Source organism: Rhodococcus sp. IEGM 1406 (assembly GCF_030056745.1).
In the GTDB taxonomy this organism is placed as follows: Bacteria; Actinomycetota; Actinomycetes; order Mycobacteriales; family Mycobacteriaceae; genus Rhodococcus_F; species Rhodococcus_F erythropolis.
In genome coordinates this window covers 254,307-311,977 of the sequence record NZ_JASHKO010000002.1, presented here as the reverse complement: position 1 = coordinate 311,977, position 57,671 = coordinate 254,307, and the positions used below count along the sequence as shown (strand labels likewise).

General features: G+C 63.6%; 43 protein-coding genes (1 of these 43 only partly in view). 25 read left to right on the top strand and 18 right to left on the bottom strand.

Annotation, left to right across the window (positions count from 1 at the left end):
* The first annotated feature begins 4 nt into the window (after nucleotides 1-4).
* The 12 genes from ribD (at nucleotide 5) to tpiA (ending at nucleotide 12,417) form a co-directional block, all read left to right on the top strand.
* The gene (gene ribD, locus QM596_RS10720) at nucleotides 5-1,057 is read left to right on the top strand and encodes a bifunctional diaminohydroxyphosphoribosylaminopyrimidine deaminase/5-amino-6-(5-phosphoribosylamino)uracil reductase RibD (protein ID WP_019748385.1); all 1,053 of its coding nucleotides are present in this window, start codon (nucleotides 5-7) and stop codon (nucleotides 1,055-1,057) included.
* A 5-nt stretch (nucleotides 1,058-1,062) separates the two neighbouring features.
* Nucleotides 1,063-1,671, top strand: coding sequence for a riboflavin synthase (locus QM596_RS10715; protein ID WP_003944892.1), 609 nt, complete (start codon nucleotides 1,063-1,065; stop codon nucleotides 1,669-1,671).
* 110 nt (nucleotides 1,672-1,781) lie between these two features.
* Nucleotides 1,782-3,056: a bifunctional 3,4-dihydroxy-2-butanone-4-phosphate synthase/GTP cyclohydrolase II gene (locus QM596_RS10710; protein WP_003944833.1), complete on the top strand. Its 1,275-nt coding sequence runs from the start codon at nucleotides 1,782-1,784 to the stop codon at nucleotides 3,054-3,056.
* Nucleotides 3,053-3,550 (top strand): 6,7-dimethyl-8-ribityllumazine synthase, encoded by a 498-nt coding sequence (ribH, locus tag QM596_RS10705; protein ID WP_003944999.1) that lies wholly within the window; start codon nucleotides 3,053-3,055, stop codon nucleotides 3,548-3,550. Before QM596_RS10710 ends, ribH begins: the two co-directional genes overlap by 4 nt.
* Complete coding sequence (locus QM596_RS10700; RefSeq protein WP_007727982.1) at nucleotides 3,547-4,020, top strand: PH domain-containing protein; 474 nt, start codon at nucleotides 3,547-3,549, stop codon at nucleotides 4,018-4,020. The genes ribH and QM596_RS10700 overlap by 4 nt, the downstream gene beginning before the upstream one ends.
* Nucleotides 4,021-4,094: 74 nt before the next feature.
* Entirely contained in the window at nucleotides 4,095-6,287 is a 2,193-nt protein-coding gene (uvrC, locus tag QM596_RS10695) for an excinuclease ABC subunit UvrC (RefSeq protein WP_019748387.1), read from the top strand.
* Nucleotides 6,284-7,183, top strand: coding sequence for an RNase adapter RapZ (gene rapZ / locus QM596_RS10690; protein WP_003944872.1), 900 nt, complete (start codon nucleotides 6,284-6,286; stop codon nucleotides 7,181-7,183). The genes uvrC and rapZ overlap by 4 nt, the downstream gene beginning before the upstream one ends.
* Entirely contained in the window at nucleotides 7,180-8,244 is a 1,065-nt protein-coding gene (locus QM596_RS10685; RefSeq protein ID WP_019748388.1) for a gluconeogenesis factor YvcK family protein, read from the top strand. Before rapZ ends, QM596_RS10685 begins: the two co-directional genes overlap by 4 nt.
* Nucleotides 8,241-9,218: a DNA-binding protein WhiA gene (gene whiA, locus QM596_RS10680; RefSeq protein ID WP_021344225.1), complete on the top strand. Its 978-nt coding sequence runs from the start codon at nucleotides 8,241-8,243 to the stop codon at nucleotides 9,216-9,218. The genes QM596_RS10685 and whiA overlap by 4 nt, the downstream gene beginning before the upstream one ends.
* 158 nt (nucleotides 9,219-9,376) lie before the next feature.
* Nucleotides 9,377-10,396 carry a type I glyceraldehyde-3-phosphate dehydrogenase gene (gene gap, locus QM596_RS10675; protein WP_003944851.1) on the top strand — a complete coding sequence of 340 codons (1,020 nt, stop codon included), beginning with the start codon at nucleotides 9,377-9,379 and terminating at the stop codon, nucleotides 10,394-10,396.
* A gap of 17 nt (nucleotides 10,397-10,413) precedes the next feature.
* Nucleotides 10,414-11,625, top strand: a complete 1,212-nt coding sequence (locus tag QM596_RS10670) for a phosphoglycerate kinase (RefSeq protein ID WP_019748389.1) — start codon at nucleotides 10,414-10,416, stop codon at nucleotides 11,623-11,625.
* A 6-nt stretch (nucleotides 11,626-11,631) separates the two neighbouring features.
* Nucleotides 11,632-12,417, top strand: coding sequence for a triose-phosphate isomerase (gene tpiA, locus QM596_RS10665; RefSeq protein WP_019748390.1), 786 nt, complete (start codon nucleotides 11,632-11,634; stop codon nucleotides 12,415-12,417).
* Nucleotides 12,418-12,541: 124 nt separating this feature from the next.
* Here the strand turns inward: tpiA and QM596_RS10660 are convergent, their stop codons facing one another.
* A complete protein-coding gene (locus QM596_RS10660) occupies nucleotides 12,542-13,342 on the bottom strand; it encodes a tyrosine-protein phosphatase (protein WP_256064579.1) in 801 nt (266 codons plus the stop codon).
* Nucleotides 13,343-13,551: 209 nt separating this feature from the next.
* Here QM596_RS10660 and secG point away from each other — a divergent pair, with 209 nt between their 5' ends.
* The 3 genes from secG (at nucleotide 13,552) to QM596_RS10645 (ending at nucleotide 17,553) form a co-directional block, all read left to right on the top strand.
* Nucleotides 13,552-13,785: a preprotein translocase subunit SecG gene (gene secG, locus QM596_RS10655; protein ID WP_003944946.1), complete on the top strand. Its 234-nt coding sequence runs from the start codon at nucleotides 13,552-13,554 to the stop codon at nucleotides 13,783-13,785.
* A gap of 103 nt (nucleotides 13,786-13,888) precedes the next feature.
* Nucleotides 13,889-16,663 carry a phosphoenolpyruvate carboxylase gene (ppc, locus tag QM596_RS10650; protein ID WP_070386054.1) on the top strand — a complete coding sequence of 925 codons (2,775 nt, stop codon included), beginning with the start codon at nucleotides 13,889-13,891 and terminating at the stop codon, nucleotides 16,661-16,663.
* A 104-nt stretch (nucleotides 16,664-16,767) separates the two neighbouring features.
* Nucleotides 16,768-17,553 (top strand): oxidoreductase, encoded by a 786-nt coding sequence (locus tag QM596_RS10645; protein ID WP_283308924.1) that lies wholly within the window; start codon nucleotides 16,768-16,770, stop codon nucleotides 17,551-17,553.
* Here QM596_RS10645 and QM596_RS10640 read toward each other — a convergent pair.
* The 10 genes from QM596_RS10640 to tkt form a co-directional block, all read right to left on the bottom strand.
* A complete protein-coding gene (locus QM596_RS10640; protein ID WP_258537312.1) occupies nucleotides 17,540-18,052 on the bottom strand; it encodes a hypothetical protein in 513 nt (170 codons plus the stop codon). The genes QM596_RS10645 and QM596_RS10640 overlap by 14 nt on opposite strands.
* 121 nt (nucleotides 18,053-18,173) lie before the next feature.
* Nucleotides 18,174-18,494 carry a TfoX/Sxy family protein gene (locus tag QM596_RS10635; RefSeq protein WP_019748395.1) on the bottom strand — a complete coding sequence of 107 codons (321 nt, stop codon included), beginning with the start codon at nucleotides 18,492-18,494 and terminating at the stop codon, nucleotides 18,174-18,176.
* A 27-nt stretch (nucleotides 18,495-18,521) separates the two neighbouring features.
* On the bottom strand, nucleotides 18,522-19,244 hold the full coding sequence (locus QM596_RS10630; RefSeq protein ID WP_029255337.1) for an AAA family ATPase: 723 nt from the start codon (nucleotides 19,242-19,244) through the stop codon (nucleotides 18,522-18,524).
* A 32-nt stretch (nucleotides 19,245-19,276) separates the two neighbouring features.
* Nucleotides 19,277-19,621, bottom strand: coding sequence for an iron chaperone (locus QM596_RS10625; RefSeq protein WP_029255338.1), 345 nt, complete (start codon nucleotides 19,619-19,621; stop codon nucleotides 19,277-19,279).
* A gap of 26 nt (nucleotides 19,622-19,647) precedes the next feature.
* Complete coding sequence (locus QM596_RS10620; protein WP_205907917.1) at nucleotides 19,648-20,568, bottom strand: SDR family oxidoreductase; 921 nt, start codon at nucleotides 20,566-20,568, stop codon at nucleotides 19,648-19,650.
* A gap of 326 nt (nucleotides 20,569-20,894) precedes the next feature.
* Nucleotides 20,895-21,632: a 6-phosphogluconolactonase gene (gene pgl / locus QM596_RS10615; RefSeq protein ID WP_020907720.1), complete on the bottom strand. Its 738-nt coding sequence runs from the start codon at nucleotides 21,630-21,632 to the stop codon at nucleotides 20,895-20,897.
* Nucleotides 21,625-22,533 (bottom strand): glucose-6-phosphate dehydrogenase assembly protein OpcA, encoded by a 909-nt coding sequence (gene opcA / locus QM596_RS10610; RefSeq protein WP_019748400.1) that lies wholly within the window; start codon nucleotides 22,531-22,533, stop codon nucleotides 21,625-21,627. The genes pgl and opcA overlap by 8 nt, the downstream gene beginning before the upstream one ends.
* Nucleotides 22,533-24,077: a glucose-6-phosphate dehydrogenase gene (zwf, locus tag QM596_RS10605; protein ID WP_020907722.1), complete on the bottom strand. Its 1,545-nt coding sequence runs from the start codon at nucleotides 24,075-24,077 to the stop codon at nucleotides 22,533-22,535. The genes opcA and zwf overlap by 1 nt, the downstream gene beginning before the upstream one ends.
* Nucleotides 24,078-24,081: 4 nt before the next feature.
* Entirely contained in the window at nucleotides 24,082-25,206 is a 1,125-nt protein-coding gene (gene tal / locus QM596_RS10600) for a transaldolase (RefSeq protein ID WP_029255341.1), read from the bottom strand.
* 5 nt (nucleotides 25,207-25,211) lie between these two features.
* Nucleotides 25,212-27,314 carry a transketolase gene (gene tkt / locus QM596_RS10595; RefSeq protein ID WP_151532020.1) on the bottom strand — a complete coding sequence of 701 codons (2,103 nt, stop codon included), beginning with the start codon at nucleotides 27,312-27,314 and terminating at the stop codon, nucleotides 25,212-25,214.
* 201 nt (nucleotides 27,315-27,515) lie between these two features.
* On the opposite strand from tkt, the gene QM596_RS10590 reads away from it, so the two are divergent.
* Nucleotides 27,516-28,499 (top strand): heme o synthase, encoded by a 984-nt coding sequence (locus QM596_RS10590; RefSeq protein ID WP_003944994.1) that lies wholly within the window; start codon nucleotides 27,516-27,518, stop codon nucleotides 28,497-28,499.
* A 56-nt stretch (nucleotides 28,500-28,555) separates the two neighbouring features.
* Here the strand turns inward: QM596_RS10590 and QM596_RS10585 are convergent, their stop codons facing one another.
* Complete coding sequence (locus QM596_RS10585; RefSeq protein ID WP_283308920.1) at nucleotides 28,556-29,521, bottom strand: quinone oxidoreductase family protein; 966 nt, start codon at nucleotides 29,519-29,521, stop codon at nucleotides 28,556-28,558.
* 83 nt (nucleotides 29,522-29,604) lie between these two features.
* Between QM596_RS10585 and QM596_RS10580 the strand changes: the two genes are divergently transcribed.
* Entirely contained in the window at nucleotides 29,605-29,967 is a 363-nt protein-coding gene (locus tag QM596_RS10580; RefSeq protein ID WP_020969598.1) for a hypothetical protein, read from the top strand.
* 63 nt (nucleotides 29,968-30,030) lie between these two features.
* On the opposite strand, the gene QM596_RS10575 is transcribed toward QM596_RS10580, so the two are convergent.
* The 5 genes from QM596_RS10575 to mptB form a co-directional block, all read right to left on the bottom strand.
* A complete protein-coding gene (locus QM596_RS10575; RefSeq protein WP_019748407.1) occupies nucleotides 30,031-31,005 on the bottom strand; it encodes a COX15/CtaA family protein in 975 nt (324 codons plus the stop codon).
* 98 nt (nucleotides 31,006-31,103) lie between these two features.
* On the bottom strand, nucleotides 31,104-32,498 hold the full coding sequence (locus QM596_RS10570; protein ID WP_223257842.1) for a hypothetical protein: 1,395 nt from the start codon (nucleotides 32,496-32,498) through the stop codon (nucleotides 31,104-31,106).
* A gap of 47 nt (nucleotides 32,499-32,545) precedes the next feature.
* On the bottom strand, nucleotides 32,546-33,382 hold the full coding sequence (locus QM596_RS10565) for an ABC transporter permease (protein WP_371735117.1): 837 nt from the start codon (nucleotides 33,380-33,382) through the stop codon (nucleotides 32,546-32,548).
* Between the two features lie 14 nt (nucleotides 33,383-33,396).
* Nucleotides 33,397-34,338 carry an ABC transporter ATP-binding protein gene (locus tag QM596_RS10560; protein WP_007727917.1) on the bottom strand — a complete coding sequence of 314 codons (942 nt, stop codon included), beginning with the start codon at nucleotides 34,336-34,338 and terminating at the stop codon, nucleotides 33,397-33,399.
* Nucleotides 34,335-36,089, bottom strand: coding sequence for a polyprenol phosphomannose-dependent alpha 1,6 mannosyltransferase MptB (gene mptB, locus QM596_RS10555; RefSeq protein ID WP_283308917.1), 1,755 nt, complete (start codon nucleotides 36,087-36,089; stop codon nucleotides 34,335-34,337). The genes QM596_RS10560 and mptB overlap by 4 nt, the downstream gene beginning before the upstream one ends.
* A 130-nt stretch (nucleotides 36,090-36,219) precedes the next feature.
* Between mptB and QM596_RS10550 the strand changes: the two genes are divergently transcribed.
* The 8 genes from QM596_RS10550 (at nucleotide 36,220) to QM596_RS10515 (ending at nucleotide 57,517) form a co-directional block, all read left to right on the top strand.
* Nucleotides 36,220-36,966: a helix-turn-helix transcriptional regulator gene (locus tag QM596_RS10550; RefSeq protein ID WP_269455348.1), complete on the top strand. Its 747-nt coding sequence runs from the start codon at nucleotides 36,220-36,222 to the stop codon at nucleotides 36,964-36,966.
* 155 nt (nucleotides 36,967-37,121) lie between these two features.
* Nucleotides 37,122-38,582: a Fe-S cluster assembly protein SufB gene (gene sufB, locus QM596_RS10545; RefSeq protein WP_003944799.1), complete on the top strand. Its 1,461-nt coding sequence runs from the start codon at nucleotides 37,122-37,124 to the stop codon at nucleotides 38,580-38,582.
* A complete protein-coding gene (gene sufD, locus QM596_RS10540) occupies nucleotides 38,582-39,802 on the top strand; it encodes a Fe-S cluster assembly protein SufD (RefSeq protein ID WP_020907733.1) in 1,221 nt (406 codons plus the stop codon). The genes sufB and sufD overlap by 1 nt, the downstream gene beginning before the upstream one ends.
* A gap of 61 nt (nucleotides 39,803-39,863) precedes the next feature.
* Nucleotides 39,864-40,670: a Fe-S cluster assembly ATPase SufC gene (gene sufC, locus QM596_RS10535; RefSeq protein ID WP_070796982.1), complete on the top strand. Its 807-nt coding sequence runs from the start codon at nucleotides 39,864-39,866 to the stop codon at nucleotides 40,668-40,670.
* A gap of 5 nt (nucleotides 40,671-40,675) precedes the next feature.
* Nucleotides 40,676-41,941 (top strand): cysteine desulfurase, encoded by a 1,266-nt coding sequence (locus QM596_RS10530; RefSeq protein WP_283308913.1) that lies wholly within the window; start codon nucleotides 40,676-40,678, stop codon nucleotides 41,939-41,941.
* A 3-nt stretch (nucleotides 41,942-41,944) separates the two neighbouring features.
* Entirely contained in the window at nucleotides 41,945-42,448 is a 504-nt protein-coding gene (gene sufU / locus QM596_RS10525; protein ID WP_003944894.1) for a Fe-S cluster assembly sulfur transfer protein SufU, read from the top strand.
* The gene (locus tag QM596_RS10520; RefSeq protein ID WP_003944963.1) at nucleotides 42,445-42,867 is read left to right on the top strand and encodes a metal-sulfur cluster assembly factor; all 423 of its coding nucleotides are present in this window, start codon (nucleotides 42,445-42,447) and stop codon (nucleotides 42,865-42,867) included. The genes sufU and QM596_RS10520 overlap by 4 nt, the downstream gene beginning before the upstream one ends.
* 340 nt (nucleotides 42,868-43,207) lie before the next feature.
* A complete protein-coding gene (locus QM596_RS10515) occupies nucleotides 43,208-57,517 on the top strand; it encodes a non-ribosomal peptide synthetase (RefSeq protein WP_283308911.1) in 14,310 nt (4,769 codons plus the stop codon).
* A gap of 1 nt (nucleotide 57,518) precedes the next feature.
* Here QM596_RS10515 and ku read toward each other — a convergent pair whose 3' ends face one another.
* On the bottom strand, nucleotides 57,519-57,671 hold the 3' end of the coding sequence (ku, locus tag QM596_RS10510; protein WP_007727895.1) for a non-homologous end joining protein Ku. It continues 687 nt past the right edge of the window; only the last 153 of its 840 coding nucleotides appear in the window; its start codon lies off the right edge, out of view; its stop codon occupies nucleotides 57,519-57,521.

Sequence of the window (57,671 nt, the reverse complement as noted above, 5' to 3'; positions counted from 1 at the left end):
CTCGATGGCAAAGGGTGGACAGGCGTCGACGGCTGATCTTGACGCCGCGATGCAGATCGCGCTGGCCGCAGCGGATTCTGCGCGCGGATTCACCAGCCCCAACCCGCCGGTCGGCGCTGTTATCCTCGCCGCCGACGGCACCATCGCTGGCGTCGGTATGACGCAACCGCCCGGTGGACCGCACGCGGAGGTCGTGGCTCTCGACGAGGCCGGCGATGCAGCGCGTGGCGGTACGGCCGTGGTGACACTGGAACCGTGCAATCACCAGGGGCGAACCGGGCCCTGCTCGCAGGCATTGATCGATGCCGGAGTCTCGGCGGTCGTCTACGCAGTCGGTGATCCCAATCCCGAGGCTTCCGGCGGCGCAGCGACGCTCATGCGCGCTGGAATCAGCGTCACGGCCGGACTCCGGGCACCCGAGGTGGAAGCTGGTCCACTGCGAGCCTGGCTGCACAAACAGCGCACCGGTCGCCCGCACATCACGTGGAAGTACGCGGCCAGTCTGGACGGACGCAGCGCTGCCGAGGACGGAACGAGTCAGTGGATCACCGGTCCGCAGGCGAGGGCGCGCGTGCATGCTCAGCGGGCGCAGATCGATGCGATCGTGGTCGGCACCGGCACCGTGTTCGCCGATGATCCGTGGCTGACGGCGCGTCAGCCCACCGGTGAGCTCGCGGCGCATCAGCCCGTACGCGTCGTCGTCGGAAAGCGTGAAATACCTTCGACGGCAAGCGTTCTCGATGACACCGCACCGACTTTGGTGCTCAACACCGACAACATCGACGAAGTAGTCGAGGCGTTGGGGGAGTACACAGACGTACTGCTCGAGGGTGGGCCCCGTCTGGCCGGAGCATTCCTCGCCGCCGGATATGTCGACGTCATCGAGGCGTACATCGCTCCGATACTGCTCGGCGCGGGCGCTTCCGCGCTCGTCGATGCCGGAGTGCACACCATCACCGACGCTCACCGATTCCGTTTGGAGTCCGCGGTAACGATCGGCCCCGATATTTTGTTGAGTCTGGTTCCGGAGAGTTCTGCTCCGGGGAACGAGGAGTAGGGCGCGTGTTCACAGGAATTGTGGAAGAACTCGGCGAAATTGTCGCCAAGGAAGAACTGGTCGATGCTGCACGCTTCACGGTGCGCGGGCCACTGGTCACCTCCGACGCCGGTCACGGCGATTCGATCGCGGTCAACGGCGTGTGCCTGACGGTCGTCGATGTGCTTGCCGACGGTTCGTTCACCGCAGACGTCATGCAGGAAACGCTGAACCGCTCGAGCCTGGCGAAGTTGGATGTCGGCTCTCGCGTCAACCTCGAGCGCGCCGCGGCGCTGAACAGTCGACTCGGCGGCCACCTGGTTCAAGGGCACGTCGACGGAACTGGCCACGTCATTTCCCGCTCGCCTTCCGAGAACTGGGAGGTAGTGCGGATCGCACTGCCGGACTCCATTTCCCGATACGTGGTGGAGAAGGGTTCAATTACTGTCGACGGAGTCTCGCTGACGGTCTCCGCGCTGGGTGGCGACCGCGGGTTCGAGTACTTCGAGATCTCGCTGATCCCGACAACGCTCGAGTTGACGACGCTCGGAACCGCTGTGGTCGGTACGCCGGTCAACCTCGAGGTGGACGTGATCGCCAAGTACGTCGAGCGGCTTCACTCTGCCGGTCGGTAGGACCAGGCTGATCGGACCCGTCCGATTGGTCGTAGGGTTGTCAGTGCATCCGTCGGATGCACTTGTTGTATTCGATGATGTTAAAAGTCAAGACTTTGGAGTGCGAGCACGTGACCAGGTTCGACAGTATCGAGCGCGCAGTAGCAGATATCGCTGCAGGTAAAGCTGTTGTCGTCGTGGACGACGAGGATCGCGAGAACGAGGGCGACCTCATCTTCGCCGCCGAGAAAGCCACCCCGGAACTGGTGGCGTTCATGGTCAGGTACACCTCCGGCTACCTGTGCGTGCCGCTCGACGGTGACGATTGCGATCGGCTGGGCCTGCCCCCGATGTACGCCACCAACCAGGACAAGCACGGCACCGCCTACACCGTGACCGTCGACGCCCGCGAAGGAATCGGTACCGGCATCTCGGCATCGGACCGCGCTGCGACGATGCGTCTGCTCGCAAACCCCGAATCCGGTGCCAACGATTTCACTCGTCCCGGCCACGTCGTTCCGCTCCGCGCGAAGGAAGGCGGAGTGCTGCGTCGTCCGGGCCACACGGAAGCTGCAGTCGACCTCGCCCGCATGGCGGACCTGCGTCCCGCCGGCGTCATCTGCGAAATCGTCAGCCAGAAGGACGAAGGCGCGATGGCTCAGACCGACGAGTTGCGAGTCTTCGCCGACGAACACAACCTTGCTCTGATCTCGATCGCGGACCTCATCGCATGGCGTCGCAAGCACGAGAAGCACGTACTGCGCATCGCCGAGGCCCGCATCCCCACCCGCCACGGTGAGTTCACCGCTGTCGGCTACACCAGCATCTACGACGAGGTCGAGCACGTTGCGCTGGTGCGCGGCGACATCGCAGGCCCCGACGGAGACGGTAGCGACGTACTCGTCCGCGTTCACTCCGAGTGCCTCACCGGCGACGTCTTCGGTTCGCTGCGGTGCGATTGCGGCCCACAGCTCGACGCCGCACTGGACATGGTCGCCCAGGAAGGCCGCGGCGTTGTCCTGTACATGCGCGGACACGAGGGTCGTGGCATCGGCCTCATGCACAAGCTGCAGGCCTACCAGCTCCAGGACGCCGGTTCCGACACAGTCGACGCCAATCTCGAACTCGGGCTACCGGCGGACGCCCGCGACTACGGCATCGGTGCGCAGATCCTCGTCGATCTGGGGATCTCGTCGATGCGTCTGCTGACCAACAACCCGGCCAAGCGTGTGGGTCTGGACGGCTACGGCCTGCAGATCACCGATCGCGTTCCGATGCCGCTGCGCGCGAATGCGGAGAACCTCACCTACCTGCGCACCAAGCGAGATCGGATGGGTCACGATCTGATCGGACTGGACGAGTACGAGGCGAACCAGAACACCGCACAGCCGGGAACCGCACTGTGAGCGGCGAAGGTCAGCCGCAGCTCGCGATCGCCGAGGCCAAGGATCTGAAGCTGGCGATCGTTGCCGGGCAGTGGCACGCGACGATCTCCGAGGCTCTGATCGCCGGCGCGCAGCGCGTCGCGCAGGAGGCACAGATCAAGGACGTGACACTGGTCCGTGTCGCCGGTGCGATCGAACTGCCGGTCGTTGCGCAGGCATTGGCGCGCACGCACGACGCCGTCGTCGCACTCGGTGTTGTCATCCGCGGCGGCACGCCGCACTTCGAGTACGTGTGCGACGCGGTCACCGCGGGCCTTACACGCGTCTCACTCGACGAAAGCACTCCCGTGGGGAACGGTGTCCTGACCACCGACACCGAGCAGCAGGCTCTTGACCGTTCGGGGCTGCCGGGTAGCGTCGAGGACAAGGGCGCACAGGCCTGCGCCGCCGCACTGGACACCGCAGTGACCCTGCGCCATCTCCGAGCACCATGGACCGAGGATTCGTTTCGATGAGTACACCCGGCGACAACGAGAACTGGGAACTGATTGCGTCACCGCGTAAGTCGACGCGATACGCGATCGGAGTTGCTGTCCTCCTGGTGATCGTTCACGTCACACTTGCACTCCTGCTCCGCCAGGGGTCCACCGGCGTGTACTTCCGAGCCGCGGACCAACTTGCGATGGCAGGCATCGGCACCATTCTGGCTCTCGGTGTACTGATGTTGACGCGGCCCCGGGTCAAGGTGGGCAAGCAGGGAATCGCCGTACGAAACATCTTGGGCGAGAAGATCGTCGACTGGGATCTGTTCGAGGGACTCTCGTTCCCCGACGGCGCCGCCTGGGCACGCATCGAATTGCCCGACGACGAGTACATGGCAGTGATGGCGATCCAGTCCAACGACCGTGAGTACGCCGTCGACACGGTCGGCAAGTTCCGCGAACTGGCCGACCGCTACGCACCGGTCGCGCACAAGAGCAACTGACGTCTTCCGACCGGTTCGGTGCCCGCATCCTGCGCGTTTCCGAGTCGGTCGGTGGCGGCGACTAACCTGAAACCGTGCCGGATCCCTCGACTTACCGCCCCGCTACCGGAACCATTCCGGCTGCGCCGGGCGTCTACAAATTTCGCGATCCGCATGGTCGGGTCATTTACGTCGGAAAGGCGAAAAGCCTCCGTTCACGTTTGAACTCGTACTTCGCGGACGTCACGACACTTCATCCCCGTACTCGGCAGATGGTGACCACCGCCGGCAGCGTCGAGTGGACCGTCGTCAGTACCGAAGTCGAAGCGCTTCAGCTCGAGTACAACTGGATCAAGGAATTCGATCCGCGGTTCAACGTGCGGTACCGCGACGACAAGACGTATCCGGTTCTCGCCGTGACGCTCAACGAAGAGTTCCCGCGGCTGTTCGTCTACCGCGGTCCGCGGCGCAAGGGCGTCCGCTACTTCGGTCCCTACTCGCATGCCTGGGCGATTCGCGAAACACTCGATCTGCTGCTGCGAGTGTTTCCCGCACGAACGTGCTCGTCCGGAGTCTTCAAACGACACAACCAGATCGGCCGGCCGTGTCTGCTCGGTTACATCGACAAGTGCTCGGCGCCCTGCGTCGGACGAGTCAGCGCCGAGGAGCATCGTCAGATCGTCGAAGATTTCTGCGACTTCCTCGCCGGCCGCACGGACAAGCTGGTCAAAGATCTCGAAAAGCGCATGCAGCAGGCTTCCGAGGACCTCGATTTCGAGACTGCAGCCCGTCTGCGTGACGATATCGGGGCTTTGCGCAAGGCGCTCGAGAAGCAGGCCGTCGTACTCGGTGACGGCACCGACGCCGATCTCGTAGCCTTTGCCACCGATGATCTCGAAGCCGCCGTTCAGGTGTTCCACGTGCGCGGCGGACGCGTGCGGGGTCAGCGTGGATGGGTCGTGGAGAAGGCAGGCGATGCCATCGACTGGGCCGCACTCGACGCCGAGTCCGACCTGCCGATCCTGGTCGAGCAGTTCCTCACCCAGTTCTACGGTGAGCAGGCGGCACTCGACCCGGGAGCGGGCTCCGAGGCCGGGATCAGCGCCGTTCCCAAGGAAGTTCTCGTGCCGGTCCTGCCTGCCAACGCGACCGAGATCCAGGCGTGGCTGAGCAAGCTTCGGGGATCGCAAGTGCAACTGCGGGTTCCGCAACGCGGCGACAAGAAAGACCTCGCCGAAACGGTCCAGCGAAACGCGAAAGAGGCTCTGGCGCAGCACAAGCTCAAGCGCGCCGGCGATTTCACCTCGCGTTCTGCGGCGCTTCAGGGCATCCAGGAAGCACTGGACCTGGACTCGGCTCCGCTACGAATCGAATGCATCGACATCAGTCACGTCCAGGGAACCGACGTCGTGGCGTCACTGGTCGTGTTCGAAGACGGGCTCCCGCGTAAGTCGGACTACCGCCATTACGCGATCAAGGAAGCTGCCGGCGACGGTCATTCCGACGACGTGGCGAGTATCGCCGAGATCACTCGCAGGCGGTTCCTGCGACACAACCGCGACCTGGGCATTCTCGCTGCGTCGGCGTCGACCATGGACGCGGACGGTGGGGATCTGGCTCCCGAAGCGGCGATCGACCCGGCGACGGGCCGGCCTCGGCGGTTCGCCTATCCACCCAATCTGTTCGTCGTGGACGGCGGCGCCCCCCAGGTCACGGCCGCAGCGGCGGTCCTCGACGAGCTGGGGGTCACCGACGTCGCGGTAGTCGGCTTGGCCAAGCGACTCGAAGAGGTGTGGGTACCGGGGGAAGAAGATCCGGTCATCCTTCCCCGAACGAGCGAGTCGTTGTACCTCCTGCAACGCATCCGAGACGAAGCCCACCGCTTCGCGATCACGTTCCATCGCAGCAAGCGCTCGAGGCGGATGACGGCTTCGGCTCTGGACTCGGTCAAGGGGCTCGGTGAAACTCGCCGTACTGCTCTGGTGGCTCACTTCGGTTCCGTGGCGAAGCTGAAAACGGCAACGGTCGAGGAGATCATGCAGGTCCCCGGTATCGGTGAGACCACAGCCACAGCAGTTCTGGCCGCACTCGGCACGGATTCGGCTGCAGCCGATGCGGGTGCTGAAGCTCGAGCGCTGCCAGCCGCGGTAGGGGATGATGAGCTGGACAAGGAATCCGAATCGTCTGTTACCTCTGCTGACGCGCCAAGCGCCGAATCCGGTAGCGGTGACGAGGGCTCCGAGTCGCGAGAATTGTCCATGCCGACGACGGGGCCGAGTGCACAGTGACTACCGACAGCGCCAAAGACAGTCGAACGATGGATTTCCTGCTGGTGACGGGATTGTCCGGAGCCGGTTTGAGTACCGCTGCCAAGGTGCTCGAAGACCTCGGCTGGTATGTCGCGGACAATTTGCCACCTGAGCTCATTTCCCGGATGGTCGGTCTGAGCTTGACCTCCGATCCGCCGGTCGATCGTCTCGCCGTCGTGATCGACGTGCGGAGTCGACTCTTCACCGGCGATCTCGGGTGGGTGCTCACCGAACTCGAGGCGGAGCCGATCCACACTCGGGTGCTGTACCTCGAAGCGTCCGACGACGTGTTGATCCGACGGTTCGAACAGGTTCGCCGCAGTCATCCGTTGCAGAACGACGGCATCGACGGCACGTTGTCCGAAGGGATCGCAGCCGAGCGTCGGCAGTTGGCCGTGGTGAAGGCGGCCGCCGATCTGGTCATCGACACGTCGGCGCTGAAGGCACATCAGTTGCGTCAGAAGATCGAAACGGCGTTCGGGAACGATGCCAACCGCACGATGAAGGTGACGGTCCAGTCGTTCGGATTCAAGTACGGCCTGCCGATGGACGCCGATCTCGTCTGTGACGTTCGATTCCTGCCCAATCCCCACTGGATCCCTGAACTTCGCCCGCACACCGGTCAGGATGCCGACGTCCGCGACTACGTGTTGTCCCGCGAGGGTGCGGAAGACTACCTAGACACCTACCGACATCTGGTCGATTTGACGATCGCCGGATATCGGCGAGAAGGAAAGCGCTACATGACAATTGCGGTCGGGTGTACCGGCGGTAAGCACCGAAGCGTGGCCATGTCCGAAGCTCTCGCGAGGCGTTTGGGTTCCGAGGACGACATCTCGGTCAGCATCGTGCACCGGGATCTGGGGCGCGAATGAGTGAACCGACACATAGCTCGCGGGAGAAGCCAGATGGGCCGGCCATCGTCGCGCTCGGCGGCGGGCACGGATTGTTCGCCACGCTCCAGGCCGTCAGACGCCTGACGGTCGACGTCACCGCAGTGGTCACGGTCGCCGACGACGGTGGTTCGTCGGGCCGGCTGCGCGCCGAACTCGGCGTCATCCCGCCCGGTGACCTCCGGATGGCGCTCGCGGCTCTCGCGTCGGACGAACCCGAGATAGTCGACTGGACTCGGACCATTCAGCATCGCTTCGGCGGTGTCGGCGCACTTGCCGGGCACTCGGTGGGCAATCTCATCCTGGCCGGACTCACCGAGGTGCTCGGCGATCCGGTCGTCGCGCTCGACGAGATGGCGCGACTGCTGCGAATCCGTGGCCGCGTGCTGCCGATGTCGCCGATCGCGCTCGAGATCGAAGCCGACGTTCAAGGACTCGAAGAGGACCCACGCGTCAGCCGCTGCATTCGTGGACAGGTCGCCGTCGCGACCACGCCGGGCAAGGTTCGGCGTGTGAGACTGCTCCCGTCCAATCCGCCCGCGTGTCCCGAGGCTGTGACTGCGATCGATCGTGCCGATCTCGTGGTTCTCGGCCCGGGATCGTGGTTCTCGAGCGTGATCCCGCACGTACTGGTACCCGAACTTGTCGAATCACTGTCGTCGACGAATGCTCGAAAGGTGCTGGTGCTCAATCTCGCACCCGAGCCGGGGGAGACCGCCGGATTCTCCGCAGAGCGTCACCTGCACGTACTCTCCCAACACGTGCCCGATTTTCGGGTCGACTACGTGGTGGTCGACTCGGCGTCGGTACCGGCCGGGCGTGAACGTGAACATCTGCAGCGTGCGGCGGATCAATTTTCAGCCGAAGTCAGGTACGCGGATGTCGCGGACACCTCACCGGGCGCAGCGCATGTACACGATCCGGCAAAACTGGCCGATGTACTGGCTGAACTGTCGAGCAGTGCGGCAGTAGGGGATTCGACACAGTCTTCCCTGCAAGAACAGCAATCCGAAGAACAGAGGGAGAACGCTTCGTGGCAATGACAGCGGAGGTCAAGGACGAACTGAGCCGGTTAGTGGTGACTCAGGTCAGCTGCCGCAAGGCAGAGGTCTCCGCGTTGCTGCGCTTTGCCGGTGGGCTCCACATCGTCGGCGGCCGGGTGGTCGTCGAAGCAGAGGTGGATCTGGGCTCTACGGCGCGACGTCTGCGCCGGGAGATTTTCGACCTGTTCACCTACAGTGCCGATGTTCACGTACTCAGTGCGGGCGGGCTTCGAAAATCCGCTCGCTACATCGTGCGTGTGGCGAAGGAGGGTGAGGCCCTCGCGCGCCAGACGGGACTGCTCGATCTTCGCGGGCGCCCGGTTCGCGGCTTGCCTGCGCAGGTCGTCGGCGGAAGTGTCGGCGACGCCGAAGCAGCTTGGCGCGGTGCGTTCCTCGCGCACGGTTCCCTGACCGAACCCGGCCGTTCGTCGGCGCTCGAAGTGAGCTGCCCCGGCCCGGAAGCTGCACTTGCTCTGGTCGGAGCTGCGCGGCGTTTGGGGATCTCGGCGAAGGCACGTGAGGTTCGCGGAACGGATCGTGTGGTGATCCGCGACGGTGAGGCCATCGGCGATCTCCTGACCCGAATGGGAGCCCAGGACACACGCCTGGTGTGGGAGGAGCGACGGATGCGACGCGAGGTCCGCGCCACCGCCAATCGTCTCGCCAATTTCGACGACGCAAACCTGCGACGCTCTGCTCGCGCTGCCGTTGCGGCTGCTGCGCGCGTCGAGCGTGCGTTGGAGATCCTCGGCGAGGACGTGCCCGATCACCTCGCGGCGGCGGGCGCACTGCGCGTTGAGCATCGGCAGGCGTCCCTCGAAGAACTCGGCCAGTTGGCCGACCCGCCGATGACCAAGGACGCCGTTGCCGGACGTATCCGTCGCCTGCTGTCCATGGCTGATCGCAAGGCGAAGGAAACGGGCATACCCGACACCGAATCCGCAGTGAATGTGGAGCTACTCGAAGAGGGGTGACCTGCCCTCCGTCAGGGTGGGCTGCGCACGTTCGGGCCACGCGCATTAGGGTATGAGTCACATCGACCGATGAACCCCACGTCCGCGTCGTGCACACACGGATTCGGAGTATGCGTGGGTCAAGTTGCACACCAGAATCATGGTCAAAGGAGCGAATTGTGACTGTCCGGGTTGGCGTAAACGGTTTCGGCCGTATCGGACGTAACTTCTTCAGGGCGGTGGATGCGCAGAAGGCGCTCGGAACCACCGATATCGAGATCGTGGCAGTCAACGACCTGACTGACAACGCGACGCTCGCTCACCTGCTGAAGTACGACTCCATCCTCGGCCGTTTGCCGTACGACGTGTCGCTCGACGGTGACGACACGATCGTCGTCGGCGATCAGCGCATCAAGGCCCTCGCACACCGCGGCCCGTTGAACGAGCTTCCCTGGGGCGAGCTGGGCGTCGACGTCGTCGTCGAGTCCACCGGCATCTTCACCGACGCCGCAAAGGCCAAGGGACACCTCGAAGCCGGCGCCAAGAAGGTCATCATCTCGGCTCCGGCCAAGGGTGAAGACATCACCATCGTCATGGGCGTCAACGACGACAAGTACGACGGCAGCCAGAACATCATCTCCAACGCGTCGTGCACCACCAACTGCCTCGGCCCCATCGCCAAGGTTCTCGACGACGAGTTCGGCATCGTCAAGGGTCTGATGACCACGATCCACGCGTACACCCAGGATCAGAACCTGCAGGACGCTCCGCACGCAGACCTCCGTCGCGCCCGCGCAGCTGCCCTCAACATCGTTCCCACCGGCACCGGTGCAGCCAAGGCAATCGGCCTGGTTCTCCCGCAGCTGCTCGGCAAGCTCGACGGCTACGCACTGCGCGTGCCGATCCCCACGGGCTCGGTCACCGACCTCACCGCGAACCTGAAGAAGTCGGCTACCGCCGACGAGATCAACGCCGCGATGAAGGCCGCTGCCGAAGGACCCCTCAAGGGCATCCTGAAGTACACCGACGCACCGATCGTCTCCTCGGACATCGTCACCGACCCGCACTCGTCGATCTTCGACTCGGGTCTGACGAAGGTCATCGACGACCAGGTCAAGATCGTTTCCTGGTACGACAACGAGTGGGGCTACTCCAACCGCCTCGCCGACCTCATCGGCCTCGTCGCCAAGTCTCTCTGAGCGGAGTTTCGATAACAGTGGCAGTTCAGACGCTGAAGGATCTGCTGGACGCTGGGGTCGAGGGGCGCACCGTACTGGTGCGTTCCGACCTCAACGTCCCGTTGGATGGCGGAGAAATCACGGACCCGGGCCGCATCGTCGCGTCCGCTCCCACCCTGCGGGCACTTGCCGAGGGTGGAGCGAAGGTCATCGTGACCGCGCACCTCGGGCGCCCCGACGGTCAGCCCGATCCCAAGTTCTCCCTCGCACCGGTTGCTGCGAAGTTGGCCGAAATCCTCGGTCGCAACGTGCAACTCGCCGGTGACGTCGTGGGACAGGACGCGCTGGCTCGTTCCGAAGGACTCACCGATGGTGACGTCCTGATGCTCGAGAACATCCGTTTCGACCCTCGCGAGACCAGCAAGGACGAAGCCGAGCGGGTCAAGCTCGCCAAGGCTCTCGTCGAGCTGGTCGGTGACGACGGCGCATTCGTCTCCGACGGATTCGGTGTTGTTCACCGTAAGCAGGCGTCGGTCTTCGACGTCGCGAAGCTGCTCCCGCATTACGCCGGTTACCTGGTCGGCGCCGAGGTCGAGGTGCTCGCCAAGCTCACGCAGGACGCTGCGCGTCCGTACGCGGTGGTGCTCGGTGGCTCGAAGGTCTCGGACAAGCTGGCCGTCATCGAGGCACTGGCACCGAAGGTCGACACTCTGGTGATCGGCGGCGGAATGTTCTACACGTTCCTCGCGGCTCAGGGTGTCTCCGTGGGCAATTCGCTGTGCGAAGAGTCCATGATCGAGACCTGCAAGGGTCTCCTCGACCGGTACGCCGACGTCATCCACATCCCTCAGGATGTTGTCGTCGCGGACTCCTTCTCGGCCGATGCCGAGTCGAAGATCGTTCCGTTCGACAAGATTCCCGACGGCTGGATGGGACTGGACATCGGACCGGAGTCGGTCAAGCGCTTTGCCGCGATCCTGACCGGCGCCAAGACGGTGTTCTGGAACGGCCCGATGGGCGTGTTCGAGTTCCCGAAGTTCGAGGCAGGCACCCGCGGTGTCGCCGAGGCAATCGTGGAGGCAACCGAGAAGGGCGCCTTCAGCGTCGTCGGTGGCGGCGACTCTGCAGCAGCCGTTCGTCAGCTCGGTATCCCGGACGAGGGCTTCTCGCACATTTCCACCGGTGGTGGCGCTTCCCTCGAGTACCTCGAGGGCAAAGAGCTGCCTGGCATCGCAGTACTGGAAGGCTGACCCGACATGGCACGTAAGCCGTTGATCGCCGGCAACTGGAAGATGAATCTGAACCACCTCGAGGCTATCGCCCTGGTGCAGAAGATCGCTTTCTCCTTGCCTGCGAAGTACTTCGACAAAGTGGACGTCACGGTCATCCCGCCGTTCACCGACATCCGTAGCGTCCAGACGCTGATCGAGGGCGACAAGCTCCTCCTCACGTACGGCGCGCAGGATGTCTCGGCTCAGGACTCGGGTGCGTTCACGGGTGAGATCAGCGGCTCCATGCTGGCCAAGCTCGGATGCACCTTCGTCGTGGTCGGCCACTCGGAGCGTCGCACCCTTCACGGTGAGACCAACGAGACCGTCCTCGCCAAGACCAAGGCCGCTCTCAAGAACGGCCTCACGCCGATCGTGTGCATCGGTGAAGGCCTCGAGATCCGCGAAGCGGGCGATCACGTTGCCTACAACGTCGACCAGCTCAAGGGTTCATTGGCGGGCCTGAGCGCGGAGGAGATCTCCAAGATCGTCATCGCGTACGAACCTGTTTGGGCCATCGGCACCGGCCGGGTCGCTTCTGCCGCCGATGCACAGGAAGTGTGCGCTGCGGTACGAGCAACAGTTGCCGAACTTGCCGACGCCGAGGTCGCAGCCGGCGTTCGCGTTCTGTACGGCGGCAGCGTCAGCTCCAAGAACGTCGGAGAGATCGTCGGCCAGACTGACGTCGACGGCGCTCTGGTCGGCGGCGCGTCGCTCAAGGCTGACGAGTTCGCGACACTGTCTGCGATCGCTGCAGGCGGTCCACTCCCGTGATGTGATCGGGTAGTGAGCTGGAAACTGCAGGACACTGTCACTGCATGACACTGAACTGCATGACACTGAACTGCGGGCGTGTGACCGAGTAGGTCACACGCCCGCAGTTTTTGATTCGCCGGATTCAGCTCACGAGTTTGGTTTCCAAAGCGCCGACGAGTTCGGGAGCAAGGTCCAACCCGGTGGTCAGATAGTTCTCGACGGTCCCGTAGTGGTGCTCCACCTGCTCGAAGGCAGCGCCCAGGTAACTTGCGTCGACGGACAGCAGCAACCGGATCACCTCGCCCTTGTCTGCATCTGTGGCGGCGGCGATCGTTGCGACCGTCGCATCGATGTACTCGGCCGAGTACGTATTCGTGAGCAGGTAGTCCGCCATGATCGTTTCGCGCGGTACACCGGCGAGTGTCTGCAGTAGTGCTGCTGCCCAGCCTGTTCGGTCCTTGCCTGCCGTGCAGTGGAAGAGTTGCGGCCCGGCGGTAGTGGCCAGGGCGGCGAACAACTGCGAGAATCCGCTGCGAGTGACGGGGTCTGCGACAAAGCTGCGATTGATGTTCTGCATGAAAGCTGTTGCAGCGTCCGCTGTTCGGAGAGCCATCGCTTCGGCGTGGATGTTGCCGGACAGGATGGGAATGTGGGCGTACATCGCCGGCGCAGGCACGGTGTCGGGAGTTTCGTTCGCTTCGGTTTCGGAGCGCACGTCGTAGACGGCGGTCAGCCCCAGCGATTCCACGATCGCAAGATCCTCAGGCGAGGGCGTCAGCACGTTTGCGCGGTAGAAAACTCCGCGGCTCATCGCCTGTCCGCTGGTCGTGACGTACCCGGGGCCGGCCACGTCGCGGAAGTTGTGAATCGAAGCCAGACGTGGTGTGTCAGGCAAGGGTATGTCGGGCAGGGCAGTGTCGGGCAGGGCAGTGTCGGAAAGCATGGAGCCGGCCTTTCGGAGGTAGAGTCGCGTCAACTGAAAAACTACTGAATCGGTATCTCGACAGTGTGATCGATGCCACTGACCAAGAGTCGTGCCTGGCCGGGTGCAAAGTCATGTGCGAGGCGGGTATGTGGTCAGGCTATCTGTGCGCGCCTGTATGGTGTTATCGGTTGTAGTTGTCCCTATTGGATTGGTGGACGTAGACAGACATGAAACTGTTCCTGGATATCCTGCTGGTCATCACCAGCTTGCTCCTCATCGCCTTGGTGCTCCTGCACCGCGGTAAGGGCGGCGGTTTGTCGAGTCTGTTCGGTGGCGGTGTCCAGTCCAGCCTGTCCGGATCGACTGTTGTTGAGAAGAACCTCGACCGGTTGACGGTCTTCACCGCGTTGATCTGGCTCATTTCGATCGTCGGCATCGGCCTGGAGATCAAGTTCGCCTGATTCTCGGCTCATGACTTGCAGCCGGTAGTTTTTCACACACGAATTTCAGACACGGAACCCCGCCTATCGAGCGGGGTTCTTTGTTTCGGTCGATAATTGAGTGATGACTGAAACCGCGTCGCATCGAGAAACACCGCGAGAGGCCACCGAGCCGCTGCGCGAAGACATCCGGCTTCTCGGCGGAATACTCGGACAAATAGTGCGAGAGCAAGCCGGCGACAATGTTTTCGATCTGGTCGAGCGAGCCCGTGTCGAGTCGTTCCGAGTCCGTCGGTCGGAGATCGACCGCGCCGAACTGGTGTCGCTGTTCGCCGAAATCAGTACGGACGACGCCATTCCCGTCATTCGTGCGTTCAGTCACTTCGCGCTGCTCGCCAACCTGGCCGAGGACATCCACCGCGAGCGTCGACGGGCCATCCACGTCAACGCGGGTGAACCGCCCCGCGACAGCACTCTCGCCGCCACGTACACCAAACTCGATGCAGCCGATATCGATTCGGCTACCGTCGAAGAAGCGCTGCGGGGCGCCCTGGTCTCACCCGTCATCACCGCTCACCCGACGGAGACTCGACGCCGCACGGTGTTCGAGACGCAGAGTCGGATCACCGAGTTGATGCGATACCGCGAGCGCACGGCGCTGAGCGTCGCAGAAACCGCTGATGTCGATCTGCAATTGCGCCGTCAGATCCTGACCCTGTGGCAGACGGCTCTGATCCGGCTCAGCCGCCTCCGTATCCAGGATGAAATCGAGGTAGGCCTGCGATACTACGACGCGGCGTTGTTCGAGGTGATTCCGAAGATCAATGCCGAGGTCCGCAAAGCTCTACGAACGCGTTGGCCGGACGCCGGGCTCCTGCCGGAACCGATCCTGAGGCCGGGTTCGTGGATTGGCGGTGACCGGGACGGCAATCCGTACGTGACCGGCGAAATCGTCCAGCGCGCCACGTCGCGCGCTGCGGCGACTGCTCTCGAGCATCATCTCGAGGAACTCGAACATCTCGAGCGTGAACTGTCGATGTCGGCGCGGCTGGTGTCCGTCACGCCCGAACTCGATCTGCTGGCGTCTACCTCCGGCGACGATTCTGCATTCCGGGCCGACGAGCCGTACCGTCGCGCGATTCGCGGCATCCGCGGGCGATTGAGCGCAACCGCACTGACGGTGCTGGGGGAGTTGCCCGCCCACGGCTCCGACGACGGACTCGAGGCGTACACCGACCCGGCACAGCTGCAGCGGGATCTCGGAATCATCGACACCTCGTTGCGTCGTTTCGGCGACGAGACCATCGCCGACGATCGACTCGATCGGCTCCGAGAAGCGGTGGAGGTGTTCGGCTTTCACCTGTCCGGTCTGGACATGCGGCAGAACTCCGAGGTACACGAAAGCGTCGTCGCAGAACTTCTGGCGTGGGCCGGAGTTCACCCGGACTACACGTCCTTGCCGGAAGCCGATCGAGTCGAACTGCTGTCGGCCGAGTTGACGACGCGGCGACCACTGACTTCGCCGGACGCCGAGTTCAGCGAATTGACCACCAAGGAACTGGCCATCATGGCGGCCGGCGCCAAGGCAGTGCGGGTTCTCGGAGCGGGCGCAGTACCCAACTACATCATCAGCATGTGTACCTCGGTCAGCGACATGCTCGAAGCTGCGGTGCTGCTCAAAGAGGTCGGGGTGCTCGATCCGGGCGTCGGTAGCGAACCCTCCTGCCCGATCGGCATCGTCCCGTTGTTCGAGACGATCGAGGATCTGCAGGGCGGCGCCGACACATTGCTGGCGACGCTCGACATCCCGATCTATCGTGCGATCGTCCGTTCGCGCGGTGACAGTCAGGAAGTGATGCTCGGGTACTCCGACTCGAACAAGGACGGCGGGTACTTGGCCGCCAACTGGGCGCTGTACCGTGCCGAACTCGACCTCGTCGATGCCGCGCGTAAGAGCGGAATCAGGTTGAGGCTCTTCCACGGCCGCGGCGGAACCGTCGGACGTGGCGGCGGACCGAGCTACGAAGCGATTCTCGCGCAGCCCCCCGGCGCAGTCGCTGGTTCTCTGCGAATCACCGAGCAGGGTGAGGTGATTGCGGCCAAGTACGCCGAACCGCGTCTGGCGCATCGCAACCTCGAAACACTCATCGCCGCGACTATCGAGTCGACGTTGCTCGACGTCGAAGGTCTTGGCAGCGACGCAGATGCGGCCTACGCGGTGTTGGACGAGTTGGCGGCACTCGCCCGTACCGCGTACAGCGAATTGGTGCACGACACACCAGGATTCGTGCAGTACTTCGAAGCGTCGACACCGGTCGCCGAGATCGGAGCACTCAACATCGGCTCTCGTCCGGCCTCTCGCAAGCAGACCAAGGCGATTTCCGATCTGCGTGCCATTCCTTGGGTGCTCTCGTGGAGTCAGTCTCGCGTGATGCTTCCGGGTTGGTACGGAACCGGCGCCGCGTTCGAAAGATGGATAGACGGAGACGACACTCGGCTTGCCACGTTGACGGCCCTGTACGAGAAGTGGCCGTTCTTCCGAACCGTGCTCTCGAACATGGCCATGGTGATGTCGAAGTCTGATCTCGGTTTGGCGGCCCGCTACGCGGCCCTCGTGCCCGACGCCGAACTGCGCGATCGAGTCTTCGGAATGATCACCGACGAGCACGAACGCACAATTCGCATGTACAAGGCAATCACAGGCAACGAGAACCTCTTTGCCGACAACTCGGGCCTCGAGCGTTCGGTCCACAACCGGTTCCCGTACCTCGAACCTCTCAACCATCTACAGGTCGAGCTGATCCGTCGGTACCGTTCCGGCGACGAGAGCGATCAGGTGCGTCGGGGTATCCAGCTGACGATGAACGGCCTGGCCACTGCGCTTCGTAACAGTGGCTAGGTAACAGCGGCTGGTTCTGCAGGTTTACCAGGGTGTGCGTGCGGCGACTCTAGAGCTGTCGCACGCACACCCAACGCTGCGCACCGGACCGAACGGGGACCGCAGTGGATCTGCAATTGGACGGACGAACTGCCGTGGTTACCGGCGCGGGAAAAGGTATCGGGTTGGCGATCACTCGGGCCTTGGTGGCAGAGGGAGTCCACGTCGTCGCGGGCTCGCGGACGCTCTCGGCGGAACTCGAATCGCTGCAGTCCGGCGGCGCCGTCACCTTTGTCGGCGTCGACCTCGCGAGTGTCGAAGGATCTACCCGACTGCTCGAGGTTGCAGCAGCGAGGGGAGGCGTCGACATCTTGGTCAACAACGTCGGCGCCGTCACTCCGAGAACGAGCGGCTTCGCGGCTATCACGGACGAAGAGTGGGCGGCGTCGTTCAATCTGACGTTCTTGTCGGCTGTACGCACTGTTCGCGCTGCGCTGCCGGAGTTGATCCGCAGAGGTGGCGGGAGCATCGTGACGATCAGTTCGGTCAACGCATTCTTGCCTGACCCCACGGTGATCGACTACAGCGCCGCCAAAGCGGCGTTGACCAACTTCTCGAAGTCGTTGTCGAAAGAACTGGGCGGGAACGCTATCCGCGTCAATACCGTCAGCCCTGGTCCGGTGCAGACGGAGTTGTGGCTCGGCAAGCACGGAGTGGCCTCGACGCTGGCGAAGGCGAATGGTTCAGCCGCCGACGATATCGTCGAAAGTGCGGCCGCCGGCGCCGAGACGGGCCGCTTCACCTTTCCCGAAGAGGTGGCGGACCTGGTGTTGTTCCTCGCCAGCGATCGCGCGGGGAACGTGACGGGCGCGGATTTCGTGATCGACGGCGGTCTGATCAAGACCTTGTGATCATTGCTGCCTGAAACCTGATCATGTGCGCGACGGACGACGACATGATGCACAGGATCACTGCAGACGCGATGACCACCCACAGTCCCCACCCGATGGACGGTCCGGCGGTGTGCCCTGCGACCTCAGTACTACGTCGCACAATGGACGCGGCGTTTCCGACGGCAACGATCAAGACGGCGATTCCCACCAGCGGTCCCGTGCAGTGATTCTTCATCTCGGGCGTGACGTCTCGAACCATGAGGGTGATAAGCGCGGTTACCGCGCCCAGAGCGAGGACGAGTGTGATCACTCCGCATTCGTCGATACCACTGTGGTCGAGGGCGGAGGACGACGTCCACGGGCCGAGGCTTCCGGCGACGATCCCGGCGCACGCCCACAGCGATCCGATGAGGCTAGGTCCGAAACGGTCGGGCATGAGGGAGGGAATCGTGCGGGTCGACGGCGGCTGAAACCCGAAGGCGCGTTGGTGATCCGGCTGATTGGGTGTGAACGTCACGCGACGGACCACCTTTCCTCCGCGCCGTCGTGGCGCCCAATCCAATGCTTTTCCGGAGTCTAAGGGCCGCCCAGTTCACTTTTGCCGAATCGACCGAAATTGATCGAACCGGCAGTACCAGTCAGTGCACGAAGTCCAGAGCTTCCTTGATCCACGCATTGAACTCGACGTTCGAACTCGTCCCGGTTCGGTCGACGACGATCCATCCCTTGCTCATCGGCTTACCCCGCATCTCGGGCCAACTTGCACCCTTGTGCGTCAGGAGTTCGTCAACTCGATCGGGGTCACACCGAACCATGATGTTGCCGTGTGAGTTCGCACTGGCGGCCAGCTTCCCGTTCACCATGAAGCTCAGCCCACCGAACATCTTTACTTCTTCGACGTCGCTCTCGCCCGAGAGCGCATCGCGGATACGCTCAGCCAGCGCCTTGTCGTATGCCATGGAGGCCTCCTGGGGTGGAGTTCCAGGTTAGATCAGGTGGCGCAGGTACGTCTGCGGGTCGTGAAGGAACCGCTGCCAGTTCGAGACCAGATCGAGGTCCTCCCAGCTCGCGGCTCGGATTCCCCATTCGCCGATCTCGAGCAGATTGGCGTTCGGCAGTGCCGCGATGATCGGCGAGTGCGTCGCGATCACCGCCTGCGCGCCGGATGCCACCAGCTCACCGAGCAGTGCGACCAGCGTCAAGGTCCCTTGGAATGAGAGTGCGGCATCGGGTTCGTCGATCAGATAGAAGCCGCCGTCGGAGGTCCTCGACGACAAGATCTCGAGCAGCGCCTCACCGTGTGAAAGGTGATGGTAAAGCGGTTCAGGTCGCCTGGGATTGGGGTTGTCCTCCAAATACGTGTACAACCCGTGCAAGGTTTCGTCTCGGAGGTAGTACGCCCACTTCGACGCGCCGGGGCTCCGCTCGACCACAAGGTCGAGGCCGCTCGGTTCACTCGATCTGGTCTGATGTCGCGTATTGGTAGACCCGCCTTCGGCATTGAGACCGAGAACGGCGGCAAGAATTTCGATGACGGTCGACTTCCCCGCTCCGTTTTCGCCGACCAGAATGGTGACACCCGGTGGAAGTTCAAGACCGTCCCGAACGATCTGCGCAACCGCGGGCACCGTCATCGGCCAGCTGCCTACGTCAGCGCCCGACGATGTCCCGGCCTTGATGCGTCGGATGGGTTGTCTCTGCACCGCCATACGCTCTCACAAGGCTCCGACGGGAACTGAGGTTAGTGGCGCTGCGCGAGCAATTCGACGATTCGAGCCACGAGATCGAGGGGGATCGGTTTGTTCAACGGGAACTTCACGGTTGATTTCGCAGCCCGGTACGGGTCGACGGACTTCTCGAACTCTGCGTCACCTGCCGGGAGTGGGTACATCGAGATGTGGTGTTTCCAGCCTGCGAAGTGAACCAGGTTCTTCCCATTCACCGTCATGGTCGGCATCTGATAGCTGATGGTTTCATCGAGGCCGGGAACAGTGCTGTGGATCGTCTCGCGGATGCTCCCGAGGGCTCGCTGCACGTCGGTGGGAAACGACGCGATGTATTCGTCGATCGTCGCGAATTCGGCCATGAAACGGATCTTAATCACTGTCGGATTCAGTTGGCTCGCCAAAAATCGGGGCGGCTGCCGTCGGTGTCGGTGAACCCGTATTCCGTTCCGAGTTCGCCTGAACTGACCGATCGCTGATTCCATCGCTTCCGATTCGAATCGGCGGCGAGGGCGGCGATCGCACGTCCTGTGAATCTTGGTGACTCGGAGCGGGCAAAATCCGGAGGTGCAGTCGGACCATCCCGCTCCGGCGACAAAGCGTCACGCCAATTCGATTCACCGACACCAAAATTGTCGAGCATCATCTCCGATCGCAGGAACCCCGGAGTGATGGCGACGGCAGTACAGCCGAACGGGGCAAGTTCGTGGCCTTGTGAAAATGCAAGCCTGTTCACGGATACCTTCGCCAGGTCGTAGAACACCGAGATGCGATAGTTCGATGCGTTGTATTCGGTAGTGCCGTCGGTTATTTCGGCGACCAGTCCGCCTGGCCGATCGATCATCAGCGGCAGGAGGTGGTGCGACGTGGTGATGTGGGTGTCGATCGCCAGGCGCAGAATGTGAAAGCCCTTGTCCAGATCGTGTTCCCATACCGGCGTGTTCCACTCCGCCGGCCCACCCTTGAGTAGTTCCGCGCCCCAGATGTCATTGACCAAGATGTCGATATGTTGATAGTCGGCGCGCAAGCGTTCGGCGAGATCAGCCACTTGTTTGCTCTTGAGATGATCGACGGCAATCGGCACGCCGACGCCGCCCAGTTCGGTGACAAGCTCTGCCGTCTCCTCGATGGTTTCGCCGCGCGGATAGTCCGACTGAAGTATTCCGGCAGATGTGCTCCGGCCAGTGCAGATGACGGTTGCACCGGCCTCACCCAGGGCTGCGGCGATTCCGCGTCCGGCGCCCCTCGTCGCCCCGGCAACAACAGCCACTCGCCCGCGAAGTGCATCCGGATTCGGTGTCCACGACATTGTTCGATTGTTCTCGCCTGGATTGCTTCGTTCAAGAGTGAAAGCGATCTGCGGAACCGAACCCTACTTCGCGGCGTCCAAGGTAGTAATCGCTCGAAAGAACGAGACAGGGGGAGAGATGAATCATTGTGCAGGGCAGAGTGCCCGTTGGAGACAAGGGATCTCGGGATTGAGTTCCGTTCCGTCAAAAGGAAATTCGCATCGGATCCGGACTCGGCGGGTAGTCATGACTCGCCACTGTGAAAATGTCCTCGATGTACCACCGGGCCGGGAATCGCCTGAAGACGATTCCCGGCCCGGTGTGAAATCAGATCCGTGAAATCAGATCAGAGCTGCGAGGCAGCGTCCGTATCGAGGAACCAACGCGTCGCCACCAAACCGGTGGCGCCGGCGGACGGCCAGTCCTCGGACGAAGCACCTCCGACGGCTTCGGCAACGGCCTCGGCCTTTGCAGCACCCGAGACGAGCAGCCAGACCTCTTTGGCACGCCGAACAGCAGGCAACGTCAGGGTGATCCGTACCGGTGGCGGCTTGGGGGAGTCCGTCACCGCGACAACGAAACGAGCTTCTTCGCGAACGGCGTCGGTATGCGGGAACAACGAGTTGACGTGTCCTTCTCCACCCATACCGAGCAGGTGCACGTCGAACGTCGGAACCTGATTGCCGTGTGCCTGAGCGCCCAGCAGTTGTTCGTACGCCGTCGCCGCCCCGTGCGGATCACCGTCGTAGATACCGTCGGAGGCGGCCATCGCATGCACCCTGTCGGGATCGACCGGCACGTGATCGAGAAGCGCCTCACGAGCCTGGACTTCGTTCCGCTCGGGATCGCCGGACGGCAGGAACCGCTCGTCGCCCCAGTACAGATCGATCTGCGACCAGTCGATGTCGCCGGGAGCGTCACGCAACTTCTCGAGAAGTGCGATCCCGGTTCCGCCACCCGTCAGAACGATGGATGCGAACCCGCGAGCCCTCTGGGCATCAACGATCGTCGTGACCAGGCGTGCGGCAGCGGCATCGACCAGTTGGCCGGCGTCGGAAAACTTCTCTACGACAACATCACTCATAGGTCACCTTCTCCAATCCAGCCAGCGCTTCTTCGTAGATCTCGTCCGGATCGAGCCGACGCAATTCCTCGGCGAGGCAATCGCGCGTCTCTCGACGACCGAGCGAGACCAGCGAGTCGGGCTGACCGGTGCGGATCAGGGTTGCGGTCGTACCCTCCTGTGGGCGGCTGATGGAGATGCTGCGAGTCTCCAGCTTCAGCTCGACGGTGAGCTCACCCGTACGTCGGATGACCGGACCGTCGATCTTGGCAGCCAACCAACCGGCGAGAATATCCAGTGCCGGTTCGGTTTTGAGACCGGAGACCACCGCTGAGGTGATCTTCTCGTGCGGCGGCTGATCGAGAGCCGACGCGAGCAGTGCGCGCCAGTAGGTGACGCGACTCCAGGCGAGATCGGTGTCACCGGCGGTGTACGACGCGAGTCGTCCCTTGATGGTGGCAGTCGGATCCGGGGCACCGGTGGCGTCGGTGATACGACGGATCGCAAGCTTTCCGACGGGGTCCTTCGCCGGAATCTCGGGTGCCTCGAGGGGCCACCACGCGACTACCGGTGTGTCGGGGAGCAGGAACGGGATGACGACGCTGCTCTCGTGGTCCGCCAGGGGACCGTAGAGGCGCAGCACCACGACCTCAGAGGCGCCGGCATCCCCACCGACGCGGATCTGAGCATCGAGCCGAGGCTCGCTCTGCTCGTCGCCACGCAGAAGCACGATGACGCGGCAGGGGTGCTCGCGGCTTGCTTCGTTGGCGGCCTCGATTGCGGCCTCGGCGTTCCCGGTGTCCCTGGTGCAGACGACAAGCGTGAGCACACGTCCCAGGGTGACAGCGCCGCCGGTCTTACGTACCTCGACCAGTTTCTTGCTGACCTGGACCGTGGTGGTGGAGGGCAAATCGAGAATCACTAGGGTCGCCTCCATTCGCGTCCGGTGCGTTGCATCATTTCGTCTGCAGACGGTGGTCCCCACGTTCCAGCCTCGTAGGGTTCCGGCTTGCCGCCGGCTGCCCAGTGTTCGAGGACGGGATCGAGGATTTCCCAAGACAATTCGACTTCGGCATTGACGGGGAAGAGAGACGGCTCGCCGAGCAACACGTCGAGGATGAGTCGCTCGTACGCCTCCGGTGACGACTCGGTGAAAGCCTGACCGTACGAGAAGTCCATGTTGACGTCACGGACTTCCATGCTCGATCCGGGAACCTTCGAGCCGAACCGCATAGTGACTCCCTCGTCAGGCTGCACGCGGATCACGAGTGCGTTCTGGCCGAGATCTTCGGTCATGGTCTTGTCGAACGGCAGGTGTGGTGCACGCTTGAAGACCACCGCGATCTCGGTGACGCGGCGGCCGAGACGCTTGCCCGTGCGCAGGTAGAACGGCACGCCCGCCCAGCGACGGGTGTCGACCTCGAGGGTGATGGCGGCAAAGGTCTCCGTTGTGGAGTCCGCTGCGAAGCCCTCTTCTTCGAGGAGTCCGACTACCGGCAACCCGCCCTGCCAACCACCTTCGTATTGTCCGCGGGCAGTGGTCTCGTCGAGTGGTTCGGCCAGACGCGTTGCCGAAAGAACCTTGATCTTCTCCGCCTGCAGATTGAGCGGTTCGAAGCTGATGGGTTCTTCCATCGCCGTGAACGCGAGCAATTGGAGCAGGTGGTTCTGGATCACGTCACGGGCCGCGCCGATGCCGTCGTAGTACCCGGCACGGCCACCTAGGCCGATGTCCTCGGCCATCGTGATCTGGACGTGGTCGACGTAGTGCGCGTTCCAGATCGGATCGAACAACTGGTTCGCGAAGCGCAGAGCCAGGATGTTCTGGACCGTTTCCTTGCCGAGGTAGTGGTCGATACGGAAGACCGTGTCCTCGGGGAACACCTTGTTGACGACGGCGTTCAGTTCGCGAGCGCTCTCGAGGTCGTGACCGAACGGCTTCTCGATGACAACTCGTCGCCACTGACCGTCCTCGGCCTGCGCGAGGCCCGACGCCGACAGTTGCTCGAGCACCTGAGGAAACGCGTTGGGCGGAATCGCAAGGTAGAAACCGTGATTGCCGCCGATACCACGTTCGTTGTCGAGGGTGGCCAACGTCTCGGACAGGTTCTGGAAGGCCTCGGCCTCGTCGAAACTGCCCTCCACGAACCGGATACCTTCGGCGAGCCTCTCCCAGACGTCCTGACGGAACTTGGTGCGAGCACCGTCCTTGACTGCTTCGAGGACGACGTTCGCGAAGTCCTCGTCCGTCCATTCACGCCGGGCGAACCCGACCAGAGCGAATCCGGGCGGCAACAGTCCACGGTTGGCGAGGTCGTAGATGGCTGGCATGAGCTTGCGCCTGGCGAGGTCGCCGGTAACACCGAAGATCACCAGGGCGCAGGGCCCCGCAATGTGCGGAAGCCGTTTGTCGGTGCTGTCCCGAAGGGGATTCACCCAATCTGATGCCGCCGCGGAATCGCTCACAGGCTCAGCTCTTCTGGGTTGCTGCGCGAAGCTGCTCGGCAGTTGCGTCGAGCAACTCGTTCCAGGACACCTCGAACTTGTCGACGCCCTCGGTCTCGAGGACCTTGAACACGTCCGCAAGATCGATGCCGACAGCTGCGAGCTGATCGAAGACGACCTGCGAGTCCTGAGCGGTGCCCGAAATCGTGTCGCCCGTGATCTCACCGTGGTCGGCGAGAGCGTCGAGCGTCTTCTCCGGCATGGTGTTGACCGTGTTGGGCGCAACCAGCTCGGTGACGTAGAGCGTGTCCGGGTAATCCGGGTTCTTCACGCCGGTCGACGCCCACAGCGGGCGCTGAGCCTTGGCGCCATCGGCCAGGAGAGCCTGGAAGCGCGGCTGCACCTCGAAGATCTGCTGGTACGCGTTGTACGCCAGACGAGCGTTTGCGAGTGCAGCCTTGCCACGAAGCTCGAGAGCTTCCGGCGTGCCGATCGCCGTGAGGCGGTTGTCGATCTCGGAATCCACACGGGAGACGAAGAACGAGGCGACCGACTCGATGGACGAGATGTCGCGGCCGGCAGCCTTGGCGGTGTCCAGTCCGTCGAGGTACGCGCCCATGACAGCTTCGTAGCGCTCGACCGAGAAGATCAAAGTGACGTTGACGCTGATGCCTTCACCGATCACCTTGGCGATGGCGGGGATACCGGCCAGCGTCGCGGGGATCTTGATGAGGACGTTCGGGCGGTCGACGATCTTGTGCAGCTCGATCGCCTGCGCGACAGTCGCGTCGGTGTCGTGCGCCAGACGAGGATCGACCTCGATGGACACGCGGCCGTCGACGCCGTTCGAGGCCTCGAACTGCGGGGCCAAGATGTCGCACGCAGCGCGCACGTCGTCGGTGGTGACGGCCGTGATGGTGGCGTCGACATCGGCGCCGCGCTCGGCCAACTCGCGAACCTGAGCGTCGTAGGCCGAGCCCTTGGACAGTGCCGCCTGGAAGATCGACGGGTTGGTCGTGACACCCACGATCGACTTCGTGTCGATCAGGTTCTGCAGGTTGCCGGACTGGATGCGATCTCGCGAGAGGTCGTCGAGCCAGATGGAAACGCCTGCAGCGGAGAGCTTTTCGGTATTCACGTTCTGTGTCATCGAGATCATCCCTTCACAGCTGCGAGGGAGCGCTGCGCGGCTTCGACAGTCGCGTCGGCGGTGATGCCGAACTCCCGGTACAAGGTCTTGTAATCGGCGGAAGCGCCGTAATGCTCGAGCGAGACGGCCTGACCGGCGTCGCCGAGGATGCGCCACCACGGCATTGCGATACCGGCTTCGACGGACACGCGTGCGCGGACGGCGGGCGGAATGACCTCGTCGCGGTACCCCTGATCCTGCTCGAGGAACCAGTCGAGGCACGGCACGGAAACGACGCGGGTTGCGACGCCCTGAGCTTCGAGGGTCTCGCGAGCCTCGGTGGCCAGATGCAGTTCGGAACCGGTCGCAAGCAAGATGACCTCGGGCGAACCGTTGGCAGCGTCGACGAGGACGTAAGCGCCGCGCTTGACGCCTTCGGCAGCCTTCTCCTTGGTGCCTTCGAGAACCGGGATGTCCTGGCGGGTGAGCGCCAGAGCCGTCGGGCCCGTCTTGTTCTCGAGTGCTGCCTGCCATGCGAACGAGGTCTCGTTGGCGTCACCCGGGCGGACGACGGCGAGGTTCGGGATCGCTCGAAGAGCAGCGAGGTGCTCGACCGGCTGGTGAGTCGGGCCGTCTTCGCCGAGACCGATGGAGTCGTGGGTCCAGACGTAGGTGACGGCAGTCTTCATCAGTGCAGCCAGGCGAACCGCCGGACGCATGTAGTCGGAGAAGACCATGAAGGTTCCGCCGTACGGGCGGGTCGGGCCGTGCAGCGCGATGCCGTTGAGGATCGAGCCCATCGCGTGCTCACGGATACCGAAGTGGAGCGTGCGGCCGTAAGGCTGCGCAGTCCAGTCGCTGGTGGAGATGGAGAAGGGGCCGAACGAATCTGCGCCCTTGATGGTGGTGTTGTTGCTGCCGGCGAGGTCGGCGGAACCGCCCCACAGCTCGGGCAGGATCGGTCCGAGCGCGTTGAGAGCCGAACCGGAGGCCTTGCGAGTCGCAACGCCCTTGGCGTCGGCCTCGTAGGTCGGGAGAGCGTCGGCCCAGCCGGCGGGGAACTCACCGGCGAACAGGCGGTCGAAGAGTTCCTTGCGCTCGGACTCACGTGCGGCCCACGCGTCGAACTCGACCTGCCATGCCTTGTGTGCGTCGGCTCCGCGCGAGACGACCTCACGGGCGTGAGCCAGAGCGTCGGCGTCGACGTCGAAGGACTTGCTCGGATCGAACCCGAGGGCTTCCTTGACCGCGGCGACTTCGTCGGCACCGAGTGCGGAGCCGTGAACGTCGCCGGTGTTCATCTTCTTCGGCGCCGGGAAACCGATGATGGTGCGGAGCAAGATGATGGACGGACGATCGACGACGGCCTTGGCAGCGGCAACCGCGTCGAGGATGCCGGAGACGTTCTCGCCGCCATCGACGTGCTGAACGTGCCAGCCGTACGCCTCGTAGCGCTTTCCGACATCTTCGCCGAGAGCGATGGCGGTGTCGTGCTCGATGGAGATCTTGTTGTCGTCGTAGAAGACGATCAGGTTGCCCAGTTCCTGGACACCGGCGAGTGACGACGCCTCGGAGGTGACGCCTTCCTCGATGTCACCGTCGGACGCGATCACGTAGATGTGATGGTCGAAGGGGGAGGAGCCGACCGGGGTCTCCGGATCGAACAGCCCGCGCTCACGACGCGCAGCCATGGCCATGCCGACTGCGGACGCAAGGCCCTGGCCGAGCGGACCGGTGGTCATCTCGACGCCGACGGTGTGGCCGACCTCGGGGTGACCGGGGGTCAGTGCGCCCCATGTGCGGAGAGCTTCGAGGTCAGCAAGCTCGAGACCGTAGCCCGACAGGTAGAGCTGGGTGTAAAGCGTCAAGGACGAATGGCCACAGGAAAGAACGAAGCGGTCACGGCCGACCCATTCTGCATCCGAAGGATCGTGGCGCATGATGCGCTGAAAGAGGGTGTATGCCAACGGCGCCAAGCTCATTGCAGTTCCGGGATGGCCGTTGCCGACCTTCTGAACCGCGTCGGCGGCGAGCACGCGGGCGGTATCGACAGCCTTGGTGTCCAGGTCGGTCCAGTCCGAGGGGTGGACGGGTTGCGTGAGGACGTGGATCTCGTCTGTGATCGACACTGGCAGATGTCTCCTGACATGGTGTACGTGGATTGCGAGGGTGGGGTGTCCCTCCACTGCGTAACCCAGCCTAATGGTCCTGGCTGTCCGGGTCGATTCGGTTCCTCAATGGCTGCGGTCTACCATCGTTCGTAGTAGAGGACAGTGTCAGCAGTGTGTCGTGAACAGTTAGTGCGGTAACGCGTGGTGCAAGGAGAGAACGTGCGGACAGGGCAACAGCCGAGCGGACATGGCTTCGGCAGCCCAGGTGCCGCCCCGCGGGCGACCAATACCGATACGGTGTGGGGTCGCGCAACGGGCAAGGTTCTGGCTTATATCGCGCTCACGAAGCCGCGAGTTATCGAATTGCTGTTGGTGGCAACCATTCCGGCAATGCTGCTGGCAGATCGCGGAACGGTCGACATCGTTCTGATCCTCAGCACCCTCTTCGGTGGCTGGATGGGCGCAGCGAGTGCGAACTCGCTCAACTGCGTCGTCGACGCCGACATCGACAAGGTCATGAAGCGCACCGCGAAGCGTCCGTTGGCCCGCGAGGCGGTGCCGACCCGTAACGCACTCGTCTTCGGGCTTCTTCTCGGACTCGCGTCGTTCCTGTGGCTGTGGTGGCGAGCCAACCTCCTGGCCGGCATCCTCGTCGTGATCACGATCGCGTTCTACGTCCTCATCTACACGATGGTTCTCAAGCGTCGCACCTGGCAGAACGTCATCTGGGGTGGCGCAGCCGGATGTATGCCCGTCCTCGTAGGCTGGGCCGCTGTCACCGGGTCGCTGAGCTGGCAGCCCGTCGTGCTGTTCCTGATCATCTTCTTCTGGACGCCGCCGCACACCTGGGCGCTCGCGATGCGATACAAAGAGGACTACAAGGCGGCAGGCGTTCCCATGCTTCCGGTGATCGCCACCGAGGAGCACGTCACCAAGCAGATCCTGTTCTACAGCTGGGCGATGGTCGTCACGACGCTTGTCCTCGTCCCCGCGTCGGGCGTCATCTACGCCGCCATCACCATCGTCGCCGGTGCGTGGTTCCTGCTCATGGCTCATCAGCTGTACCGCAGCGTTCGCGGCGGTGCTCAGGTCAAGCCGCTGCGCCTGTTCCTGCAGTCGAACAACTATCTTGCGATCGTTTTCGTCGGCCTCGCTGTCGACTCGGTTCTCGGACTCCAGACGATCAGCGACATGCTCAGCTGATTCTGCTGTGCGCCTTTATTAACCGCGGGCGGTTAATAAAGGCGCACAGCACTTCGCTAGGGAATCAGAACGATCGACCCGGTCGTTGCTCGACCCTCCAGATCCCGATGCGCTGTTGCCGCATCGGCGAGCGGATACTCGGCGCCGACGCGAATATCGAGATTCCCGGCCGCAATGGCGTCGAAGACATCGCCGGCACGCCAGGTCAGTTCCTCACGAGTGCGAATGTGATGTGCGAGCGTCGGACGCGTCAGGAACAGCGAACCCGATGAATTGAGCCGCTGCGGATCGACGGGCGGAACCGGGCCACTAGCCGCACCGAACAATGCGACAGTGCCGCGAATACGGACGGAAGCCAGGCTCGAATCAAACGTTGTCGCGCCGACGCCGTCGTATGCCGCCGCTACTCCTTCGCCGCCGGTCAACTCCCGGACTCGCGCTGCGATGTCCTCGTCGTACCGCAGGACCTCCGAGGCACCGGCGCCGCGTGAGAGTTCTTCCTTCGCATCCGACGACACAGTCGTGATGACCTTCGCCCCGAGGCTGACGGCCATCTGCGTCAGGATCAACCCGACGCCGCCCGCGCCTGCGTGCACGAGCACGGTGTCGCCGCTCTGGATCGGATACGTCGACTTAGCGAGGTAGTGCGCCGTCATCCCCTGCAGGAGCGCCGACGCTGCGGTCGATGCCGGGACACCGTCAGGCACTTTCACGGCGACTGCGGCGGGAACAGCCACCTTCTCGGCGTAGCTGCCCGTGGCGGCCGCCCACGCGACACGGTCACCAACGGCGAATTCGGTGACGTCGGAACCGACAGCTTCGACGACGCCGCTGCCTTCGTCGCCGGGAATATAGGGGAGCGGGCGCTTGTACTGGCCCATTCGGAAATACGTGTCGATGAAATTGATGCCGATCGCTTCGGTCCTGACGAGTAGATCGCCTGGGCCGGGTGTCGGTTCGGGTTGTTCGGTCAGAGTCAGAACCTCTGGTCCGCCGGTCTCGGTCACGTAGATGGCTCGCATGGTTTCTGTTCTACACCCGGGACGGCCGACGCTCAGCCCATGCCTGGTGTCGCTTCCGGGCTACCGACCAGTATTGTCGAGTCATGAGCACCGATACCGAGAAGTCGGACGCCACCCCGTCCGCGCCGGAACTGCCGAAGTCCACGGTGAACGCCATCACCAAGTTCGTCGCCGAGCACGGCGGCACCGCCAGCGCCGTCATTCAGCCGGTCGGCCTGGCCGGCGTTCGCATCACTCTCGTGGGTGCCGACGGCATCCTCGGTGATCAGGTCGTCGAGGACCTCGCCACGGCCAATGCCGTCGTTGCGTCCTTCGACACCGTCACCGTTGCCGAGTGGGAGCGTGAGCTGACGAGCATCGTCACCCCCCAGGAAGGCCACTTCAAGAAGATGGCCGGTTGGGTCGCCAACCAGACTCGGTTCCCGAAAGCACGCAACGAAGCCTGAAATGACGTGTGGGGCGTAGGAACACTTCTTGGTGTTCCTACGCCCCACACGTGTCTTGAAGCGTCAGAGAGCCGGTATCGGCGAATCGGTCGGCGTGTACTGGCGGGTCTTACCCGCAGCCCAAACTGCTGCGGTCGCAGCCGTGCACAGTCCCGCACCGGCGACGTGCATGATCACCAGAACTTCCGGCACATCGGTGAAGTACTGCACGACCCCGATGAGCGCTTGGGCGAGGATCAGTCCGAGCAGGACCTTCAGACGGATCTTCACGGCCGCAGATGTCCCGACCGCATATAGACCGAATGTCAGACCCACGACCAGCGCGAGATATCCGACCAGCAGCTGTGAGTGCAGATGAACAAGCGTCACGATCTCGACCTCCAGGCGCGGAACCGTGCGGTCCAGGCCCTTGTCGCCCGCGTGGGGACCTGCGCCCGTCACGAGAGTTCCGGCGACCAATACGCCGGCGAGCGCGACACCTGACAGCGCGGTAAGCCAGCGCAGCGGCTTCGGCATCACGACCAGAGTTGTTGCCTCGTCGGGTTCCGCGATCTTCGCGTACATCACCGTGGCAACCCAGACCATCAGCATCGACGCAACCAAGTGAATGGCGACCGTCCACCACAGGAGACCTGTGAGGACGGTGATACCGCCGATCACTGCCTGAACGACAGTGCCGAGCGGCATCATCCAGGCGTAGACAAGCACCTCTTTGCGGCGGCGAGCGCGAGTCACCGCGAGCACGATTGCGGCAGCGACGATGACGACCAGGAACGTGAGTAGGCGGTTGCCGAACTCGACGGCTTGGTGAATCACCGCGACCTGTCCGTGGCCGACCGGGACGAAGCTACCGGGGAAGCACTGCGGCCACGTCGGGCAACCGAGTCCCGAGTCCGTCACGCGCACCACCGCGCCGGTGACAGCGATGCCGCCCTGCGTCAGGATCACGATGAACGCGATGATTTTCTGCGTTTTCAGGGAGGGGAGAGGTAGTCGATCCACCAAGCGTAAAAATCCGGCATACACACGATTCACCACGCCAACGATCGTAGTTCCCCATCAACTACACAGTGTCGTTGGGGGCAGGCGTTGAAGCAGGCGCGAAGCGAACTGCGCAGCCGTGGGGCCAGCTCGCGTCAGTTCGCGCGAACGCGCACGATTCCCGAGATCGTTCCCTGGAAGTACTCGCCCGACTCGGTGATGAGTGCCGACATCTGCAGGGTGTCGTTGAGGATCGTCGACGGCAGCGGAGTCGAACCGATCTGTGACCCGTCCTTCGAGTCGATCACCGCGAACGAGTACCCGTCGAGCGGAGAGGTGCTCGGATTACCGTCCCGCGTGACGGTGTAGATCGAGCCGTCCGCCGTCGAGAGGTGCGGTACCGCGGAGCTACGAATCGTGTTGTCCCACACGACATGGCAGCCGACCGGATCGATGTCGACCCGGGTCATTCCGCCGTTGAAGGGTGCCGTGGCGGGGACCGCTGGACCGGCACCTTCAGGAGTCGTGGGGTACGGGTATCCGTAAGTGCCGGCCACGTAGACCGAATGACCGATGCCGACGGGGGAGTTCTCGCTGCCACTCGGTGAGCCGTCCTTGCTGGCCGCGGACAACACCGGCTGCGTGCACACCTCGGCGCCCGTGTCAGCGCGATAGACATGCAAGCTCACCGTCGGGTGGGCGTTGTCGACGATGGTCAAGAAATCGCTGCCCGTCGACGGGCCGAAGTATGTCGGAGTCGATCCGGTTCCCCAGCTGAGCTGACCCGGATTGCGGGCCGGCCCTCGGTCGTACGGCTGACGCCAGTCGATGACGACTTCGTCGCCACTTCGCTTCAGTTGGTAAAGCGCGTGGGTCGTTGCGACGGCAGTGCCCGTCGGGGAGGTGGAGATGCTGTTCTGCACCTGCTCACCCTCGGGGAGCGCAATGCTGTGCGCGATTCGATCTGTGCCGACATACCCGACGGTGCCGTGCCCCGTGGCGAACCAGACATTGCCGTCCCAATCCGGAGCGAGGCCGGTGACGTTGTCGTCGGCGGCAACCGCACCACTGAGATCGATGACATCCGCGAGTTCCAGCCGCCAACTGCCGTCCGGATTCTGCGCATGGGAAATGCGGACCAGTTGACGGTTTCCGTCGACGGCTACGAGACGGTTCTCGTTGTCGAGGTAGGCGTAGACGCCGCCGAGCAGGCTGCCCTTCGCGAGCGGCAGTTGCGCGACCGACCGTCCCAAGGGTGTGGCGTCGGCCTTCGGATCGATCAAATGGATGGTCGGGATCTGGCCGATCATCGTCGTGCAGAGCGAGACGATCATGCCGTCGGAACCCTGGAGGACCGTCGGGCAGGCGGCCATCATCGGGAAAGCTGTCACCTCGTGTGGGCCGGTCCCTGGACCAGGCAGCGGCGTGACGTCGGACGAGCCCGCGTCACCGTGCATGGTGGAAGTACCGACGGGACCGAGGTGCGGATTTGCAGGTGCGAGTGGACCGGACACCGAAGGGGTCGCCGTTGCGGGTCCGGCACACAACATCACTGTTGCGGCCACACAGCCGACGATCTGAGCTGTCCGTCGTGTACTCACGTGAACTTGAACCACCTTGCTGCGCAGACTCCGGCCACTGCGGCCCAGATGAGAAGTACGAGAATCGAGAACCAGTCCATCGAGGTGTCGAGGGCCGCTTCGAGTGCGTGTGCGAGAGCGCCGGACGGAACAATGCGCACCAGCGTGTGAACAGCGGTCGGGAGTTCACCGCTGGCGAAGACCACACTGCCGATGCCCACCATGATGAACCACAGGACGTTGGCGAGCGCGAGAACGATTTCTGCTCGCAATGTACCGCCGAGCAGCAGGCCAAGCGCTGCAAATGTGACAGTACCGATGGCAATGACCACTGCGCCGAGCACAAGTTCGACGAACGACGGACGCCACCCCAACGCCAAACCGATAGCGCCGAGCAACAGCGACTGCAGCGCCACGACGATGATGACGGCAGCACTCTTGCCTGCGATGATTCCCCACCGCGGTAGAGGCGTTGCACCGAGTCGTTTGAGCGCGCCGTATCGGCGATCGAATCCGACGGCGATGGCCTGTCCGGTGAACGCCGTCGACATCACGGCAACCATCATGACACCAGGGAGCACGGTATCGACCCGAGAATCGCCCAAATCGCCGATCGGAAGTAGACACAGTCCGATGAGCAGGGTGATCGGGATGAACATGGTGAGCAGCAATTGCTCACCGTTGCGGAGCAGAAGTGTCAGCTCCAGTTTGGTCTGCGCCGCCAGCATCTTGGCCGCCGAATTGGGGCGGGGATCCGGCGAGAAGGTGCCTGGCTCGAAGCGGTTCTCGGCGAGCCGCCGGTCTCTGGCAACGCTGATGGGACTGCTCTGGCCGTTCGACGCTGTTTCGTTCATGACCTTGATCTCCGTCATCCCCTCAGTTCCCGGCCCGTCAATTCGAGGAAGACGTCTTCCAGACTCCGTTGATCGACGCGAATGTCGTTGATCAGCACGTCCTGATCGGCACACCACGTCGCAACTGTTGCCACGGTTGCCGGATCGATTGCACCTTCGACGACGTAGGTGCCTGGGTTGGATTCCTCGATGCGGAACCCGGCGAGTGAACCGGCCAGCGAATCGAGGCTCAAACCGGGAACCGTCGTCAGACGGAGTTGTCCTTCGGCGCCCTTGCTGGTGACCTCGGCCGGCGTTCCCGACGCGACGATCTTGCCGTGGTCGATGATGACCAGTTCGTCGGCGAGTGCTTCGGCCTCGTCCATGAGGTGCGTGGTGAGCAGGACGCTCACGCCGTCGCGTCGCAGAGCGTCGATGAGTTCCCACACGAGCAGGCGTGCCTGAGCGTCGAGCCCAGCGGTGGGTTCGTCCAGAAATACCAATTCGGGGCGGCCGACCAGCGCGCACGCCAGGGACAGTCGTTGCTGCTGGCCTCCGGAGAGACGTCGGTACGGGGTCTTGCGCGCATCGGTGAGGCCCAGTTTGGAAAGGAGCCAGGCGGGATCGAGCGGGTCGGCCGAGTATGCGGCCACGAGGTCGAGCATTTCTCCGGCCTTGGACCCGGGGTACGCGCCGCCGCCCTGCAGCATGACGCCGATTCGCGAGCGGACTTCACCGGAGTCGGCGATGGGATCGAGACCGAGCACTCGAACCGTGCCGGCATCGGGGGTGACAAACCCTTCGCACATCTCGACGGTGGTTGTCTTACCGGCTCCGTTGGGGCCGAGCAGGGCAACGACCTGGGCCGTCTCGACAGTGAGATCGATACCGTCGACGGCTCGAACACCGTCGAAGGACTTGACGACACCCTGGATCTGTACCGCCGGCGTCGACGATCTGGAGGCTCTCGAGGTCACGGGGAATCAGCGTAAGCCCCCGCCGAGTTGTCTTCGTCTACCGGTCCGCCTTTCGTGATCTCCGCTACTGGCTTGTCGCTACGCCAGGGGAGTGAATTGCGGGTGAAGACGATGAGCGTTCCGGCGGTGAGGATGGTCGCGATGACGGCCTGCACGATCATGAACGGAAGGTATTCGGCGCCGTTGGACATCAACATGACGCTGACGATCGAGGTGAAGACGACGGCAGGGATGCGGAAAATCGGTGCGGTGGCCCACGCGGCCAACGGAAGGATCGCCCACAGCAGATACCACGGCTGAACGACGGGGAACAGGAGAACGATCGCTCCGAGTGCGATGCCGAGTCCACCGACCGGGTGTATGCGGCCCATGTACACCGAGATCATCATCCGTGCGGTGATGAGAATGGCAACCAGGTACGCGATGGGCCGGGTGATCGTGAGGATCGCCGTCGTGTGATCGCCGAGTCCGAGCAGTACACCGGCCAATCCCGTGCCGACGCCCAGGAGCGTCGGGATGGACATCCAACTCCGGACTGCGGTGGCGGTGTCGAGGGTGTTGATCCAACCCATACCGAGCCCACTGGCGACGCTGATGACAAACGTGACGACAGCGGCCACGATGCCCAGGAGAATCGCGGCTCCCGCCAGGGCTTTCCAGGTTCCACCCCAACGCCGAGCCAAGGCCATGCCGACAAATCCCAAGGCAAGCAAGGACGGAATTTTGACGGTCGACGACAACGCGATCAAACCTGATCCCGCAATGAGATAGAACAGCGCTCGCCCACGGATGGGCCCGGACCCTTCGACTGCGCGGAGGGCGATCTCGATTCCGGCGAGCATCAACCCGAGCATGAGCGCTTCGTTGTGGATGCCGGCCACCAAGTGGAAGAGCAACAGCGGGTTCGCGGCACCGAGCCAGAGCGAACTGACGGCAGAGACACCGCATCGCTTGGCCAGTCGAGGTATCGCCCACACGATGAGCGCGACGCCGGCCAATGCGAGCAAGCGGTGCAAGAAGATTCCGGCCACGATGTTGTCGCCGGTCAGTGAGCTGATCCCGCGTCCCAGCCACAGGAAGAACGGTCCGTACGGAGCCGGGGTGTCGCGCCAGATCGTCGGAACCGTGCGGGTCAGAACGTGGTCGACGCCCAGTGCCGCCTTGGGGCCGATGGCGTACGGATCGAGTCCACGGGCCGCGATTTCGCTTTGTGCCAGATACGAGTAGACGTCGCGGCTGAACATCGGCGGTGCGACCGAGAGCGGCAGGATCCACAGCAGGAGTGTGCGGTCCAACTGGGAACGGGTCATGCGCCGCGGTGCGCCGGAACGGCTGCGTATGTCCCCGACTGCAAATCGGCCCATCATCAGCCAGGCGAGAACGACGAGCACGGTTCCGGTCATCGTCATGGTGAGTGAGACCGTCGGCATACGTCCGGGAAGGCTGAGGACTCGAAGTCCTGCGGTCGGATTCTGCAGGACGGGTTGTGCGCCGGCGCCGAGCGCTCCGACTGCCATCAAGACCGCGCCGGTCGCACCGAATCGGCGGATCCCTCGCAGTTGTGCGGTTTCCTTCGCGTTCAGGCCGGGGCGCTCGTCCTCGTCGCCGTGCAGCACCGCGGCCATACTCTGCCGGGGAGCGGATCCGAAAGGTCGAACGCCGATTGTGGAAAGCGCGAGTGCCTTGGGTTTTTCCAGCAGGATCGCGCGCGCCGATCGCGCGGTCGTCGTCTTCTCGGGGGTCTGCGGCACACCAGGCAGCGTAGCGGCTCCATCCAGCCGGACAGACAAGCACAAACAACGTACGTTGTCCGGATATTCCCGAATGTAATGCAGGTTGCCCTTAGTAGACCTGCGAAAAGAATTCCGTCACACTTGTGTTGTGAAAAGAAATGCGTCAGACCCACGAAGCAAGGAAGTTGCAGGTCAGCCCACTGTAGCGGCCTCGCCGAGTGCTGCCGCAAATCCGGTTACGGTGAGCGTCGAAGGTCAGACGCGGGCGGCAGTGGTCAAGCTGCTACTCGAAGAAGGCCCCATTACCGCCTCCGAAATCGGCACACGCCTCGGTTTGAGTGCCGCAGGTGTCCGACGTCACTTGGATGCGTTGATCGAGTCGGGCGAAGCCCGTACCGCTTCGGCGTCGTCGCTGCGTCAGCGCGGACGAGGTCGTCCCGCCAAGCAGTTCCAGATCACCGCGACCGGTCGCGGCCGCCTCGGCCACACCTACGACGATCTGGCGGGAGCTGCGATGCGGCAACTCCGTGAAATCGGCGGAGACGCGGCAATCGAGGAGTTCGCCAAGCGTCGGGTCCAGGCGATCGTCGGAGACGTCGAACCGGCTGATCCGACAGATGTCGACAACGTCGAGGCGACAGCGGACGCAATCGCCGAAGCCTTCAATGCGGTGGGGTTCGCAGCGTCGACCCGGCCGGTCGGCAACGGCGTGCAGATCTGCCAACACCATTGCCCGGTTTCCCATGTGGCAGAAGAGTTTCCGGAACTGTGCGAGGCAGAGCAGCAAGCATTCCGGCAATTGCTCGGGACTCATGTCCAGCGTCTGGCGACCATCGCCAACGGTGACTGCGCCTGCACGACGCACGTGCCCCTCGTGTCCACCGGGAGTAGATGACCGGACCACAGTGTTCTACCGAGCGTTGCCACCGTGCAGCGTTCGAATAGAGATTTTTCAGCTAGTTCTTCAAAGTCAGAACTGCTCGACCACAGCGACCAGCCCTCGCTGAACCCGAGCAGCCGTCAAGAAACAAGACTCCGGAAGGAGCTCGCATGACCGTCACATCAGACCAGGCGACTACCACTGCGGCAGCAGGCACCGAGCCGCTCACGCAGGAAGAGACCATCGCGTCCCTCGGTCATTACGGCTACGGCTGGTCCGATTCCGACGAAGCCGGAGCCAGCGCGCAGCGCGGGTTGTCCGAGGCTGTCGTGCGGGACATCTCCGCCAAGAAGAGCGAGCCCGAGTGGATGCTCGACATCCGCCTCAAGGCGCTGCGCACCTTCGACAAGAAGCCGATGCCGAACTGGGGCAGCGACCTCGAAGGTATTCACTTCGACAACATCAAGTACTTCGTCCGGTCCAGCGAGAAGCAGGCCGAGTCGTGGGAAGATCTGCCCGAGGACATCAAGAACACGTACGACAAGCTCGGTATCCCCGAGGCGGAGAAGCAGCGCCTCGTTGCCGGCGTCGCAGCTCAGTACGAGTCCGAGGTCGTCTACCACTCGATCCGTGAGGACCTCGAGGAGCAGGGCGTCATCTTCCTCGACACGGACACCGGTCTCAAGCAGCACCCGGAGCTGTTCAAGGAGTACTTCGGATCGGTCATCCCGGCCGGCGACAACAAGTTCTCCGCGCTGAACACCGCCGTGTGGTCCGGTGGCTCGTTCATCTACGTTCCGCCGGGAGTCCACGTGGACATCCCGTTGCAGGCGTACTTCCGTATCAACACCGAGAACATGGGTCAGTTCGAGCGCACCCTGATCATCGTCGACGAAGATGCCTCCGTGCACTACGTCGAGGGTTGCACCGCGCCGATCTACAAGTCCGATTCACTGCACTCGGCCGTCGTCGAGATCATCGTGAAGAAGGGCGGCCACTGCCGCTACACGACCATCCAGAACTGGTCCAACAACGTCTACAACCTGGTGACCAAGCGCACCAAGGTCGAGGCAGGCGGATCCATGGAGTGGGTCGACGGCAACATCGGCTCCAAGGTCACCATGAAGTACCCGGCCGTGTGGCTGATGGGCGAGTACGCCCGCGGTGAGGTTCTCTCCGTTGCGTTCTCCGGCGAGGGCCAGCATCAGGACACCGGCGCCAAGATGCTCCACCTCGCGCCGCACACGTCCTCGACCATCATCAGCAAGTCTGTCGCCCGTGGTGGCGGACGTGCGTCGTACCGCGGTCTGGTGCAGGTCAACAAGGGTGCCCACGGCTCCAAGTCGACCGTCAAGTGTGACGCTCTGCTGGTCGACCAGATCAGCCGAAGCGACACCTACCCGTACGTCGACATCCGCGAGGACGACGTCACCATGGGTCACGAGGCCACCGTCTCCAAGGTCAGTGACGATCAGCTCTTCTACCTGATGAGCCGCGGACTGACCGAGGACGAGGCGATGGCCACCATCGTGCGTGGATTCGTCGAGCCCATCGCGAAGGAACTCCCGATGGAGTACGCGCTCGAGCTCAACCGCCTTATCGAACTTCAGATGGAAGGGGCTGTGGGTTAGTGACCACGCCAGAGACCGGAGTCATCGGAGCTGTTGCCGGGGAGAACCCGACCGCTCCTGTAAAGGGTGCAGCCACAGGCTCACCTATCACGAACAAGGGCGAGCAGTTCTCCTCGTTCGACGTCAATGCATTCGAGGTTCCCGGCGGACGTGACGAGATCTGGCGGTTCACCCCGCTGCGTCGTCTCCGGGGACTGCATGACGGCAGCGCCGTCGCCAACGGACAGGTCACCGTCGAGGTCGACGGGGGAAGCGACATCACCGTCGAGACCGTCGGCCGTGACGACGCGCGTCTGGGCAAAGCCGGCGTTCCCGCTGATCGCATTGCAGCGCAGGCGTATTCGAGCTTCGAGACTGCAACGGTCATCTCGGTGGGCGCCGAGGTCGAGGTCGAGAAGCCAGTCGTGGTCACCATGACCGGCCCCGGAGTCGACAACGTCGCCTACGGACACACCCAGATTCACCTGGCACAGTTCGCCAAGGCGACGTTCGTGATCGACCAGCGCGGCAGCGGAACCTTCGCGGAGAACATCGAATTCGTTCTCGGTGACAGTTCGCAGCTGACCGTGGTGGCCATCCAGGACTGGGCGGACGACGCAGTTCACGTGACGTCACACCACGCTCGCCTGAACCGCGACGCAGTGCTTCGATACACCTCGATCAGCCTGGGCGGCGACCTGGTTCGCCTGTCCGCCACCGTCAAGTACGACGGACCGGGCGGCGACGCCGAACTGCTCGGCCTGTACTTCGCCGACGCCGGCCAGCATCTGGAACAGCGTCTGCTGGTCGATCATTCGCAGCCCAACTGCAAGTCCAACGTGGTCTACAAGGGTGCGCTTCAGGGCGATCCCGGATCCGGCAAGCCCGACGCGCACACCGTGTGGATCGGCGACGTTCTCATCCGCGCCGCAGCGGAGGGCACCGACACGTTCGAGCTCAACCGCAACCTGGTGCTGACCGACGGCGCCCGCGCCGACTCGGTTCCGAACCTCGAAATCGAGACCGGTGAGATCGTCGGAGCCGGCCACGCAAGTGCAACGGGACGTTTCGACGACGAGCAGCTGTTCTACCTGCGTGCTCGTGGTATCCCGGAGGATCAGGCTCGTCGTCTGGTCGTACGTGGGTTCTTCCACGAAATCATCAACAAGATCGCTGTTCCCGAGGTGCGCGATCGCCTCGAAGCCGCAGTCGAAGCCGAACTCGCAGCCGTCGGCTCCTGACCGCCCCGCCTGCGACACCACCCCGTCGCTACGCTCGCCCGCCTCATCTTGAAGGAATTTCATGTCTACCAGTGACAACACCACCATCTCGGTCCTCGAGGTTCGTGACCTGCACGTCGAGGTCGCCAACTCCGATGCCAACGCCGAGCCCATCCAGATCCTCAAGGGCGTCGACCTGACGGTCCGCTCCGGCGAGACCCACGCGATCATGGGCCCCAACGGCTCCGGCAAGTCGACTCTGTCGTACGCCATCGCCGGTCACCCCAAGTACCAGGTCACGTCCGGCTCCATCACCCTCAACGGTGAAGACGTCCTCGCAATGAGCGTCGACGAGCGTGCACGTGCCGGGCTCTTCCTGGCGATGCAGTACCCCGTCGAGGTTCCCGGCGTTTCCATGTCCAACTTCCTGCGCACCGCCGCCACGGCCGTGCGAGGCGAGGCTCCCAAGCTGCGCCACTGGGTCAAGGAAGTCAAGGAAGCCCTCAGCGAGCTCGAGATCGATCCCTCGTTCATCGAGCGCTCGGTCAACGAAGGCTTCTCCGGTGGCGAGAAGAAGCGCCACGAGATCCTGCAGTTGGGCATGCTCAAGCCGAAGATCGCGATCCTCGACGAGACCGACTCCGGCCTCGACGTCGACGCTCTGCGCACCGTCTCCGAAGGCGTCAACCGCTACAAGGAGCGCGAGAACGGCGGCGTTCTGCTGATCACGCACTACACGCGCATTCTGCGCTACATCAACCCCGACTTCGTTCACGTGTTCGTCGGTGGCCGCATCGTCGAGTCGGGTGGACCGGAGCTGGCCGACGAGCTCGAGACCAACGGCTACGTTCGTTTCACCGCGGACACCGCAGCTACCCAGGGAGCGTAATCACGATGACCACCTCGGTGCGCGAGCTCGACGTCACAGCGGTTCGGGCCGACTTCCCGATCCTGGCGCGAACCGTGCGCGACGGAAAACCTTTGGTGTACTTGGATTCCGGCGCTACCTCGCAGCGTCCGGTCCAGGTTCTCGATGCCGAACGGGACTTCCTGACCACGTGTAACGCGGCAGTACACCGGGGTGCTCATCAGCTCGCAGAAGAGGCGACGGACGCGTACGAGAATGCTCGCGCCACCATCGCTTCTTTCGTGGGCGCGGATTCGGACGAGTTGGTGTTCACCAAGAACGCCACCGAGGCTCTCAATCTGGTGACCTACGTTCTCGGTGACGATCGCTTCGACCGCCATGTCGGTCCTGGCGACGAAATCGTCATCACCGAACTCGAACACCACGCCAACCTCGTTCCCTGGCAGGAACTTGCGCGCCGAACCGGTGCGACGCTCAAGTGGTACGGCGTGACCGACGACGGCCGGATCGATCTCGATTCGCTGGAGCTGACAGACGCGGTGAAGGTCGTTTCGTTCACCCACCAGTCCAACGTGACCGGCGCGATCGCGCCCGTCGAGGAATTGGTGCGACGAGCACGCGCCGTCGGTGCACTCGTCGTGCTCGACGCGTGCCAGTCGGTGCCTCACATGGCCGTCGACTTCCACGAACTGGGAGTGGATTACGCGGCGTTCTCGGGTCACAAGATGCTCGGCCCTTCGGGGGTCGGAGTTCTCTACGGCCGTCGTGAACTGCTGGCAGCGATGCCTCCGTTCATCACCGGCGGGTCGATGATCGAGACGGTCACCATGGAGGTCAGCACCTACGCGCCGCCGCCTCAGCGTTTCGAAGCCGGCGTACCGATGACCTCACAGGTGGTCGGACTGGGCGCTGCCGTGGATTACCTGAACACCTTCGGGATGGACGCCGTCGCCGCGCACGAGCACGTGTTGGTGGAGGCTGCTCTCGAAAAGTTGTCGGCGATCGAAGGTTTGCGCATCATCGGACCGCAGACGTCCGAGAGCCGCGGCGGAGCGATTTCCTTTGTCGTGGACGGTATTCACGCCCACGACCTCGGACAGATCCTCGACGACGAGGGCGTCGCGATCCGCGTCGGACACCATTGCGCGTGGCCGCTGCATCGTAAGTTCGGTGTCGCTGCGACGGCCCGTGCGTCGTTTGCGCTCTACAACACCACCGCGGAAATCGATGTTCTCGTTGCAGCGATCAAGCGTGCGCAGGAATTTTTCGGTGTCGCAGGGGAGTTGAACTGAATCATGCGTATGGAGCAGATGTATCAGGAAGTGATCCTCGATCACTACAAACATCCGCACGGCCGCGGACTCCGTGAGCCGTTCGGCGCCGAGGTGCACCACGTCAACCCGACGTGTGGCGACGAGGTGACGTTGCGCGTCCAGATCTCCGAGGACGGAACGGTCTCCGACGTCTCGTACGACGGTCAGGGTTGTTCGATCAGCCAGGCGTCGACGTCGGTGCTGAACGACCTCGTCATCGGGATGCAGGTCACCGACGCATTGAAGACGGTGACGGCGTTCAACGAGATGGTGAGCAGTCGGGGCACCGTCGAGGGGGACGAGGACGTTCTCGGCGACGGCATCGCGTTCGTCGGTGTCTCGAAGTATCCGGCACGCGTGAAGTGCGCCTTGCTCGGATGGATGGCATTCAAGGATGCTGTAGTCCAGATTGTCGACGGCAGTGCTGTGACGACGGCGGACAGCAGCAGTGAATTGGTCGACACGACTGAAGGACAGGGATCATGACCGAGACACAACCAGTGCAGGACGCCGAGGTCGGCGCTCCGGTGAATCCGAATCCCGATTCCACTGCGGAATTCGGTGGCGCACAGGGCAGTGGCACTGTCCCGTCGCCTGAGCGACTCGACGAACTCGAAGAAGCGATGCGCGACGTCGTCGACCCCGAACTGGGAATCAACGTCGTCGATCTCGGCTTGGTCTACGGACTCTTCGAAGACGACGGTGTCGTCACGATCGACATGACTTTGACGTCGGCGGCGTGCCCGTTGACCGACGTGATCGAGGACCAGGCGCGCGGCGCACTTGTGCGTAGCGATCTGTGTACCGACATGAAGATCAACTGGGTGTGGTTGCCGCCGTGGGGACCGGACAAGATCACCGAAGACGGACGCGAGCAACTGCGCGCACTCGGCTTCACGGTCTGACAAGCAGCCTCGCTGCACGATCAACTGAATACATTTCACCGGAGCGTCGGTGCCCGTTCGTCGGGTACCGGCGCTTCGGTTTGTTATATAGGGCCGTTTTAGCCATGATATTCAGGACAATAGTCCCAAATGGTTGTTTGATGAATATTTGCTGGAAGCTGACTGATCGGTAACATCGCAGCTGATTGTCACGATGTGATCTCCGGCGGGCGATTTGCCAGTTTCCACCCGAGCTTTCCAATGTATTCGTCTCATTTCGAAGTGCCCCGATCAGTTCGAAGCGTCCAGCGGACGCATATACCTGTTTGCATCATGATCAAGTTGTAAGAGGGAGATTCGTGTGGATGGCAGTCCCGACCGAGGAATCGTTTCCGCAGCTCGTCCGGACGACGAACTCACCTTCCCTCTTTCTGCCGCGCAACTTTCCCTGCTTGTCGCACAACAGCTTCGACCCGAGATTCCCGTCAGCATCGCTCAGTACGTCGACGTGGACGGTCCGCTCGACATCGAGCTGCTGACCGCTGCCAGTAAACAGACCGGCCGTGAGATCGGCTCCGGATACCTGCGCCTGGTCGAGGTGGACGGGGTTGCGCGTCAGTGGCTCGATCTCGACATGGACGACTCCCTCGACGTGGTCGACCTGCGCGCCGAATCCGATCCGGAATCGGCGGCGCGAGAATGGATGCGCAAAGAGCACACTGCTGCCATCGATCCGTTCACCGATCGCCTGGTCAGGCTGGCAGTCCTGGTGCTTCGCGACGACCATTACTACTGGTACAGCCGTATTCATCATGTGGCGCTCGACGGTTTCGGCGCGATGTCGATGATGAACCGCACAGCCGAGATCTACACCGCCGCGGTGCGGGATCTGCCAGTTCCCCCAGCGGTAACTGCCCCCCTCCAATCGTTGGTGAAGGCAGAGGCCGACTATCTGGGCTCTTCCCGGTGGGAACGCGATCGCGACTACTGGAACACCAAGATGGCCGACAAGCCGGGCGGAACCTCGCTCGCGTCCTCGACTGCTCCGTCGCAGGCGTGGTCACGCCTACGGTCGGCGACGGTACCTACGGAACTGCGAAGCTCCCTCGAAAGGCTCGCCGTCGATCACGACGTGACTACGTCGTCAGTGGTGATCGGTGCACTGGCGGCTTACCTCGCCCGGGCCACCGGGACCCGCGACGTGGTCCTCAGCTTGCCGGTCTCGGGGCGGACGACAAAAGCTGCTCGCCGGTCCGGCGGAATGATGTCGAACGTCGTCCCGATACGTGCGAGTGTCGATCCGCACTTCGCGGTGGGAGACTTGCTGCACGAGGTGAAGATCGAACTCACCGGCGCACTGCGTCATCAGAAGTACCGCCACGAGGACCTACGACGCGACCTCAACGCCGGTGATCACAGCATCGCCGACGGACGCGGCTTCCACGGGCCGTTGATCAACCTCATGCTGTTCCACTCGGGAATCACTCTCGGGGACGCGCACGGCGAACTGAACGTGATCTCGACCGGGCCGATCGAAGACCTCTCGGTCAACGTCTATCAGACTTCCGCAGCCGAAGAGATCCAGATCGACTTCGCCGCGAATCCAGACCTCTACACCAACGAGGACATCACGCGTCACCACCGACGTTTCCTCGAATTCCTCGAATTGTTCTGCGCTGCGGAATCGGGAACTCGATTGATGGACATCGACCCGGACGCCGCGGGGAAGTGGATCGCCGAAGTTCAACACGCCCGCAACGTCGAGTACTGGTCTTCGACATTGTCGAACCCCGCCGAGGATCTGGGTTTGCCGGTCGTCGCCGGATCCGGTCGGACGTCCACGCCCCTCGAGATCGAGGCAGACCTCTGCCGCCGCCTCGAGACGATGGCGACGACGATGAACACGAGTCTGTTCGTGCTGTTCCAGTCTGCGATGGCCGGACTGCTGCGCCGCGTCGGTTCGGCTGACGAGGTGTCGATCGGCGTCTCGGTCCGCGGGTACGGCGCCTCGAACCCGGACGATTTCGTCTCGATGTTCGCCAACCAGTTGGTGCTTCGCTCGACGGTGTCGAACACCATGACGCTCAACGACCTGGTCGGTGCGGTGGACACCGTCGCAATCGAAGCTTTCGAACACGCAGACATTCTTCTGTCTTCGGTGACCGCCGCACTCGGTGACGGCCGCTGGGTGGAGACGGGCCCGTTGTTCCGGGCGATGGTCTGCTTCGAGGAGCCGCTGGATGCTCACCCGAGATTTCCGGGGCTCATGGTCGGTGCGCCTATCGGATCGGATCTGGCCACCGCGCCGGAACTGTTTGTCTCCCTGGCGATTCCGACTGGTGAGCATGCCGATTTCGATCAGCCGATCTCCGGTGTTCTGGATTGGCTCGGCACGAAGGAGCAAGCCGAGGACCTCGCCGACCGTTATCTACGAATCTTGACCGCGATGGTCGGTGCTCCGCACTCGGCGCTCGGCTCAGTGGATCTGCTCCGCCCGGACGCGCGCCAGGCGCTGGTGCCGCCCGTTCTCCCGATTACCCCGGTCCGAACGCTCTCCGACATCCTTTCCGACCGCATTCGGGCGACCCCGGAAGCGATCGCCGTTGTCGCAGGTAGCGAGCGCGTGTCGTACCGCGAACTCGATCGACGATCGAATCAGTTGGCGCGCAAGCTCGTCGAGCATGGCGTGCAATCCGAGTCGTTGGTCGGAATCATGCTGCCGAAATCCGTGGACATGATCGTTGCCGCTGTCGCGGTAGCGAAGGCCGGCGGCGGATACCTCCCACTCGATCGTGCGCACCCCGCCGAGCGTTTGGCATACGTGGTCGAGGATGCGCAACCGGTGTGCGTCATCTCCGATTCCACTTTCCCGAACTCCGCCTTCCCGAACTCTGACGTGGTGGTCGTCGGGGTCGACTCCGACGAGTACTCCGGTGAGGGTCTGGAAACCGATGAGTGCCCGCGCGGGCACGGAGTCGACAATCTGGCATACGTGATCTACACCTCGGGGTCGACGGGCCGACCCAAGGGCGTCTCGGTCACCCACGCCACCGTGGTGCGATTGTTCGAGAACACGCAGGTCGAATTCGGATTCGACGGCAACGACGTGTGGACGATGTTCCACTCGTTCGCCTTCGACTTCTCGGTGTGGGAACTGTGGGGCGCGCTGCTCCACGGTGGAACGCTGGTTCTGGTCGATCACGAAGTCTCACGCGACCCCGATGCCTTCCGCGCGCTCGTCGCTGCAGAAGGCGTCACCGTGCTCAATCAGACGCCCTCAGCCTTCTACCAGTACATCGAAGCCGACCTTCGGGCCGATTCGGAGACTCGGCTCCGGTACGTGATCTTCGGTGGCGAAGCCTTGGATCTTCGTCGCCTCGGGCGCTGGTACGACAATCACGCGGGCTACGACAATCACGACAATCACACGGAATCCGGGCCCGCACTCGTCAACATGTACGGCATAACCGAGACGACGGTGCATGTCACCCATCTCGAACTCGACCGGGCGAGCGCGAGTGCGGTTACCGGCAGCCGGATCGGTGACGCGATCGACGGACTTCGTGTGTACCTGCTCGACGAGCATCTCTCCCCGGTCCCGGTGGGGATTGCGGGGGAGATCTATGTCGCCGGCGGTCAACTCGCCCGTGGCTATCTGGGCCGACCAGACCTCACCGCGGGCCGGTTCGTTGCCGATCCGTTCAATGCCGGCGGACGACGGTTGTACCGGTCCGGTGACCGCGCACGATGGATTGCGCCTGGACAACTCGAATACCTCGGACGCGGCGACGCGCAGGTCAAGATCCGCGGATTCCGGATCGAACTCGGCGAAATCGACTCCGTCATCCTCGGCGCGCCGGGAATCGACGACGCCGTGACCGTCGTGGCTCCGACGCCGGCCGGCGGCGCTCTCGTGACCTATGTGACCGCTTCGGACGCCGTGGACGCCGAAGCCCTTCGCGCGCACGCCGCCGAAGCCCTCCCGACCTACATGGTTCCCGATGCCTTCATGGTCATCGATTCGATTCCGTTGACCACCAACGGAAAACTCGACCGGCGTGCGCTGCCGTCGCCGATCCTCGCCTCCACCAAGGTCTTCCGGCCCCCGACGACTCCGACCGAGGGCAAGGTAGCCGCGGTTCTGGCTGACATCCTGGGTAGCGGACCGCTCGGGCTCGACGATAATTTCTTTCATTTGGGCGGAAACTCGCTGGTAGCGACGACGGCTGTGGCGCGCTTGACCGAAGCCACCGGAGTTCGTATGCCGCTGCGTGCGCTCTTCGACCATCCCACGGTGTCCGGGATCGCGGCGACGATCGAGCGTGCCGCCCAGACCCCGGACGCCGACGGTATCCAGGTCGTGGCCCGGCCGGCGGTACTGCCTCTTGCTCCCGCGCAGCAGCGACTGTGGTTCCTGAACCGCGTCGCACCGGAATCAGGTGCATACAACATTCCGTTGGCGGTGTCGTTGCGCGGCGACGTCGATCCCGACGCACTGAGCGCCGCGATCATGGACGTCGTGACACGTCACGAATCACTACGCACCGTGTTTCCTCAAATCGGGGACAACGCAACGCAGAAGGTTCTGGGCCTGGGCGAGGGTATCGCGGGGCTCGAGTCGATCGAAGTGGAACGCGAGAATCTCGAAAGTGTGATCTTCGAATTCTCCTCGGCGGGTTTCGATCTGGTCCGCGAACGCCCGGTCCGCTACCTGCTGATCACTGTCGCCGACGATGAGGAAGGCGATGGCAAGGACGGCGATGACGAGCAAGCAGTCCTCGTCGTAGTTCTGCACCACATGGTGGCCGACGGCTGGTCGCTCGCGCCGTTGGCTGCTGATCTCACCGGCGCTTACGCCGCCCGCGTCGGCGGCAACAGCCCGCAGTGGGCGCCCCTTCCGGTGCAGTACGCCGACTACACGCTCTGGCACCGAGAACACCTCGGCGACGCGGCATCCACCGATTCGCTTGCCCACTCACAGATCGCGTTCTGGAAGCAGCAGCTGGCGGGAGCGCCCGAGCAACTCCACCTGCCGACGGACCGTCCGCGCCCACTCGACCCGACCATGCGCGGGGCCGGAGTCGACATCAGAATTGGCGCTTCCACTCATCAGAAGCTCGTTGTACTTGCCGGCGATCACGACGCCACGCCGTTCATCGCCCTGCATGCGTGCTTCGCCCTGCTTCTGGCCAGGTACAGCGGCACGGACGACATCGTCATCGGAACACCGGTGGCAGGACGAGGGGACAGATCTCTCGATCTGCTCGTCGGCATGTTCGTCAACACTCTGGCCTTGCGGACCGTCGTCGATCGGGACGCGACGTTCGCCGCACACCTGTCGCAGGTCAGGGCCGTCGACGTGGATGCCTTCGACAATGCGGACGTGCCTTTCGACGTCGTCGTGGACGCGCTCGAACTCGACCGCTCGCCTGCGCACCATCCGGTCTTTCAAGCTGCCATCACCTCTCGGATAACCACCGCTCACACAGCCGAACTGGCCGGGGTGTCGATGACGGCGCGGGCAGTCGAGACGGGGCTGACCAAGTTCGACCTCGAGCTCACCGTCACCGAACGTCACGAGTCCGGGACCGCAGCTGGAATCGATGCCACGTTCACCTATTCCACCGACCTGTTCGACAACGCGACCGTCGAAGCCTTGGCGCGAAACTTCGTGACCCTCGTGGAATCGGCAGTGTCGGAACCGACTGCACCGGTTGGTGACCTTCGTGTACTCGGATCCCGGGAGAGTGCCGCGATATTGCCGCGGCGCGGCGTGGCTTCGGTGGGCGAATCGACGCTGGCGCAGATCCTCGGGGATACCGCGAGGACGTATCCCGACGCGATCGCCCTCGAAGACTCCGAGCGCTCACTCTCGTACGGGGAGCTGGAGCGTCGATCGAATCGGATCGCTCGATACCTCATGGACCTGGGCGTCGGCCCCGAGACACCGGTCGCATTGGCCGTCGCCCGATCGGTCGACTCCGTGCTCGCAGTCTGGTCGGTCACCAAAGCCGGCGGCGTTTTCGTCCCGGTCGATCCCCGTTATCCCGCAGATCGAGTTGCGCACATGCTCGAGGATTCGGGTGTGCGGATCGGAATTCGGTCCGCCGAGGTTGCGGCCGGTCCGGCAACCGGCGGGAACGTCGCAGTCTGGATCGACCTCGGCGACGCGGACACGGTTGCAGAATATGCCGCCTACTCCGACGCTGCCATCGACGACGCTGACAGAACAGCGTCGATCACTGCGGCGTCGGCTGCGTACGTCATCTACACCTCCGGCTCGACCGGAGTGCCGAAGGGCACCGTCGTCACTCACGCAGGTTTGGCCAATCTTGCTCGCGAACAACAGGATCGGTATCGGATCACCGCCGGGTCGCGGACTCTGCATTTTGCGTCACCGAGCTTCGACGGCGCCGTACTCGAGCTACTGCTCGCCGGTTCGACCGGCGCGACGATGGTGATCGCCCCTCCCGACATCTACGGAGGGGAGGCGTTGAGCGAGTTCCTCCGAAGCCGCGAGGTCACTCATGCCTTCATCACTCCGGCTGCTCTGGCGACCGTCGATCCGGCGGGCGTGACGGCGCTGGAATGCGTAGTCGTCGGCGGCGACGTGTGCACCCCGGAATTGGTCTCGAGCTGGGGCAACGGGCGCAGACTGCACAACGGATACGGTCCGACCGAAACCACTGTCATGGTTGCCATCAGTGACCCACTCTCACCGGGCGATCCGATCACCATCGGCGGTCCCATCCGCGGAATCGACGCCGTGGTGCTCGACGCTCGGCTGCAACCGGTCCCGATCGGCGGCGTCGGCGAGCTGTACATCGGTGGGCCGGGGCTTGCACGTGGTTACCACCTTCGTCCCGCGCTGACGTCGGATCGTTTTGTCGCGCATCCGTACTCGACGTCCGGTGCCCGGATGTACCGAACCGGTGACCTGGTCCGCTGGACCAAGGACCTGACCCTCCGCTACGTGGGCCGCAGCGATCATCAGCTCAAGATCCGCGGGTTCCGCATCGAACTCGGCGAGATCGACGCTGCTCTGATGGATTCCCCTCTCGTTCACTTCGCCACGACGATTCCCGTCGAATCCGCCGCAGGCACCACTCTGGCGTCGTACGTGTTGCTCAGCGGCGACGCTGATATCGAGTCGCTCTTTGCGGCACTCGCCGACACGCTGCCGCGGTACATGATTCCGTCGTCGATCACCCCGATCGACGCGATTCCGTTGACTCCGGTCGGCAAACTCGATCGGAGAGCCTTGCCGACGCCGATACCGCGCGAAGTCCTCGGTACGGGTCGTGAACCCGAGGCCGGGCTCGAACGCACCGTCGCCGACGTGTTCGCTTCACTGCTCGACGTACCCGATGTCCGGGCCGGAGACAGCTTCTTCGATCTCGGTGGCAACTCACTCGTCGCGACGCAGGTGTCCGCGCGGTTGAGCGCAGCGACGGGACTCGCTGTGGACGTGCGCTCGATCTTCGAAGCACCGACCGTCGAAGCGCTCGCTGCACGTCTGGCGGCGAGCGCCGAAGAATCAGACGATCGACCTGCCCTGAGCGCCGGTGCTCGCCCGGACCGACTACCGCTCTCCGCTGCGCAACAGCGGCTGTGGTTCGTCAATCGCTTCGACCCGCAGTCCGCGGTCTACAACATTCCGTTCGCGATCCGGATCACCGGAGACATCCACGGCGATGCACTCGAGGAGGCGCTTGCGGACGTCATTGCACGCCATGAGGTGCTTCGAACGATCTACGTCGACAGCGCCGACGGCCCGAGTCAGGTCATCCGAGCAATTTCCGACGTGCAGTTCTCCGTCGAGCGCTACCGCGGATCCGAAGGTATCGAATCCGCGACGACGGAGTTCGCGGCGCGTGGGTTCGATCTCGGTTCGGATCTGCCGATTCGGGCCATGCTGGTGCGCGAGGACACTTTCGCTCACGTACTGGTCGTCGTCATCCACCACATCGCCTTCGACGGCTGGTCCCTGACTCCCTTCGCGACAGATTTCGTCGCGGCGTACTCCGCACGCGTCGTCGGAGACGCCCCGGTTTTCACACCGCTCGACGTGCAGTACGCCGACTACGCGGTGTGGCAGCAAGACTCGCTCGGGCAGATCGACGACCAGGAGTCTCTGGTTGCCCGCGAGCTGACCTTCTGGACCGCTGCCATGGCCGGTGCCCCGGACGAGGTACTGCTACCGGTGGATCGCCCACGCGGATCTGTCACCACGACCGCCGTCGGATCGGTGCCGATCGTCATCGACGCGGCGACCGGGGAGCGGCTCGCCGCCTTGGCAAGGCGCAGTGGCACGACGCAATTCATGGTCGTACACGCGATCTTGACGGTTGTTCTGGCGCGTCTCGGTGCTACCGACGACGTGGTGGTCGGCACTCCGGTGGCTGGCCGCGGCCGACCCGAACTGGATTCCCTGATCGGGATGTTCGTCAATTCGGTACCGCTTCGCACACCGGTCGATCACCGAGCGTCGTTCACCTCCCTGCTCGAGGTCGTCCGTGAACGCGACCTTGCCGCCCTCGCGCACCCCGAGTTGCCGTTCGAGGTGCTGGTCGACGCCCTCGATCTCGACCGGTCAACTACGCGACACCCGCTGTTTCAGGTCATGCTGTCGTACCACCAGAATGTGGTCTCGCCGCAGGTAACCGTCCACGACGCGCATCTCGAGGCGCAAGCGCTCGAACCGTCCGTCGCGAAGTTCGACCTCGAGTTCACCCTGCTGGCAGGCGATTCCGAGAACGCGGAGATCACCGGGTCGCTCAGGTTTGCCGAGGCGCTCTTCGACATTTCCACTGCGGAAACGATCGCCGCACGTGTGCAGTCGGTGGCCCGCGCCGTCGCCGCAGACCCGGACACCGCAATCGACGACATGGAATTCCTCAGCACCCTCGAGCGTGCGTCGCTGATGCCGGTACGCGGTCCGGCGTGGACCAGTTCGCGCACCTTGGCCGAAATATTGACGCGGACCGCCACCCGTTCAGGCGATTCGGTGGCCCTTCGATCTGGTGACACCACCGTGCTCTACCGAGATCTCTTCGCCCGTGCATCGGCGCTTGCCCGCCGTTTGACCACAGAAGGTATCGGCGCCGAAGACATTGTGGCGATAGCGATTCCGCGTTCGATCGACTCGATCGTCGCGTTGTGGGGCGTTTCCTTGACCGGCGCCGCGTTCGTTCCGGTCGATCCGCGGTACCCAGCCGATCGCATTCTGCACATGCTCACCGACTCCGGAGCCACTCGCGGAGTGACAACGGAAGCGGTGATCGAATCACTGCCCCGTCCGGTTCCGTGGATGACGATGGACGACATCCACGGCGACGGTGTCTGGCAGCCGGTTCCTGCCGCGCCGATCCGAATCGACAACCTCGCCTACATCATCTACACCTCCGGATCGACGGGAAAGCCCAAGGGTGTCAGCGTCACTCACCGTGGCCTGAGCGCATTGGCCGCCGAGCAGACGGCGCGCTACGGCATCTCGGCGCAGTCGAGGACGCTGCACTTCTCCTCACCGAGCTTCGACGCATCCATCCTCGAACTGCTGCTCGCCGTCGGTGAGGGCGCGACGATGGTGATCGCATCTCCCGATGTGTACGGCGGCGAGGACCTCGCAAAACTGATCACCGATCAGCAGGTGAGCCACGCGTTCATCACGCCGGCAGCGCTGGCCTCGGTCGATCCCACCGGGCTGGACGTCTTGCAGTCGATCGTTGTCGGCGGCGAGGCCTGTTCACCCGAACTGGTCCGCAAGTGGGCACCGGGTCGCCGGTTGTTCAACGGTTACGGGCCGACGGAAACCACGGTCATGGTGTGCATCAGCGATGCCCTGACGGTGGGGGAGACCGTGACCATCGGCGGACCCGTCCGGGGCGTGTCCGCGGTAATTCTCGACGGCTCGGCTCAGCCGGTACCCGTCGGGGTCACCGGTGAGCTCTACATCGCCGGCCTGGGACTTGCCCGCGGCTACCTCGACCAACCCGCGTTGACGGCGACGCGATTCGTGGCAGCGCCGTTCGGCCCGGCCGGCGCCCGCATGTACCGGACCGGTGACCTGGTTCGGTGGACGCCGCTCGAGACGATCGAATACGTCGGACGCTCTGATCACCAAGTGAAAGTACGCGGATTCCGCATCGAACTGGGCGAGATCGACTCCGTCCTCAGCGATTACCCCGGCGTCGAGTTCGTGGTCACCGTGGGCATCGACGCAGCTTCCGGTGAGACGATGTTGGCGTCGTACGTAGTACTCGGCGCCGATGCGGTCGAGATGGACGAATTGCTGATCCATGCGCGCCGCTCACTGCCCGCCTTCATGGTGCCGTCGGCGATCACCCCGATCGAGCACGTTCCGCTGACCCCCGTCGGGAAACTCGACCGAGCGGCACTGCCGGCGCCGACACTGCGTTCGTCCGAGCGAAGTGTCGAGCCGCTGACCACCCCGACCGAACTCCAGGTTGCCGGCGTCGTGGCAGAACTACTGGGTATCGAACAGATCAGTGCGTCGGACAGTTTCTTCGAACTCGGCGGCAACTCACTGCTCGCCACCAGACTGGCCCAGCGACTGGGCGAATCGTTGGGCAGGCAGGTACCTGTCCGAATGCTGTTCGAGCACCCCGAAATTCGGGAACTTGCCACCGTGCTCGACACATCCGCCGGGGCTAAGGCGCTACCACCGATCACCGCCGTCGACCGCCCCGAGCAAATTCCGCTGTCCTACGCGCAGGCCCGCATCTGGTTCCTCAACCAGATGGATCCCGGCTCACCCGCGTACAACGTCCCTGCCGCGATCTCCCTCGACGGTGCACTCGACGTCCCAGCCCTCGAAGCTGCGGTCCTCGACGTGATCGAAAGGCACGAAATCCTGCGCACGGTGTTCCCCGACTCCGACACCGGCCCACACCAGGTGATCCAGGATGCATTCACCTCGCTGAAGTACGCAAATGCGGACACCCGTGAACCGGCAGAGCTCGCCAGGGAATTCGCGTCGCGTGGATTCGACATCACGACCCAATCTCCCGTTCGCGCGCTCCTGCTCGAGTCGACGCCGCAGCACCACACACTTGTCATCGTGATCCACCACATCGCGGCGGACGGATGGTCGATCGCGCCGTTGATGAAGGACGTGCTCACCGCCTACGTCGCGAGAAGTTCGGGACGCGCTCCCGAGTTCACCCCGCTCGAGGTGCACTACGCGGACTTCGCCATCTGGCAGCGGGAAGCGCTGGGCTCTGTGAACGAATCCGAGAGCGTGCTCGGGGCACAGGCGTCGTACTGGCGGGAGACGTTGCGGGGAGCACCTGAGCTGATCGACCTTCCGAGCGATCGAGCGCGCCCGCTCACCCAGTCGTTGAGCGGCGCCCACACCGCGGTCTCGCTTCCGGCGCACACCCGGATCGCGGTCGAGGCGGTCGCCGGCTCGAATGCGGCGACGCCGTTCATGGTGTTGCACGCTGCCTATGCCGTGCTGCTGTCCAGGCTGAGTCGAAGCACGGACATCGTGATCGGATCTCCGGTCGCCGGGCGAGGACACCGAGTTCTCGACGACCTCGTGGGAATGTTCGTGGGCACGGTCGGACTGCGCACGACGGTCGATCCCGGGTCGACGTTCGTCGACGTTCTGCGTACTGTCCGCTCCGTCGATCTCGACGCTTTCGCCCACGCGGACATTCCGTTCGAGCAGGTCGTGGACGTTGTGGCGCCGACCCGGACCACCGACCGTCATCCGGTGTTCCAGACGATGATCTCGTTCCACGGCGCCCACCCGACGACGTGGGACCTGCCTGGACTTGCCGTTCGTGCCCACGAGATCACACCGGACATCGCCAAGTACGACCTGCAGTTCACCGTTGTCGAACAGACCGCGGAGGAAGGCGGCGGCTACGAGGCCTCCCTCACATACGCGAAGGACCTCTTCGACACCGATACGGCGGAGTCGTTTGCGGTGATGCTGGAAACGATCATCGAGACACTGACTGCCCAGCCCTCCGCCGTCGTCGGTGACGTGGATCTTGCGGGACGTGGCCTGCGTGCGTTGCCCGGACGTCCGGCCGGCGATGCTTTGACCTTGCCGGAGTTGCTGCTTCGCGGCGCGGCCGATCCGCATGCTCCGGCAATCGTCGACGTCGCGGCTTCCGCCACGCTCACGTACGGCGAACTCGACCGACGCTCCGACGCAATGGCGTTTGCGTTGATCGCTCGCGGGATTGCGCCGGAAATGATTGTGGCACTCGCGCTTCCGAGGTCGGCCGACTATGTGATCGCGCTCTGGGCCGTAGCGAAAGCCGGCGGAGTGTTTCTTCCCGTGGACCCGGCGTACCCCGCCGAGCGGATCGAGCACATGCTCACCGACAGTGGGGCGGTACTCGGTATCACCAGGGGTGAGTATGTGGCCGGCCTTCCGGGCGCCACGTCGTGGATCGAGCTCGACGCGGTCGAATTCACCACCGAAATCGAGGCAGCCCATTCCGAGACACTGCCGGACGCGCCACTCGAGTTCGACAACCCGGCCTACCTGATCTACACCTCGGGCTCGACCGGAAAACCCAAGGGCGTATTGGTCACTCACGCGGGATTGGCCGCGTTTGCCGACGAACAGCGGGAACGTTTCGGCGTCACCGCGCACTCTCGCGCTCTGAGCTTCGCCTCGACGAGCTTCGACGCGTCGGTTCTCGAGCTCCTTCTGGCATTCGGCGCCGGCGCAACGATGGTGATTGCGCCTCCGACGGTTCTCGGCGGTGTCGAATTGCACGAACTGCTCGACGAGCAGACGATCACCCATGCATTCGTGACTCCGGCCGCCCTGGCGACTGTCGATCCCGCCGGTCTCGACCATCTCGAGGCCGTCGTTGTCGGTGGCGACGCCTGCACCGCCGACCTCGTATCTCGGTGGGCGCCGAGGCGCCGAATGTTCAACGCGTACGGCCCGACCGAGGCCACCGTCGCAGTCACCATCAGCGATTCACTCGTCGCGGGGGAGACCGTGACGATCGGCGGTCCGATCCGAGGCGTGGATGCGATGGTTCTCGATTCCCGACTGCACTCGGTCCCCGGACGGGTCGTCGGTGAGCTCTACGTGTGCGGCGACGGTCTCGCCCGCGGGTACCTCGGCAACCCCGCGCTCACGGCAGCGCGGTTCGTCGCCGACCCGCACGGACCCGAAGGCTCTCGGATGTACCGCACCGGGGATCTTGTGCGTGAAGATCGCGCACGGTCGCTTGTCTATCTCGGACGCGCGGACCACCAGGTCAAGGTTCGAGGGTTCCGGATCGAACTCGGTGAAATCGACGCGGTGCTGGCGTCGGAGGCGTCCGTGCATTCGGCTGTGAGCGTGGTCGTCGGCGACGGCGTCGACGCTCGGATAGTCGCGTACGTCGTCCCGGCACACGGGGACGTCGACGTCACCGCACTACGACGCCACGCAGGCACATCCCTACCTGCGCACATGATCCCGTCCGCTTTTGTCACGATCGATGCAGTCCCGACCACACCGGCGGGCAAGCTGGATCGCGCAGCTCTGCCTGCGCCCCTCTGGGAGGCGCCGAGTGGACGCAGTCCGGAAGGCAGCGACGAGATTGCGATCTGCGCTGCTTTCGCGGAGGTCCTCGATCTCGCCGACGCAGACACGTACGCCGATTCGAGCTTCTTCGAACTCGGCGGAAACTCGCTCATGGCAACGCGTTTGGTCGCTGCCATCAAGGAACGCACCAGCATGACCGTCCCCGTCGCGTGGATATTCTCCGACCCGACGCCGGAGGCATTGGCGCGCAGACTCTTCGAACTCGAGGCAACAGTTGTGACAAGTGACGCGGATACCTCCGCACTTGCAGTAGTCCTGCCACTACGCCCGGAAGGCCGCGCCGAGCCACTGTTCTGCATCCATCCGGCCATCGGATTGGCCTGGTGCTACGGGGCATTCGATCGGTACGTCGATTCCAGCCGGCCGCTCTACGGCCTGCAGTCGCCGATTCTGACGGACCCCGAATTCCGGGCGGAGCTGATCGAGGACTTCGCGGCGCGGTACGTCGAGGAAATTCGAGGAGTTCAGCCGCACGGTCCGTATCACCTGCTGGGGTGGTCGATCGGGGGATTGATCGCTCATGCGGCGGCGGTGCAGTTGCAAGCCGCGGGTGAGAGCGTCGCCGACCTGATTCTTCTCGACAGCTTCGTTCTCGAAGACCCGACGATGGCGGGCGCGCAGCCTTCTCTCGCCGAACTGATCGGCGGGTTGGGGATCTCGGTCCCGGACGCCGACGAGCGTGATCTGACACCCGAGGACGCCGAAGCGCTCTTGCATGAAGCCATCGGCGATCACCCTTTGGTCTCGAGCGATCGGATCGAGCGACTGTTCGAGGAATACTCCGCAGGCGCGCAGCTTGCCCACCGGTACCGCCCGGGCAAGTTCGTGGGCGATCTGCTGTTCTTCTCGGCACAGACCGACACCTTCGACCCGCTGCGCACGGCGTCGGCGTGGCGACCGTTCGTGTCCGGGGTGATCATCGACCGTCCGGTGCCCACGTCACACGCCGAAATGTTCACCGAGGCAGGTCTGGAGGCGATCGGGCCCGTGATCAACCTGGCGGTCGGAACGGGTCGTCACGCGGCCCCGGACGTCGACGCAGAGTTGGACGCTCTGATCGAGGTCCAAGACGTGCGCGGCTGACTCAGGCTCGTTTCTTCCTCGGTGTGGTCGACTTCGACGAGCCGGCCTTGGAGGCGTTCGACTTCGCTTCGTCCACACTGCGCTGCAGTGCGGCAACCAGGTCCACCACCTCTGCGTCGGTGCCCTCTTGGTCGACCTCGGCGGCCGGGATGAC

Coding starts and splice junctions, on each gene's coding strand:
- ribD (WP_019748385.1), top strand. CDS start 5: ATGGCAAAGGGTGGACAGGCGTCGACGGCTGATCTTGACGCCGCGATG.
- QM596_RS10700 (WP_007727982.1), top strand. CDS start 3,547: ATGAGTACACCCGGCGACAACGAGAACTGGGAACTGATTGCGTCACCG.
- QM596_RS10685 (WP_019748388.1), top strand. CDS start 7,180: ATGAGTGAACCGACACATAGCTCGCGGGAGAAGCCAGATGGGCCGGCC.
- whiA (WP_021344225.1), top strand. CDS start 8,241: ATGACAGCGGAGGTCAAGGACGAACTGAGCCGGTTAGTGGTGACTCAG.
- tpiA (WP_019748390.1), top strand. CDS start 11,632: ATGGCACGTAAGCCGTTGATCGCCGGCAACTGGAAGATGAATCTGAAC.
- QM596_RS10660 (WP_256064579.1), bottom strand. CDS start 13,342: ATGCTTTCCGACACTGCCCTGCCCGACACTGCCCTGCCCGACATACCC.
- secG (WP_003944946.1), top strand. CDS start 13,552: ATGAAACTGTTCCTGGATATCCTGCTGGTCATCACCAGCTTGCTCCTC.
- ppc (WP_070386054.1), top strand. CDS start 13,889: ATGACTGAAACCGCGTCGCATCGAGAAACACCGCGAGAGGCCACCGAG.
- QM596_RS10635 (WP_019748395.1), bottom strand. CDS start 18,494: ATGGCATACGACAAGGCGCTGGCTGAGCGTATCCGCGATGCGCTCTCG.
- QM596_RS10630 (WP_029255337.1), bottom strand. CDS start 19,244: ATGGCGGTGCAGAGACAACCCATCCGACGCATCAAGGCCGGGACATCG.
- QM596_RS10625 (WP_029255338.1), bottom strand. CDS start 19,621: ATGGCCGAATTCGCGACGATCGACGAATACATCGCGTCGTTTCCCACC.
- QM596_RS10620 (WP_205907917.1), bottom strand. CDS start 20,568: ATGTCGTGGACACCGAATCCGGATGCACTTCGCGGGCGAGTGGCTGTT.
- pgl (WP_020907720.1), bottom strand. CDS start 21,632: ATGAGTGATGTTGTCGTAGAGAAGTTTTCCGACGCCGGCCAACTGGTC.
- tal (WP_029255341.1), bottom strand. CDS start 25,206: ATGACACAGAACGTGAATACCGAAAAGCTCTCCGCTGCAGGCGTTTCC.
- QM596_RS10585 (WP_283308920.1), bottom strand. CDS start 29,521: ATGCGAGCCATCTACGTGACCGAGACCGGCGGACCAGAGGTTCTGACT.
- QM596_RS10580 (WP_020969598.1), top strand. CDS start 29,605: ATGAGCACCGATACCGAGAAGTCGGACGCCACCCCGTCCGCGCCGGAA.
- QM596_RS10570 (WP_223257842.1), bottom strand. CDS start 32,498: ATGTTGTGTGCCGGACCCGCAACGGCGACCCCTTCGGTGTCCGGTCCA.
- QM596_RS10565 (WP_371735117.1), bottom strand. CDS start 33,382: ATGAACGAAACAGCGTCGAACGGCCAGAGCAGTCCCATCAGCGTTGCC.
- sufB (WP_003944799.1), top strand. CDS start 37,122: ATGACCGTCACATCAGACCAGGCGACTACCACTGCGGCAGCAGGCACC.
- sufC (WP_070796982.1), top strand. CDS start 39,864: ATGTCTACCAGTGACAACACCACCATCTCGGTCCTCGAGGTTCGTGAC.
- QM596_RS10530 (WP_283308913.1), top strand. CDS start 40,676: ATGACCACCTCGGTGCGCGAGCTCGACGTCACAGCGGTTCGGGCCGAC.
- sufU (WP_003944894.1), top strand. CDS start 41,945: ATGCGTATGGAGCAGATGTATCAGGAAGTGATCCTCGATCACTACAAA.
- QM596_RS10520 (WP_003944963.1), top strand. CDS start 42,445: ATGACCGAGACACAACCAGTGCAGGACGCCGAGGTCGGCGCTCCGGTG.